The sequence below is a fragment of the Andreprevotia chitinilytica DSM 18519 genome (assembly GCF_000711875.1).
Lineage (GTDB): Bacteria > Pseudomonadota > Gammaproteobacteria > Burkholderiales > Chitinibacteraceae > Andreprevotia > Andreprevotia chitinilytica.
Genome location: NZ_JONM01000001.1, coordinates 346,030 through 403,700, shown reverse-complemented (window position 1 = coordinate 403,700; position 57,671 = coordinate 346,030). Strand labels below are relative to the sequence as shown.

The following is a 57,671-nucleotide window of genomic DNA, read 5'->3' as shown; positions in this document are numbered from 1 at the left end:
CCACATAGCAAGGCGAATTCTTGATCAGGAACTTGGTATCGAGCGGGCGCTTGTTGCTGCGCTCGTTGATGGCGGCGGCGACCACGTTGCCGGTGGCGACGAGTTGCACCTGGCCGGAGAGATAAGCCGCGATGGTGGCGTTGTTGTCTTCAAAGCGTTTGATGGTGGCGCTGGCCGGGGCGATCTTGCTCAGATCCAGGTCTTCCACCGCGCCACGCGTCACGCCGATGGTCTTGCCGGCCAGATCGGCCGCAGCGGTCACTTTCAGCTCATCCGGGCCGAATACGCCGGTGAAGAATGGTGCGTAGGCGTTGGAGAAATCGATGACCTTCTCGCGATCCGGGTTCTTGCCCAGGCTGGAAATCACCAGATCAGCCTTGCCGGCAGTCAGATACGGCACGCGGTTGGTACTGGTGACGGCAATCAGTTCCAGCTTCACGCCCAGACCTTTGGCGATCAGCCCAGCCATGTCGACGTCGTAACCACGTGGCTTCATGTCCGGCCCGACGCTGCCGAACGGCGGGAAGTCCTGCGGCACGGCGACGCGCAGCGTGCCGCTTTTCTGGATCGTTTCCAGACTGCCAGCGTGAGCGGTGGTCAACAGGCCACATGCGAGGGCTGCGGCGGCAAAGAGGCGGAGGATGTTGCGGCGGTTCATGGTCTATCTCCTGGGAAAAGGCGAAGGGTTCAGGGCATGTCGAAATAGGTGCCGATCCGCGCCGCGGCGCGAACCAGGTGATGCAGCATCGCGGCACGGGCGGCCTCGCCGTCGCTGGCGAGAATGGCGTTCAGCACTGCACGGTGTTCGTCGGCCGGTGCCCAGATGCCACCGGGATCGGCAAACGGCAGGCGCAGGCTGTAGGCGATGGGAGCCTCCAGTTGGTGAATGACTTGGCTGAGCATCTCGTTGCCGGACAGCGCGGCGATTTCAAGATGGAACGAGAGATCTGCATCGGAAGCCTCGACCAGATCGAGCCGGCGCAGAGCGTCTTCCATACGGGTCTGGATGGCGGCCAGCGCAGTGCGTTGTGCTGCGGATGCGGTGATGGCAGCAAGCGCAGCGGCAGCCGGCTCGACCACGGCGCGGAACTGGAACACCGCTTCTGGCCGCACATCCGCCGGGCCGGCCGGCAGGTCAGCCGTAGCACGTTGCCGCCCCGCCGTGATGAACACGCCCTTGCCCGGCTGGGCACGCACGAGGCCCAGCGCCTCCAGCGTGGAAATCGCCTCGCGCAACGAGGCGCGGCTGATGTTCAGCGTGGCAGCCAGTTCGCGTTGCGAAGGCAGCAATCCACCCGGCGCAAAGTGGCCGTCGTGGATCTGGCGTTGCAGCGTCTGGGCGGCAAGATTGGAAAGTCGCGTCATTCAAATAGGGCCTGTGTCACTCGTCCGACTGGTCTGACCAGTCAGTCCGGTGCAGCCCTATCAGCAGGGACCGTGCCAGCAGATGTCGTTATGGCAGTGGAATGAGGCGGGATGCGGCTTGACAGGCATTGACACAGTCCGTGACTGCAAGAGGTGAGGAACGGGAGATGCTTGGCACGCACCACGACGGATCGGCAATCAGGATCGCGCGCGCAAAAGCGGTGCTTAAAACAGGAAAGGGCTAAATTTGCGCCAGCTGAGGCTTTCTAAGCCAGCAACCGATAACCCACGCCGGTCTCGGTGACGATGAACTTGGGCAAGGCCGGATCGACCTCGAGCTTTTGCCGCAGATGTCCCATGTACACGCGCAGGTATTGGCTCGATTCGGAATGCGATGGCCCCCACACTTCGCGCAGCAACTCACGATGGGTAAGTACTTTGCCGGCATGGCGGATCAGCGTGGTCAGCAGGCGGTATTCGATCGGCGTCAGATGCACTTGCTCATCGGCGCGATACACGAAGCGGTTGGCAAGATCGACGCGGATTTCGCCGAAGGTGAATTCGCTTTCCACCGCCGCGTTACTGCCGGCATGGCGGCGCAACAGCACACGAATGCGTGCCAGCAACTCGGCCACGCCAAACGGCTTGACGAGGTAGTCGTCTGCCCCGGCATCGAGCGCCGCCACTTTCTGGTCTTCCTGCGCTCGCGCCGACAGCACCAGGATCGGCAATGCACACCACTCGCGCAGCCGGCGAATGACTTCGACACCATCCATATCCGGCAGACCCAGATCGAGGATCACCAGATCCGGCTTGCGCGTCGCCACGTCCACCTGCCCTTGCTTGCCGGTTTCCGCCTCGTGCACGTGCATGCCTTCCGCCTCCAGCGTGGTGGAGAGGAAACGGCGGATGGGCTTGTCGTCTTCGATGACAACGATGTTGATCGGGGCTTGGTCCATTATTCTCGACTGTTTGAAAAGCACGTAGGGCGGGTTAGCCCATCGGGTGTAACCCGCCGGACCACGCCGTGGTAGCAGGCATACGGCGGGTTACGCAGCTAGCTGCTAACCCGCCCTACGGTTCTGATTCCTCACAACTCAGGCAAGGTCGGCGGGTTGCCGATCGGCAGCGTAAACGAAAACACCGCACCGTGCGGCTCGCGGTTCTCCGCCGTGATCTTGCCGCCATGCGCTTCGACGATGGTACGGCAGATCGCCAGCCCCAGCCCGACGCCTGGCGTGGCCGATTCACTCGCGCCACGAGTGAACTTGTCGAACATCGTTTCGATACGCCCTGCTGGCAGCCCCGGCCCATCATCAGCGACATGCACGCGCACCACTTCGCCTTCGCGCTGCGCAGAGAGGGTGATGTTGCTGCCGGCAGGGGTGTATTTGGCGGCATTTTCCAGCAGATTGGCCAGCACCCGTTCGATCAGCACGGCGTCGTATTCCAGCATCGGCAAATTGGTCGGCAGCGCCACCTTGATCGTATGCCCGGCCAGCGCGCCCTCTACCGTGCGGGCGGCGCTACCAATCACCTCTTCCAGCAGCTGCCATTCCTTGTTGAGCTTCACGCCCGACTGCAGCTTGGCCATGTCGAGCAGATTGACCACCAGATTATTCATCCGCTGCACTTCGCGCTGAATCGAGCCGGCCAGTTCGCGCTGAGTGTCGGCGGGCAAGGCGGTGTTTTCCAGCAGGCTTGCGAGGCCGGTGAGCGTGGTCAGCGGCGTGCGCAGGTCATGCGATACAGCGGAGAGCACGCCGTTGCGCAAGCGCTCGGATTCCATCGCGACAATGGCATCCTGCGCGACTTCGACGTAATGCACGCGCTCCAGCGAGAGTGCAATCTGGCTGGCGCAGGTTTCCAGCAGCCGCTGTTGCTCCGGCAGGAACACCAGTTGCGGATCACGCGGCACCAGCGCCAATACGCCACGCACACGCATCGGCGCTTTCAGCGCGAGGTAATGGGCGACGTTGGAAGGCAGCGTATTGGTGCCCAAGCCAGCAGGTTGCTCGTGATCGAACACCCATTGGGCGACGCCGAAGTCATACACCCCACCCTCGCCGACCGGTTGCAACTGATCGCCGCTATCCGGCAGGAACACGCGCACCTGCGCCTGAAACAAGCCTTCCACCTTGCGGGTGCCGATCTCGACCACGTCAGACGCTGTTAACGCACCAGCCAGCTCGCTGCCCAGCTCATACAGCGCTCTGGTACGGCGCTCGCGATAGGTGGCGACATTGGCCTCGAAACGCAGCCGCGCCGCCAGCTGACCAATCACCAGTGCCACGACCAGCATCACGACGAAGGTCAGCAGGTATTGCGTATCCGACACTGCCATCGAAAAACGCGGTGGCACGAAGAAAAAGTCGAACGACGCTACGGCCAGCACGGCAGCAGCCACGCCCGGCCCGCGCCCGAAGCGCACGGCGACCAGCACCACCGCCAGCAGGTAGATCATCACCACGTTGGCAAGATCGAACACTTCCACCAGGCTGGCGGCGAGCAAGCTGGCTGCGGCACAAGCGCCCAGGGCGGCCAGATAACCCCAGCGCTTGCGGCGCGGTGCTTCGGTATCGAACAACAAGCGGTTCGGGCCGGTGGATTTTCGGCTTGAGGTGTCTGGCGCTTCGTCCAGATCATGCGCCACGACATAGACATCGACATCGCGAGCGGTCTGCGCCAGTTGCTCGGATAGCGGCTTGCGCCACACCCGATGCAAGCCGCCACGCAACGATTTGCCGACCACCAGCTTGGAGACATTGCGGCTGACAGCATAGGCCAGCAACGTCGCCGGCAAATCCGCCCCGGCGAGCACGCTGGTTTCCGCACCGAACTCCTGCGCAAGCTTCAAGGTTTTCAGCACCCGTTCGCGGTGCGCCTGCGACTGGCGTTGCAACGCAGGCGTTTCGACATAGACCGCGATCCAGTCGGCATGCAGGCTGGCAGCCAGCCGCGCCGCGCTGCGGATCAGCTTGTCTGCCCCCCGCCCGGTGCCCACCGCCACCAACAGCCGCTCGCGTGCTTGCCACACTGGTTGGATCGATTGATCGGCCCGGTAGGCGCGCATCTGCGCATCGACGCGGTCCGCCGTGCGGCGCAACGCCAGCTCGCGCAGTGCCAACAGATTGCCCTTGCGGAAGAAATGCTTCGCCGCGCGTTCGGCTTGCGGGCCAAGATAAACCTTACCGGCGGACAGGCGCGAGAGCAGTTCATCCGGCGGTAGATCGACCAGCGATACTTCGTGTGCGGCATCGAACGCTTTATCCGGCACCGTTTCACGCACGACGATGCCAGTGATCTGGCCGACGATGTCGTTCAGGCTTTCCAGATGCTGCACGTTGAGCGTGGTGTAAACGTCGATGCCGGCCGCGAGCAGCTCTTCGACATCCTGCCAGCGCTTGGGGTGACGGCTGCCGGGCACATTGGAATGGGCAAACTCGTCGATCAGGATCAGCGCCGGTTTGCGCAGCAAGGCGGTATCGAGATCGAACTCGGGCAATGTCTTGCCCTTGTATTCGATGGCGACCGGCGGCATGACCTCCAGCCCGTTGAGCTGCGCCTGCGTCTCGGCCCGGCCGTGCGTTTCGACCACACCGACGACGACCTCGCCACCTTCACGCACCCGCGCCTGTGCGGCGGCCAGCATGGCGTAGGTTTTGCCCACGCCAGCGCAAGCACCAAAGAAAATCTTCAAGCGGCCACGCTGGGCAGCGGCTTCTTCACGCTGGATTTCTTCGAGGAGGTCGTCGGGGTTGGGGCGGTTGTCGGTCATCGATTAGCTTTTGTTGCTGATTCAAAAGTTATGCGCCTACGGCGCGAATAAAAGCATTACAGCGGGAATCCGTCCCGCGGCCGGGGAAAGGACTTTGTCTCGCCAAAGCCCTCTCCACTCCAAAGGCGACCCTGCGCCTTACGGTCCTCCGGACTACCCTCGGTCGGTCGCGAGCCTAAAGTCTCGCGACACTCCGTCGGCGCTTAGCACGAAGGGGGAAAACCCCGCAGTTCAACCATTGCGGCAACAAAAAACAGCAGTTTTGTAGGATGGGTTGAGCGTAGTGATACCCATGCGGTTTATTGAACGTGATTGCTGGATATCGCTACGTTCAGTCCATTCTGCGAGCGTTCACACTTGTTCTGTCTTATCTAGATCGGCAAATACATCTTCTATATCGCGAAACATCCCCTGCATGATTTCCCGGTTACCCAAGGCGAGGATTTCCAGCAGTGCGGACGTTTTCTCTTGGCCTTCATCAGCTTGTACATCCATGCTTATCCCCACAAGCGCTAGACTCCCCTCGTTCACATGAAGTTATCTCCAGTGTTGAGTACCCATGCAAGCACCAGAACCCCTTTTCACCTTGGCTTTTGCCGTTCCTTTAGCGATTTATGCGCTTCGCAAAGAACGAAAAGGCGATCAACGCAACACGACAAACCAGTGTGCATCATGTGGCCAGCCGCTCGATGACAGTCAGGTCGCCGTAAATGAAACCGTCTTCAGGAAGCAGCCTCACACGATTCGGCTTTGCAAGGTTTGTGCATCCCGCAGAACGTCACGGCAGCTGCGGATAGTGATCTACCTGCTGCTTTTCATAGCGGCAATCTATGCACTAGCAAAATACTCGGTTCCGTTGCACTAAAACTGTAGGAGCGAGCAAGCTCGCTCCTTCATAAATCGGTGCTCACTCTCTGAGCGCCGCGTGAATCAGGCCTTCAATTCATCCAGCGCCAGATTCAACTCCAGCACATTCACCCGCGGCTCGCCAAACAAGCCCCATTGCCGCCCTTGCGTATGGGCATCGATCAACGCCCGCACCTGCGATTCAGGCACCTTGCGCGCAACGGCCACGCGATGAGCCTGATACATCGCTGCAGCCGGGCCGATTTCCGGGTCGAGGCCGCTGGCGGAGGCGGTCACCAGCTCAACCGGCACCGGGCCAGTCTGGGCCGGATCGGCGGCCTTGTACGCGGCCACACGCCCCTTCACCGCATCGGTGAGCGCCGGATTGGTCGGGCCGAGGTTAGAGCCACCGGAATTGGCGGCATTGTTCGGCATCGGGCCGGTGGCGGATGGGCGGCCCCAGATGTATTTCGGATCGGTGAAATTCTGGCCGATCAGGCTCGATCCAATCGGCTTGCCGTCCTTGATGATCAGGCTGCCGTTGGCCTGATTCGGAAACGCCACCTGGGCGATGCCGGTGACAGCCAGGGGATAAATGATGCCGGTGACGATGGTCAACAGACCGAAGATCACCAGGGCGGGACGAAGTTGCAAGTTCATGATGTGGTTCCTTTCCAATCCATGTTGGCATCTTGTTCCCCCCTTCCTTGAAGGGGGGCTAGGGGGGATTTCTGCGGCATCTCAACTTGCAATGACGTCGAAATCCCCCTCAATCCCCCTTTAAAAAGGGGGAGGTAAAACCATCAAACCGAAGCTCCTTAAGTCAGATGCAAGGCCACCAGCAGCAGATCAATCACCTTGATCCCCACGAACGGCACGATGATGCCGCCCAGGCCATAGATCAGCAGATTGGTGCGCAGCAGTTGCGCCGCGCCTTGCGCCCGATACTTCACGCCCTTCAGCGCCAGCGGGATCAGGAACACGATGATGATCGCGTTGAAGATCACGGCGGAGAGGATGGCCGAGGACGGGCTGTTGAGGCCCATCACGTTGAGCGCGTTGAGCTGCGGATAGGTGCTGGCGAAGGCAGCCGGGATGATGGCGAAGTACTTGGCGATGTCGTTGGCCACGCTGAAGGTGGTCAGCGAGCCCCGTGTCATCAGCATCTGTTTGCCGATCTCGACGATCTCGATCAACTTGGTCGGGTTGGAATCCAGATCGACCATGTTGCCGGCCTCTTTGGCCGCTTGCGTACCGGTGTTCATCGCTACAGCGACGTCGGCTTGCGCCAGCGCCGGGGCATCGTTGGTGCCATCGCCGGTCATCGCCACCAGGCGGCCTTCGGCTTGGTGGTTGCGGATCAGCGCCAGCTTGTCTTCCGGCTTGGCTTCGGCGAGGAAGTCATCCACGCCGGCCTCGGCGGCGATGGCCGCAGCGGTGAGCGGATTGTCGCCAGTGATCATCACTGTCTTGATGCCCATCGCACGCAGCTCGGCAAAGCGCTCCTTGATGCCGCCCTTCACGATGTCTTTCAGCTCGATCACGCCCAGTACGCGCTCGCCATCGGACACCAGTAGCGGGGTCGAACCACGGCGGGAGACTTCATCGGCGGCCTTGCCGACGGCATCCGGGAAGCTGCCACCAATCGCGATCACGTGTTTCTTGATCGCATCGATCGCGCCCTTGCGGATCTGCCGGCCGTCGTAATCGACGCCACTCATCCGCGTTTGCGCCGTGAAGGCGACGAAGTGGGCGTTGTGCTCGCTCAACTCACGGGCACGGATGGCGAACTTCTGCTTGGCGAGCACGACGATGCTGCGGCCTTCCGGCGTTTCGTCAGAGAGCGATGCGAGTTGCGCGGCATCGGCCAGTTCCTTCTCGCTCACGCCCGGTGCCGGGATGAAGGCGGAGGCTTGGCGATTGCCGAGCGTGATGGTGCCGGTTTTGTCCAGCAGCAGCACGTCCACGTCGCCCGCCGCTTCAACGGCACGGCCGGAGGTGGCGATCACGTTGGCCTGCATCATACGGCTCATGCCAGCCACGCCAATGGCGGAGAGCAGCGCGCCGATGGTGGTCGGGATCAGGCACACCAGCAGCGCGATCAACGCGGTGATGCTGATCGGCACGCCCGCCTTGGCAACTTCCACGCTGTAGGCCGAGAACGGCAGCAGTGTTACGGTCACAACCAGGAACACGATGGTCAGCGCCACCAGCAGGATCGTCAGCGCGATCTCGTTCGGGGTCTTCTGGCGCTTGGCGCCTTCCACCATGGCGATCATGCGATCGAGGAAGGCCTCGCCAGGGTTGACCGATACACGCACCACGATCCAGTCCGATAGCACGCGAGTACCACCGGTCACTGCCGTGAAATCACCACCGGATTCGCGGATCACCGGGGCGGATTCGCCGGTAATGGCCGATTCATCCACCGAGGCCACGCCTTCCACCACTTCACCGTCGGCCGGGATCACGTCGCCGGCTTCCACCAGCACGTAATCCCCCTTGCGCAGATCGGCACTGCTTTCGATCTGCCGGCTGGCCGATTTGGACGGGCCGGACAGCTTCTTGGCGACCACGTTCTTCTTGGTGCTGCGCAGGCTTTCGGCTTGTGCCTTGCTGCGGCCTTCGGCCAATGCTTCGGCGAAGTTGGCGAACAAGACGGTGAACCATAGCCACAGCGAGATGGCGCCGATGAAACCGGCACTCGCCTCGCCGTTGCCGCCCAAAGCCTGAATGAACAGGATGGTGGTCAGGATGCTGCCGATATACACGACGAACATCACCGGGTTGCGCCACTGGATTTGCGGTGCCAGTTTCTTGAACGACTCGATCAGCGCCGGCGTCACCAGTTTGGGATCGAGCAACGACAGTTTGTCGCGACGACCCGTATCACCGGATTGCGCCACTTGATTCTCGCCGGCATAACCTGCTTGGGTTCGCACAGCGTTGGTTTTTTGATTAGACATTTTGTTCTCCTGTACGAGCGAGCTTGCTCGCGATGACGATGCTTGAATCGAAGCAATCGCGAGCAAGCTCGCTCCTACAATTGTTCACACGGTCAGTGGGCAATCATCTGCAGGTGTTCAACGATCGGACCGAGCGCCAGACCCGGAATGTAGTTAAGCGCGCCGACCAGCATGACCGAACCGATCAGCAGCACCACGAACAGCGGACCATGCGTCGGCAAGGTGCCGGCGGTTACATTGAGGCGCTTCTTGGCGGCCAGCGAACCCGCCATCGCCAACACCGGCACGATCACGCCGAAGCGACCGAACCACATCGCCACGGCCAGCAAGCTGTTGTAGAACGGCGTGTTGGCGGAGAGACCGGCAAAGGCAGAGCCGTTGTTGTTGGCCGCGCTGGAGAACGCATAGAAGATTTCGCTGAAGCCATGCGCGCCGGGGTTCGCCACTCCGGCCTTGCCCGCTGTCAACATCACCGCGATGCCGGTGCAGGCCAGCACCAGGATCGGCGTGACCAGAATCGCGATCGCGGTCATCTTCATCTCGAAGATTTCGATCTTCTTGCCGAGGTATTCCGGCGTGCGCCCCACCATCAGACCGGCGATGAACACCGCCAGAATCGCGTAGACCAGCATGCCGTACAGACCGGAACCGACCCCACCGAACACGACTTCACCCAACTGGATCAAGCCCATCGGCACCAATCCGCCCAGCGGCGTGAACGAGTCATGCATGGCGTTGACCGCACCGCACGATGCCGCAGTGGTAATGGTCGCGAACAAGGCCGAGGCGGTAATGCCGAAGCGCGTTTCCTTGCCTTCCATATTGATGGCGCTATCCGCACCCGCCGAGACCAGTGCCGGGTTGCCAGCCTGCTCCGCCCAGACGCACACGCCATAGGCCACGACGAAGATCAGCGTCATCGCCGCCAACACCGCTACGCCCTGCCGCCAATCACCCACCATGCGGCCGAACGCGAACACCAAGGCGGTCGGGATCAGGAAGATGGCGAGCATCTGCAGGAAGTTGGTCAGCGGAGTCGGGTTTTCGTATGGGTGTGCCGAGTTGGCGTTGAAGAAGCCGCCGCCGTTGGTGCCGAGCATCTTGATCGCTTCTTGCGAAGCCACCGGGCCCATGGCCAGCGTTTGCGTCTGCGTGGTCACGTCTTCCAGCATCGGGTTGCCCTTGGCATCCTTGATGGCATTGCCAACCTTATCCAGCTTGGGTTGCTGGTAGGTCGTGGCTTGTACCGTGTGCACGTCCTGATACGGCTTGAAGTTCTGGATCGCCCCCTGCCCGACGAAGACCAGCGCAAACACCACCGACAGCGGCAGCAGGATATACAGCGTGGTGCGGGTGATATCCGCCCACACGTTGCCGACCGAGCCAGCACTCTTGCGCGCAAAACCACGGATCAGCGCCACCACCACCACCAGACCCGTCGCGGCCGAGAAGAAGTTGTGCACCGTGAGCTGCAGCATCTGCGTGAGATAGCTCATGGTGGTTTCTGGCGTGTAGCTCTGCCAGTTGGTGTTGGTCGCGAACGAAATGGCAGTGTTGAACGCCAGATCGGGCGACACCGCGCCGAAACCTTGCGGATTCAGCGGCAGATAGCCCTGCAAACGCTGCAGTGCATAGGTCAGCACCACGCCGACGAGATTGAAAACCAATAGGCCGATCGCATAGCTTTTCCAGCCGGTTTCTTCGCTGGCATCGACGCCAGCCAGTTTGTAGAAAACCCGTTCGATGGGCGCGAGCAGACGGATCGGCCCGGTCTGCTCCCCTTTAGGCTCGCCCCGGATGATGTGGGCGATATATGCCCCCAACGGCCAGGCCAGCACGAATAACACGCCAAGAAACAGCGCGAGTTGAAGAATTGCATCAGTTGTCATGACATCACTCCGCATCAGCCTCGCTTCATCGGGCAGCCAAGCCGCCCAGACGAAACAGGCTTAAAAGCGCTCCGGTTTGAACAGCGCGTACACGAGATAAACAAGCAGCAATGCCGCTGCAATGCCCGCCAGCCAGTCGATCAGGATCATGACAATTTGCCTCCCGCCTTGCTGCACACCCACACCAGCAGGAATGTCAGCACGGCAAACACGCCGATGAGGGCGATGTAGACCGCATCCATTTGTGTTTCTCCTTTGTGAACGAATGCGCCGCTGGCAAAACCAGAGACGTTTCATGCCGCAAATGTAAGAAAACGGACGTAAAGACGGGGTCAAAAGACGGGGGCGGGATATAAAAATCGTGTAAAGACGGGGCGCGATGAGGTGTGAGGTGTGAGGTGTGAGGTGTGCGGTGTGCGGTGTGCGGTGTGCGGTGTGGCAGAGGGTGACGCCACCGCTGCCTCTGTAGGAGCGAGCTTGCTCGCGATTGCATCGTGTCATCCACCATTGCCATCGCGAACAAGCTCGCTCCTACAAGATTATAGAAACAGTACTTTTTGTCTAATTTCCACTTGAAAAAGTGAGCACCCAGTCGAAATCAATCTTGCATTTGACAAAATTTCATACACTCAGGTAGCTTCTGATTTCAAACTCGATACAAATAAATACTTTTTGTCCAAAATATCAGGAGCCAGACCATGCTCACCAACCCGTCCCGCAAATATCGCACCTTCCAGCCCATCGCCCTCCCCGACCGTACCTGGCCGGACAAAGTGATCACCACGCCGCCGATCTGGATGAGCACCGATCTGCGCGATGGCAATCAATCGCTGATCGAGCCGATGAGCGTGGAGAAGAAGCTGCGCATGTTCGAGACATTGGTTGCAGCTGGCTTCAAGGAAATCGAGGTCGCCTTCCCATCCGCCTCGCAGACCGATTTCGACTTCGTGCGCATGCTGATCGAAGAGAACCGCATCCCGGCCGATGTGACCATCGAAGTGCTCACGCAAGGGCGTGAAGACCTGATCCGCCGCACCATCGAATCGCTCGCTGGTGCGCGCCGCGCCATCGTCCACCTGTACAACGCGCTCGCGCCCAACTTCCGCCGCATCGTGTTCGATACCGATCAGGCCGGCGTGAAGGCAATCGCACTCAATGGCACCCGGCTTATCAAGCAATTGACCGACGAGCGCCCGGGGACAGAGTGGGTCTACCAGTATTCGCCGGAGACGTTTTCGGCCACCGAGATCGAATTCGCCAAGGAAGTCTGTGATGCCGTGGCGGATATCTGGCAGCCCACACCGCAACGCAAGATGATCTTCAACCTGCCTGCCACGGTGGAGATGTCCACGCCTAATACCTATGCCGACCAGATCGAGTGGATGAGCCGCAACCTCGCCCGGCGCGACAGCATCATTCTCTCGGTGCATCCACATAACGACCGGGGCTGCGCAGTCGCGGCGGCAGAGTTAGCGGTGATGGCGGGGGCGGATCGCGTCGAAGGCTGCTTGTTCGGCAGTGGTGAGCGCACCGGCAACGTCGACCTGGTAACACTGGCGCTCAATCTCTACAGCCAGGGCGTGCACCCGGGGCTGGATTTCTCGGATATCGATGCCGTGCGCCAGACCGCCGAGTACTGCACGCAGTTGCCGGTGCATCCGCGCCATCCCTATGCGGGTGATCTGGTGTTCACGGCGTTTTCCGGCTCGCATCAGGATGCGATCAAGAAGGGCCTCGCCAAACAGCAGCCGGACGAAATCTGGGAAGTGCCTTACCTACCGCTCGACCCGGCCGACCTCAACCGCAGCTACGACGCTGTAATCCGCGTGAACAGCCAATCCGGCAAGGGTGGCGTGAGTTATCTGTTGCAGCAGGAACATGGCTTTGATTTGCCGCGCCGCCTGCAGATTGAATTCAGCCGCGCCATCCAGCGCGTGAGCGACGAAACCGGCCGCGAAGTGACGGCGAGCAATATCCACGCCCTGTTCAGCCGCGAATACCTGCAGCAGCAAACGCCGTGGCGTTATCTGCGCCATAGCCTGGAGGAGCAATCCGGCGGCGGCGTGGATGCGGTGCAGATCGAGGTGGAACTGGAAATCGCCGGTCAGCGCAAATTGGTGATCGGCAACGGCAATGGCCCGATTGCGGCCTTCGTCGCCGCCTTCAAGCAAGTCGCCGACATCGACGTAGCCGTGCTGGATTACCACGAGCACGCACTCAAGGGCGGCGCGGATGCCGAAGCGGCCTGCTACATCGAACTACGCGTGAACGGTGGCAACAGCGGCTACGGTGTGGGGACGGATCGCAATATCGTCGCGGCGGCGATCAAGGCTTTGCTGTGTGGCGTGAACCGGTCAGGGGCGCGGGTAAACAGCAGCAATGAAGCGACTACCGTTTGACGAAAATCATACGGACGTACCAGGAAAACCGGAGTCTGTGCAGAGAATATCTGTAGGAGCGAGCTTGCTCGCGATTGCCACGCATCAACTCACGAAGCAATCGCGAGCAAGCTCGCTCCTACAAAACCCGCTTTCCTCTGTGCTCTCTGTGTGCTCACTGATCTCTGTGTCTACAGATTTTGATCTGTAACCAGGCCTAGCACGCTCAAGGCAGCGGCGGCTTGAAATACGGCTTGCCGTTCGGCGCGGGTAGCGCATAACGCTGCGCCAGCGATTCATACAGACCGCTGCGGAGCGTTTGCGCCAACGCCTGATTGAACCGGTCGCGTGCGGCTTCTTCGCGAAACACCAGCCGATAGAGCGTCGGCGGGAACAGCGCGAACGGGCACAGCGGTTGGCTGCCGTCCAGCTGCGCATTCAGATGCGTGCTGAAATACTGAAAGATATTGATGTCGGAGATCGCCACATCGGTGCGGTGGCTATAGAGCAGGCGATCGAGCGAGATTTGCGGTGAAGCTTCGGAGTAACCCCGGTTGCTGGCGGCCATCAGCGCGAAGTCCGTGCCAAGGTAGCGCTGCGCATTCTGGAATGCGACGACGTTATAGCGCTGCAAATCCGGGATGCTGTGCAGTTCCAGTTTGCTGCTGCACAGGGTAATCGCCATGTTCTTGTAGGCGATATACGGCTCGGAAACGAAGCCGCCTTCGTTGCCGATCACGGCATCGACCTGCTTGCTGATCAACCAGCTTTGCGCCCGCTTGTTGGGGGCGTGGAGCACCTCAGGCTGGTAGCCGGCGGTGCGCAGGATGGTGCTCACCAAGTCATATTCCACGCCGCGCTTTTCTTCTTCCCACACATACGGCGGCTTGGTTTCGCCAATGGCAACCCGCAATACCGGCTCACCGGCCGCCCAGCTGCATGGCGCAACCAGCAGCAAAGCCAGCATGATTGCCATGCCGTGCCTGCCCCTCTGCTTAGCGACCCAATCTGTGTTGGTTTTCATGTCAGAAAGATAGTCCATCACGCGATATGAAAAATCCATAAATCACAGTATGTACGGCATCGATGACACGGCACCCATTGGCGATGGTCACTACTCGGCAATGCGGATGCCGCCAGCGCTATCGAGCGCGAATTCATACCGCTCCGCCCGAATGAAAAACACCGTGTGCTCACACACGCTGCCATCCTCGAACCGGGATATGCGCTCCAGCTCCAGCAGCGGATGCGTACGCTTGGCATTCAGCACGGCGGCGAACTCTTGCCCGGCCAGGCGAGCGCGGATGGTCAGGTCTGCACGATCGATGCGTTGGCCAGTGAGCTGTTCGATCAAGGCGTAGGACGGCTGCTGTTCGACTTGCTCCCACGTCAGCGCCATATCGCTGGCGATGTGGGTGCGGGCCAGCGCAATCGGTTCGCCATCGAGGCGGTGCAAACGCTGCAAGGCGACGCAGCGCTTGAGCTTGGCCGGGAACACGCCACGCAAGCCGGCCGGTACGGCAATCTGCTCCAACGCGATCAGCTTCATCTCCGGCGCCTGGCCTTGCAGCAGCAACGAATCATAGAAGCCGCGCAACACATCCAGCCCATGCCGCACCCGCCGCGTTTCGACCACGAAAGTGCCCTTGCCCTGCTTGCGCTCGACGAGGCCGGCATTGACCAATCTGGCAATCGCCAGCCGCACCGTCACCCGGCTCACCCCGAAACGCTCGCCCAGCTCGGCCTCGGATGGCAGCTTGCCCGTTGGGCCGAAGCGGCGACTTTCGATCTCCACACGCAACAAATCAGCAATTTGCTCATACAGCGAAAGCACGTTATCGCGGGCCACATCCATAGACAAATCCAGTTAAATCAAGATTGATTCGATAAACACGCATAAGAATATGCCAACTCATTCGTTGGCAAACTTGTATTAAAACGTATTATCCAACCTCAAGGCCGGACTGACGAGTACGGCGCTCATTTTCTGCGTGAATCGCCTTGGCTCACGCTTGCGTCCCGTCCGTTTAAAAAGAGCCGCGAAGGAACCACCGTGAACAGCCCCTTAACCCCCACAACGCTGCAACCGCGCGCCGGTTGGCAAGCATACCTGCCTTTGATCGTGCAGCCCCTGATCGGGCAACAACGCCCGCTCTTGAAAGCCCAGCTCGGCTTTATTGCTGCGTGGCTCGCGTTCTTCTTCATCCTGTTTGCCCTGCCCGCTCCGGCCGGTCTGCCACCAGCGGGCAAGGCGACGCTCGCCGTCGTCGCCTGGGCCAGCATCATCTGGGTGACCGAAGCCATGCCGGTCGGCGTCAGCGGATTGTTGATTCCTGCCCTGCTGGTACTCGCCCACGCCGTGACGCCGTTTGCCAAAGCAGCCGGCGGCTTCAACACACCGGTGGTGTTCCTGTGCCTGGCCGCGTTCGTGTTCTCCGCCATCATGCAGGCGGCCGGACTGGATCGGCGCATTGCCTTGTTCCTGCTGGACAAACTCAAGACGCGCACCGCCAACGGCGTGATCTGGGTGATGTTCGTGGTCAATTTCGTGCTGGGTTTTCTGGTGCCGGCCGCCAACGCCCGCGCCGCGACATTGCTACCGGTCACCAACGGCATCATCGGCCTGTTTGGCGATACGCCGCAGGAGCGCAGCGCCAAGAAAGCCATCGTGATCCAGACGCTGGTCTACGGCTCGATGATCAGCGGCATGTGCGTGCTGACCGCCCATTTGCCGAATATGGTGATCGTCGGCCTGCTGCAGAAAAAACTCGGCCTGCATATCTCGTGGCTGGACTGGTTCAAGCTGCAATGGCCGTATCTGGGCATGTTCGTGCTAACGCAGCTGTGGGTGCAGTTCTATTTCAAATCCCGCGCTGTGCCGTTGCCGGGCGGCCAGGCCGCCATCACAAGCGAACGCGCTGCGTTGCCACCAGCCGGTGTGCAGCACAAAACCATTCTGGCCGTGTTTGGCGTAGTGGCCGCCATGTGGGCGACCGAAGCGTGGCACGGCATTCCGTCCGAAGTCGTCGCCCTGCTCGGGCTGGCCTTGCTGTTCGTGCCGGGGCTGACTGGCCTCGGCTGGAAAGATATTCAAGCCCGCACCATCTGGGGCACGTTCTTCCTGCTGGCCGGGGCGCTGTGCCTCTCCGCCGCCATCAGCGATACCGGCCTCGCGCCGTGGGTGGCTGATCTGCTGTACCGCTTTGCACAAGGCCATCCGTGGTGGCTGGCGCTGCTGATCATCATGCTGGGCACGCATGTGGCACGCATCGCGATGCTCTCCAACGTCGCCGCCGTAACGATGATCGCGCCAATCATGCTGGCGCTGGCCCCCAAGCTCGGCCTGCACCCGGCTGCCTTCACCTTGCTGGTGTGCGATAGCGATAGCTTTGCCTACATCCTGCCCACGCAGATCACCGCCGCCGTGGTGGCATATAGCAGTGGCGCGTTCACCACAGCGGACTACGCCAAGGTCGGCGTGGTGTCGGTGCTGATCGGCATCGCCTACGGGATTCTGGTGATGGCGCCGTGGTATGCGCATCTGGGGATTCCGGTATGGGATGCGACGGCGGTTTGGCCGTTTGGTTGATGCCCTGACGTTACAAATTTCAGCATGTCGTCCCCCCCTTCTCCGAAGGGGGGCTAGGGGGGATTTCTGCGTCATATCAAATTGCAGTGATCATTAGTAATTGCGTCGAAATCCCCCTCAATCCCCCTTCGAGAAGGGGGAGGCTAAAACCCGTGGCCCAGTAAAAGTGAGCTGAAAAATGAACGACCCCAGACCTGTAGTTAACAACTACGCGGCCCTACGCGCCCGCCTCGGCCCCCACCACGCCCCGACCGGCCTGTACGAGCGCAACAAAGCCCTCCCCTTCGCCGGCCGCGTGAGCTGCTCGGTCGACAAACTGGAAGCTGGTGAATGGACGGAAATCATCCTTGATTACGAAGTGGGCGCATCCGGCATCGCCGACGGCGCGTGGCTCAAGGCGACGTTCAAGTTCTATTCCGACTGGGCGCTATTCCAGACGTCCGATCCGGCCGGCGCGAACTTCATCAGTGCCGAATACCAAGCCGCACCACTCGCCCCCGGCCAGAGCCCGGCCACAGTGCAGGCACTGCACGTACGCTTCGAGCAAAAGGGCCACGAGCGTCCGTTTCAGAAAGCCATCATCGTCGATGTGATCGACGGCTATCTGAATGCCGGCGACCATATCGTGATCCGGCTGGGTGATCGGCGTCAGGGCGGACCGGGCACGCGGGTGCAGACGTTTATCGAGGACAGTTTCCGCTTCCGTTTTTACGTCGACCCGCTGGGCACCTCGCGCTTTGTCGCCGTGCCGGGCGATGTCGTCATCGACATCCATGCCGGCCAGCCGGCACAAGTCTTGCTGCAAGCGCCCCGCTTCGCCCGCCCCGGCACACCGCTCCCGGTGCGCGCCTCGCTGATGGATAGCTGGGGCAATATCTGCTCGGCGGTGGGTGGCACGATCCGGCTGATTACCCGGGATGGCGATGAGATCGTGCATCAGCGGGATTACGCCGTACCCGGAACCGGTTGGGCCTCCATCGGCATCGACAACTTGCCCAACAACGCCGGCACGTTACGGCTGGAAGCCAGCTTGCTGAGCGCCCCACGCGTCACTACGGGCACCGCATGGCTATCGATTTTCGACGCACCCAACGCCCCACGCGCCTTCTACGCCGATCTGCACGTGCACGCCCACGACACCGTCGGCACCAACAGCCCGGCCTACAACGTGACCTATGCGCGAGATATCGGCGGCATCGATGTCTTCGGCTACACCGTCAACGATTTCCAGATCACCGATGCCAACTGGCAGCTCGGGCTGGAGGCGGTGGAAGCCTTCAACGAACCCGGCCGCTTCGTCGCCTACCCGGTGCAGGAATGGTGCGGCAGCTCGACGGCAGGCGGCGATCACAACGTGGTGTTCCTCGGCAACGACGCGCCGGATTTCCCCTACAACGCCCGTGGCGAGCACAACCGCACGCTGGTATGGAACGAAGAAATGAAAGGCACCGCCGCCGAGCTGGGGCGCTGGCCGATCGAAGAACTATGGGACGCCTATATCGAGGCGCCCGAGCAGCACCTGATCATGCCCCACGTCGGCGGACGGCGTTATATCCCGGATTGGCATCACCCGGAGCTGGAACGGCTGGTGGAAATCGCCTCGAGTTGGGGTCACTTCGACTGGCTCTATCGCGACGTGATCGCACGTGGCTACCAGCTTGGCGTGGCAGCCAGCGGCGACGAGCATCGCGGCCGGCCCGGTGGTGGTCCACCCGGCGTACAAGTGTTCGGTGTGCGCGGCGGGCTGACCGGCGTGTTGGCCGAACGGCTCGACCGCCAGACCATCGGCCGCGCACTGCGTGCCCGCCACACTTGGGCAACGACAGGCGAGCACACCGCGTTGCTGGTGCGTTGCGGCGATTTCGTCCAGGGCGATGCCTTTGCCCACCACGGCCCGGCCAAGCTTGATTACCGCTTCCTCGGCCAGACCGGCTGGGAATCCCTTGCCGCCTACGATCACGCTGGCCTGATCTGGGAGCGCAATCTGCATCAGGAGGCAGGCTTGTCCGAGCGCTTGATCCGCGTGCGCTGGGGCGGCGCACGGATTCGTGATCGTTATCGCTGGGCGGCATGGCAAGGCCGCATCCACATCCTCAACGGCACCATCAACCGCTTCGGTGGGCACGGCTTTGAGCACATCGAGGAAGCATGCTGGCGCGAGGGCGCAACCGATATCGGTTTCCGCAGCGATACCTATGGCGACGCGGACAGTGTGGAAATCGACGTGAGCAATCTCACCCATGCCCGCATCGTGATCGAAGGGCACATTGATAGCTTCATCAAGGTCGGCGACCCGTTGCAGCGCAATCCGTTTGCCCATGCGCCGGATTTCCATTGGGAAATCAGCGGTGCCGAACTACTGGCGCAAAACAGCCTGCGGCTGGAACTGGGCGGCACGGAACTGTTCATCGCGCTGGAACGGCTAACCGATCAGACCTTGCCGGTGGATGTGAGCGGCAGCATCGAGATCGAACCAGTCAACAGCCCGTTCGGCTTTCGCCCGGTGTATCTGCATGGCCGGCAGCGCGATGATGGCAAGGTGTGGTCATCGGCGCAGTTCATTACCTTTGCCGAGCGCTGAAAGACGGGGAACGGATGTTGTACAAATGAAGGGGCAGCGTCACTGAAATATGCATATTGCATATGATGATTCAGAATCCATTGCAGATCATAGGAACTGATCACTCACACCCAAGCGCAGCAACGTCCCATCGTTCATCTCACTGAACGATTATTTGACAGCCCGCGGGCGCTTGGCAGCGCTTGATTCGTTACGCGATAAACAACTACAAGGATGCATGATGGACATCATTAAAGTGGTCGTATTCGTTGCCGCAGCCGCCATCGGGGCGAAAGCCGTGCAGTACGTCATGGCACCGAACGTCAATAAAGAGCTGGCCAAGGCTGCCGAGAAAATGAATCAGGATTTGCCAAAGATGGTGGATCCGGTAACGCGCCTGAATCACGTTGATACTGGCGACAAATCCATCCAGTACAACTACACCCTCACCGACCCTGCGCTTGCGGATATCGACAAATCGAAACTGCTGGATCTGGCTCGGCCCAAATTGCTCGAGGCCTATTGCAAAAGCCCGTCAATGCAGCCGTTTTTAAAGAACAACGTCACTGCCACCTACAGTTATAAAAATGCATCGGGCGGGGACATCCTATCGATCAGGATTACGGCAGCCGACTGCCACGCGTGATTCAAGGTCGTGCCATGTTCCATATCGACATGGCACGCCCCAATTCATCAGCAGGATCAATCCTGCAACAGCTTTGCCACCACCGGCACCAGCGCAGGCGGCCGATTACCATAAGCAGCCAGTCGTCCTTTGGCTTGCGGCGCCAAATCCAGGTCATAAGGCAATCGCCCCGCTACCAGCCATAAACGTTCTTGCGGCAAAGCGGCAATCAAGGCTTGCTGGCCGGGCGACAAGACCGCGTTATAACTTTGCAATACGATTTGCGGCGCAGCGCCCACTAGCGCCAATACAGCGGCAATTTCGTCCTCGCCGCATTGCGGCTCTACCACCACTTCGCCGACCGCCAAGCCAGCAGCCAGGAATTGCGGCAGCATCGAGCCGCGTGCATCCCTTTTGCCACCGAGCGCGACTTCATCGATTTCGGTATGCGTATTGACCTCGGCGGTAATCAGCAATACCGGCTTGTTTTTATCCAATGGCTGGAACTCGCTCTGCACTTTCAACGCGGCGGCTTGCACTTTGGCAGCCAAGGCCATCGCAGAGGGTTGCTGCAGGCGTTCTGGCCACTGCGGCAGATCACGCCAGTTCAGAATGGCCGGCTTTTTCTTCAAGCGCGTAATGCGAGCCAAAGCAGTATTCAATCGCTCGCTGGAGATATGCCCGGACTCAACCGCTTGCTGCAACGCCAGCACCGCATCCTTTTGGCGAGATTGGGTATGCGATACCAAGACCATATCGGCGCCCGCCACAATCGATTGCACCGCGCCTTTGACCACGCCCATGCCATCCGCAATCGAGGCCATTTCCAGGCAATCGGTCAGCACCATGCCGTCGAAACCCAGCTCGTCGCGCAACAAGCCCGTCAACACGGCATGCGATAGGGTCGCCGGCAGGGCGGTATCAGGCTCGATGGCGGGAAAGACGATATGGGCAGTCATCAACGAATCGACGCCTGCGGCAATCGCCGCTTTGAAGGGCGCGAGTTCGACATCATGCAAGCGGCCCCGATCATGCGGCACCACCGGCAAGGCATAGTGGGAATCGGCGGCGGTATCGCCATGACCGGGGAAATGTTTCGCCATTGCAGCCAAACCGGCCGCCTGAATGCCCCGCATTGCCGCCAGCCCATATTCACAGACCGTTGCCGCATCTTCGCCATAGGCGCGCACGCCAATCACCGGATTATGCGGGTTGTTGTTCACATCCAGATCCGGGGCGAGGTTGAGATTAATGCCCATCTGGCGCAATTCATCGGCACCAATTTGGGTTAAGGCCTCGCAATCTGCAATCGAACCGGCTGCCTGAAAGGCCATTGCGGAGGGCAAAGGCGTTACGCCCTCCTCGATCCGCATCACCATGCCGCCTTCCTGATCAATACCGATCAGCAATGGCAAATCACTGACCTCGGCATTGATTTCCTGCAGACGGCGGCACATTGCCGCCACTTGCGCCGGCGATTCGATATTGCGCCGGAACAGAATCACTCCGCCGATACGCTGCTCACGGATCAGCCCCTCGATATGGGCATTGGGCATATATCCATCAAACCCGGCCATGACAAGTTGCCCAACTGCGTGTTGTATCGATTCAGACATATCCGGTTCCTGACTGGTGATGGGAAGGCATCAGGCACTCCAACCTGATGGCGTCTGAAATGTACGGGCTTATCTGAATGCCTGAAATGTCCCGGGATAACGTCAGGTTTGTTCAAAACTCACATTTGGATGGGGTTTGCTGGCACCGCCTTTGGAAACAACGGCCAGGCAATCAACGCGCACACCACGCCCAACAGCCAAACTGCCGGCCAACCGCCGTGCGCCAGCAAAACAGGGATGGCGAGCGGAGTCAGGAATAGCGTGATGAAGGCGCAAGTGTTACCCAAACCAAGCGCAGTACCGGCACGGCTGGCACCGGCCAGGGTGGCGAGTTCGGTAAAGGCGACGCCATGCCACGCGGAGGCGCAGATACCGCCCGAGATCAGGATCGCGATGATGATGGGCGTGATCACGGCATGCCAGCCGGGGGCGTTGGCGGCGATCATCACCAACCCAGTCAGAACGGCGAAGAGGATGGCGCTCAGCACGCTGCAAGTGCGCATATAGGCACGGCGATTGCGGTTGCGATCGGTCCAGCGGCCGCTCCAGACGCGCATGATCGCGGCACCCACTTGCACCGCTGCCAGCGTGGCGCTAATGGCCACCAAGCCGACATGGCTGAAGTCGTGCAGGAATACCGAGGCAAACGTCAGCACGGCAATTTGTGGCGCGCACAATACGCCGATACCGAGCGCGACGCGCCAGACATGAGCATCGCGTAGCGGCCCGCCTGCAACTGGGGTAGCGGCGGATGCAGGCGCCGCACTGACCTCGGCCACTGGTGGCTCGTGCAACCAGCGCCACGCAAACAACGCGGTCACAGCGCACAGCAACGCCAGCACACCGTAGACGGCAGTGAACCCATGCCACGCCGCGAGTGCCGGCAGCAATAGCGCGCCGATACCGCCACCGGTCGGGACGGCAGTCTGGCGGATACTCATCGCCAAGCCACGCTCCCCTTCCTGAAACCAGCCCATCACCGCTCGGCCACTGGAGCCATTGACGCTGCCGCCCAACAGGCCGACCACCATCAACCCGAGCGCCAGCACCAGCAGACTCGGCACGTGCGTGGCGGTTGGCGCAGCAAACAGCGCCATCAAGGCCAGCGCCGCCGCTGTCGCGCCCAAGCCGGTGAGCAACACGCGGCGATCGCCCCAGCGGTCGGTGAGCAAGCCCCACGGCAATTCGCTCAGCGCGATGCCCAAGCCGAGCATGCCAATCGCCAATCCGAGCTGGGCATTGCCCAGGTGATAGTCCGTGCGCATCAGCACGGCGGTCGTGGGGATGCCGGAAAACGCCGCCGAAAAACTGGCATTGGCTGCTACGCCGATGCCCAGCACTTTCCAGCGGTGCTTGCGATCCCGTGCCATCGCACCTGCTTGAGCGGGCGCGACGGGAAGCGGCAAACTGAGGTCGGTCATCCCTTTCTCCATCCGTAAATATGAAGTTGCCATATTACGAGCGGCCTTTACATCGGAAAAGCAGGAAAATAAGATCACATCCATCGCCCTTTCCGATTCACCTATCATCCATCTGCAGGCCAGCACCATGCGCGATTTCGATCTGACCCAACTGCGGACGTTTGTCGCCGTCGCCGAGGCGGGCAGCGTCTCGGCCGCCGCCAGTAAAATTTTCCTGTCGCAATCGACCGTGAGCGAACAAATCAAGAAGCTGGAAGAGCGAGCCGGCCAACCGCTGCTGCTGCGGAGCAAGAAAGGCACGCAACCGACCCCGGCCGGAGAAAAACTGCTGGGTTATGCACGGCGGATTCTGGCGCTGAGCGAGGCGGCGCTGGAGGATTTGCAAGGGCGTGCGCTGGATGGCGAGCTGCGCATCGCCATCACCGATTACTTCCGCCCGACCGATATTGCGCGGATTCTCAAACGCTTTGCGGAGCAGCATCCGCGCTTGCGCTTGCATGTAACCGTGCAGAAAAGTGCCGCCATCGAACGCTCGGCGGATGAGGGCGAATTCGATATCGGCCTATCGATGCGGATGGTCGGCGAAGACGGGCGGCATCTTGCAGGCGGGATGCCGTGGCCACAATCGACCGTCGTCCGCCGCGAGCGCATGGTGTGGGTGTCGCATCCCGATTACGCGGAAATATCGCCACCGCAGCAGCCCCTGCCGCTGGTGGTCTTGCCCAACTGCGCGCTACAAGGGCTGATTTTGAGCTTGTTGGAGCGCAACAAGCTGACCTATCTGATCGCACACACGGCATCCGGCGTGGCTGGCTTGCAGCTGGCTTTGGGCGCGGGCTTGGGTATTTCCTGCCTGAACGAATCAGCTATCGGCCCTGGCCTGGCCGAATGCCCGGCGGAAATGGGCTTGCCGGCCCTACCCATCGCCGAATTCAGCCTGTTGCCGGCCCAGCCCGGCGAAGGTCAGCTGGTGAGCGATGCCCGGGCGGCGCTGATCAAACTGTTCAAATGATTTGCCCTCCGCCAAAACGATGACCGACGGCGATCCGTTTGCGTGCAGGATGAATTTCTAGCAACAACAATGGTTTCAGGACGCGCTGCGATTTTTCACCAAGAGCTATCGAAAAAAGCAGCATAATTGCGTTTTTCCGCATTCAAACCGTTTTGAGTAATCATTCCATGACAAAAACTGCTCTTGATGCCTTCACCCGAAAAACCGCCAGCCAGGTCATTTACCAGATCTTCCCCGAGCGCTTCGCCATTGGTGGCGGTCTTTCCAGCGCCGAGAAACTGGCCGCTCCGGCGTATGACATCCCGGAGGCAGTCAAGCGCGGTTGGGATGAAACAACGCTCAATCAACCGTGGGGCAAGCAGTTTTATGGCGGCGATCTGGATGGCATCGCCGGCAAGCTCGATTACCTGACTGACCTTGGCGTGACCGGCGTTTATCTCACGCCGGTTTTCAGCGCACCCAGCAACCACAAATACGACGCCACCGACTTCTTCAGCATCGACCCGATGTTTGGCGGCGAAGCCGCGCTACGGCGGCTGACCGATGCGCTGCACGAGCGCAGCATGAGCTTGACGCTGGATGCGGTGCTCAATCACGTATCCGATCATCACCCGTGGTTTCTGGCCGCCAAGGCCGGCGACGCGGACAAGCGCGACTGGTTTACCTTCCGCGAGGATGGCAGTTATCTGTGCTGGCAAGACTACGGCTTGATGCCGGAGCTGAACCTGTCCAACCCCGCTGTGCGCGATGTGCTCTACCGCAACCCGCACAGTCTGGTGCAGCACTGGCTGGCGCAAGGCATCGACAACTGGCGCTTCGATGTGGCGCAAGACGTCGGTATTCCGGTCGCGCAGGAGATGGCGGAAATCGTGGCGGCACGCTTCCCCGATGCCAGCCTGCTGGGCGAGCTGAACGGGTTCTCTGCCAGCTGGTTTGCAAATCGGGATGAGATAGGCGGGGACGAAGTAGGCGGCGGCTTTCACGGCATGATGAATTACTGGTATCGCACCGCGACATTGGCGTGGCTGGCCGGTGAAATCGATGCCGTACAGATGAACCGGGCGCTCAGCGATGCTCGTACCGGCTACGGCCTCAAAGGACTGCTTTGCTCGTGGAACATGCTGTCCAGCCATGACACGCCACGCTTGATCACCACGGTAGGCAGCATCGAAAAAGCCCGCCTCGCCTTGCTGATGCAGATGACCATGCCGGGTGTACCACTGGTCTACTACGGCGAGGAAATCGGCATGGAAGGCGGGGCCGACCCGGACTGCCGCCGCCCGATGCGCTGGAACGAAGCGGAGTGGAATCAGCAGCAACGCGCCTGGGTAAAACAGCTGATCGCCATCCGCCAAGCCAATCCGGCGCTGCAATATGGCGACGTGATCGTGCTGGGCGACCGGATCGCCGGTAACGCGCTGATCTTCCTGCGCCATACCGATGTACCGGGCGAAGCGGCGCTGGTAGTGGTGAATCTGTCCGACAAGCCGCTGAAGGCCAAGCTGCTGCTGCCCTACTCGCATTGGTATGACGGCGTGCCGTTGCGCGATGCGCTGCATGTGGCCCCGGATACCAAGGTCGAGGCGGCCAGTGTGTGGCTGGATATTCCGGCAGGATCAGGCGCGATTTACCAAGCCACCGAACCCTACAAGAACTACACGTTCTTCAAACCACGCAACCGCGGCTGATACCGCAGCGTTGACTCGATCCGGCATGGTGAAGCGACTTGGCGACTTGACCATGCCCAAACCCGATTCGCATACAATTTTTATGCAAATCCACGGCCTTTTTGCATCGTTTTAAGACCGCGCTCCTTAAATTGGCAGCGTGTTCATTCTGCAAAAGGCCACGTATGAAACCCGTTGCGATTTGCCGTCACCATGCCGCCCAAGGGCCGGGCTATCTACTCGATTTTTTTAACAACCACGATATTCCCTGGCGGCAATTCGCCATCGATGCTGGTGAAATGCCACCGGTTTCAGTACGCGATTACAGCGGCGTGGTCATCCTCGGCTCACCTGCCAGCGTGAACGACCACTACGGCTGGATGCAGCGTGAAGAAGCACTGCTCCGTGATGCCTTGTGGTTTGATCGACCCATTCTGGGCCACTGCTTTGGCGGGCAATTGCTGGCGAAAACACTTGGCTCCCGCGTCCGCCGCAATACAGTCCCGCATATCGGCTGGGGCAAAGTGCTGGTCACGAAATTCGACGAAGCCGCGCAATGGTTCGGCCCGCAGCGCGAGCTTGAATTGTTCCATTGGCACTTCGATACCTTTGAAATCCCGCGTGGTGCAAAGCGGGTGCTGTTCGGCACCTACTGCATGAACAAAGCCTTTGCTTATGGCAAACACCTCGGCCTGCAATCCCATCTGGAAGTCACCGCCCAAAGTATTCGCGACTGGTGCTTGCAGGACGGCGCTGAGCTGGATCAATACGCCGGCCCTTCCGTGCAGAGCGAGGGGCAGATTTTCCATCGGATCGATGAGCGCATTACCAAACTGCATCGGCTTGCTGATCGCGTTTATGACCAATGGAGTCGTGCGCTTGATCGTCCGATTCAGCTGGCGGTGCGCCGGCCGCATGGGGGGCCGGGTTGGGGGAAGAGTTTGATGGCTTAAGCCGGTCGCCACATGTAGCCCGGACGGCTATGCCGGCCGGGGTGTCTCCCCCTACTCCGCCACCAGGCTTCCAGCACTCCCCTTCGGCACATAAGGCGGCAGCCTCCGCGCAACCACATAACTCACCGCAATCACGATCAAGCAAGCTGCAAAAGCAAAGTGAATGCCGCTCACCAAACCTTGCCGGGCGAGTTCAAGCAGATGGGATGAATCGATGCCAAGCGGCTGCGTCAACTGGTGCAGCACCTGCTGATCCTGCGCTCGCACCAACAATTGCGGTGTATCGAACAAGTGGGAGATCGCCACGTTATCGACACCGGCTTGTTGCAAGGCGGCGTCGGCATGATTCATGAAGCGCACGTTGACGATCACGCCGGCCAGACTCGCGCCAATCATGCTGCCTAGCATTCGCGTGGTCTGGATCAGCGCCGATGCCACCCCCATATCGGCACGCCCTACCGCAGTCATGATTTGCATGGTGAGATTCGGCAGCTGAAACCCAAGGCTGAATCCACACAGCCCGAACGCGATCGACATCAGCAATGGCGGCGTACTGAGCGAGAGCTGGCTCAGCAACGCCGCGCCAGCCATCAACCCGATCAGCCCCCAGGAAATCAACCGCTCCGGTCGTGGCAGGCGTGGCACCAGCCGCCCGTTGATCAGGCTGCCGATGGTGATACTCACCAGCAGCGGCGTGATCAACAAGCCCGATTCCTTGGGCGAAAAACCAAACCCGCCCTGCAGCAACAAGGGCGCATAGAACACCAGCACGAACATCACCAGACCCGTGAGCAGACCCAACGTGCACAGCTGCCGCACCGCTTGATTGGCAAACAGCCGCGGCGGAATGATCGGCGCTTTGGAGCGCAGCTGGTGGTGCACAAAGGCCGCGATCAACGCCAATGACCCGGCCATCAGCAGCCAGAACAAGGGGCTGGCGAACCCCAAGTGCTGGCCCTGCTCGGTCGTGATCAACAAGGTGCAGATGGAGACGGCAAGCAGCACAGCGCCCAGCCAGTCGATGGTGCGATCTGCCTGATCGTGGTGAACCACACGTGGCAGAAACTTCCACACCACGGGCAAGGCCAGCAAACCGACCGGCAGGTTCACATAAAAGACGCTGCGCCAGCCCAGATGCTCGGTGAGCCAACCGCCCAGCGCCGGCCCCATCGCAGTGGCAATGCCGAAGGTGGCGGACATCATCGCCTGCCAGCGCACCCGTTGCATCGGATCAGGAAACAGGTCGCTCACGCTGGCGAATGCCGCGCCGGTGAGCATGCCACCGCCGATGCCTTGCAGGCCACGGGCCAGCACCAGCTGCCACATGCTTTGCGACATGCCGCACAGCATCGATGCCAGGGTGAACATCACGACGGCGGCCAGCACGAAAGGCTTGCGGCCATACAAATCGCCGAGCCGGCCAATGATTGGAATCATGACGGCGTTGGTCATCAGATAGGCCGATGCCACCCATTGGTAGAGGCTGAAGCCTTGCAGTTCGGCGACGACACGCGGCAAGGCGGTGCCGACCACGGTCTGATCCAGCGCGATCAGCATCAGCACGTGGCAGATACCGGTCATGGCAGCGAGGGATTCGAAGCGGGAGCGTGGGGCTTGAGATGCTTGCATGGGGAGATGTATCCAGCGATAGATTCAGGCGTCGCTTCAGGCGGCAGGAAGATCAAAGGCTTGGCGCAACACGGCCAGCGCATCGAGCACCGCAGGCAACTTGGTAACAGGTACGCGGGCGAGTACTGATTCGGCGTGGCTTTCCAGTACCGCCTCCACCGCCAGGGCTTCAGCGCGACCCGCCTCGGTCAATTGCAGCAGCACGCCGCGCCGGTCGGCCGGGTTGGGTTGGCGCTCGACCCAACCTTGGGTGACGAGTTTGTCGACAGCGCGGCTGACCCAGCTCTTTTCGAGCGCAAGGATCTGGCCTAACTCCGCTTGGGATAGCGACCCGCGATGCAACACCACGACCAGCATGCGGCTCAGCGCATTGAAGCCGTTCCTGGCGAGATTTTGGCGTTGCTCGTTGATGAAGCTGCGCATGAGGTCGCGCAAGATGGCGGTATTGAAGCTGGCTGGCATGGGGAGCGTTTTAACGTACAGAGGCGAATGGCACGAATTTACGCCCAATTGGTTGCCTTTAGCAACAATACCGATTTCAATCAGTGATCTGCTTCACGCCTATCCAAGAACCAATTGGTTTATATACCAGTATATTTTCTAGTCTTGTAACAGGATAAAAGGCGCTTTACGGTAGGGCCTCCAACCCGAAAACGGAGATTAACCATGTCCGATCACGATCAACACGTCACTGCCCAATTCAACCCGGTTGCTGCGGCTTACCTGACCAGCGTGGTTCATGCGCAAGGCGAAGACTTGCAGCGCTTGGCCGCTATTGCTGCTCACTTCCCGACTGCACGGGCGCTTGATCTGGGCTGCGGCGCTGGTCACGTGAGCTTCGTCGTCGCGCCGCATGTCGCCCATGTCACAGCCTACGATTTGTCTGCGCCAATGCTGGATGTGGTGGCAAGCAGTGCTGCCGAACGAGGATTGCGGAATATCGACATCCAGCAGGGCGCCGCCGAGCAAATGCCATTTCCCGATGCAACGTTTGATCTGGTTTGCACGCGTTACAGCGCGCATCACTGGATGGACGTGCCAGCGGCACTCAAGGAAATACGCCGGGTACTGAAACCGGATGGCGTGTTGGTCGTGATGGATATCGTCGGTTCGCCCGACCCACTGTTCGATACCCATTTGCAGACCATCGAACTGCTGCGCGATACCTCGCATGTCCGCAACTATGCGCTGCCGGCGTGGCGGCAAATGCTCGTATCGGCAGGGTTTGAAGTCGGCAATGTAGATACGTGGAAGCTGCGGCTCGAGTTCGCCTCCTGGATCAGCCGGATGCGTACACCGCCTGAGCGAGTGGCTGCCATTCAGTCCTTGCTGGCGGGTACATCGGCTGAGGTGAAGGATTATCTGCAGCTTGAAGCGGATTATTCGTTCAGCCCGGATACGGCGATGATCGAAGCGCGGCCAAGCCACCGTTGAACAGCCTGTTTTCAAAGCCTGTTTTCAAATGGCGCAGACAACAAAAAACCCGCTACGAAAGCGGGTTTTTTGTTGTTCAGAGACTTGATTCGAATGGAATCAAACGCCGTACGGATGACGCAGTACGATGGTCTCTTCGCGATCCGGGCCAGTCGAGATGATGTCGACCGGTGCTTCGCAGATTTCCTCGACGCGCTTGAGGTAAGCACGGGCGTTTGCCGGCAGGTCTTCCCAGCGCTTCACGCCGAAAGTCGATTCAGTCCAGCCCGGCATTTCTTCGTAAACCGGTTCGCAAAGGGCGATCTCCTCCGCACCGATCGGCAGGATGTCGACCAGCTTGCCATCCAGCTTGTAGCCGGTGCACAGATTGATCGTTTCGATGCCATCCATCACGTCGAGCTTGGTCACGCAAAGACCGGAGACACCGTTGATCTGGATGGAGCGCTTGAGCGCAGCCGCGTCGAACCAACCGCATCGACGCGGACGACCAGTCACCGAACCGAATTCGTTGCCGCGCTTGGCCAAACCAGCGCCAACTTCGTCGAACAACTCAGTCGGGAATGGGCCGGAACCAACGCGGGTGGTATAGGCCTTCACGATGCCGAGCACGTATTGCAGCATCTGCGGTGCAACACCAGCGCCTGGGGCGGCTGCGCCGGCCACACAGTTGCTGGAAGTCACAAACGGATAAGTACCGTGATCGACGTCGAGCAGCGTGCCTTGCGCGCCCTCGAACAGCAGCGGCTGGCCGGCCTTGTTCATGTCGTACAAGGTGCGTGATACGTCGGCAATCATTGGCTTGATGCGCTCGGCGTGGGCCAGCGTTTCGTCATAAACCTTCTGGAAATCGACGGTTTCGGCCTTGAAATAATTCTTCAGCGCGAAGTTGTACCAGTCGAGATTTTCCAGCAGCTTGGCGGCGAAACGCTCCGGGTGATACACGTCCTGCAGACGGATCGAGCGACGCGCAATCTTGTCTTCATAAGCCGGACCGATGCCACGACCGGTGGTACCGATCTTCTTGTCGCCCTTGGCGGCTTCACGCGCCTGGTCGATGGCGATGTGATACGGCAAGATCAGCGGGCAGGCTTCGGAAATTTTTAAACGGCTTTGCACATCGATGCCAGCCTCGGTCAACTCACCGATTTCCTTCAGCAGCGCTTCCGGCGAGATGACCACGCCGTTGCCGATGAAGCAGGCTTTGCCTGCGTGCAAGATGCCAGACGGGATCAGGCGCAACACCGTCTTCTTGCCGCCGACCACGAGCGTATGACCGGCGTTGTGACCGCCCTGGAAGCGCACCACACCCTGTGCATGATCAGTCAGCCAATCAACGATCTTGCCCTTGCCTTCGTCACCCCATTGGGTGCCGATCACGACCACGTTTCTGCTCATGTAAACCTCAATCGAAAAACCAAATCAACACTGGTTGCGTGCTGCCGGGGCGGCAGACTACGCGCTTGGCCCAAGCACGTCAAAACAGCATGCCGGGCGGCAAATAGGTTATGGCATCAAGCCAGCGGCACAACCCGCCATTGGCCGGCTTCCAGTTGCAGTGCCCGGTCACAACCGGACTCGCCAGCCACGACGCCCAAATCAACTACCACAGTCTCGCCCTTGGCGCGCAAGGCGCGGATGGCCACGATCAACGCCGCATCATCACCTGCCGGGGCAAGGATGGCGGGCTGTACATCCGGGAACGGCAGATGGGTCAGCGCGCGCAAGTCCAGACTAAAACCAGTAGCCGGACGCGACCGGCCGAATTTCTCGCCCACGCTGTCGTAACGGCCACCACGCGCAATCGCGTTGGCAAAACCCGGCGTGTAAGCGGCAAACACCAGGCCGGTGTGATAGTCGCTGCTCTTCACTTCAGCCAGATCGAACCGGAAGCTGATACCGCGTGCTTTCAAGGCATTCGCCAAGGATTCCAGTGAATCCAGCGCGTTGGCGACACCGTCGATTGCCGGCAACGCCACGCGTGCGCGCTCCAGCACACCAGCACCACCATAGAGGGTCGGCAGCGCCAGCAAACCGGCAACGACCGTGTTATCCAGACCGTCGGTTGCTTCACGCAAGGTCGGCAAATCTTTCTGCTGCAGCGCATCGAACACTTGATCGCGCGCATCACCCTTCAATCCGGCAGCATCGGCCAGCGTATGGAACAAGCCGATATGGCCGATATCCAGCGAGACATTGCCCAAGCCCGCCAGTTGCAGGCTTTCCATCACCAGCTCGATGACTTCGACGTCGGCAGCGATGTCGGCACACCCGTAGATTTCCGCGCCGATCTGCCGTGGTTCGCGACTGGAGAGAATCCCGTCGGGACGGCTATGCACGACCGAACCGGCATAGCACAGGCGCGCGACGCCTTGCCGATTGAGGATATGCGCATCGATACGCGCAACCTGCGGCGTGATATCAGCCCGCAAGCCCATCTGGCGGCCGGACAATTCGTCCACCAGTTTGAATGTTTTCAGATTGAGCGCCGGATCGTCGAGCAGGAACAGCGATTCGACATATTCGATCAACGGCGGCATCACCAACTCATAGCCATAACGCGCAAACACATCCATCAAGGTTCGGCGCATGGTTTCGATCTGACGCGCTTCACGCGGCAGCACGTCAGCAATGTTTTCCGGCAGTATCCAGTTTCGCATTTTCGTTTTCTATTCAAACCAAAGCCCGCCGACCGAAGCCAGCGGGCTGAAGACATCATTTTAACGGATTAATGGAGCGCGAGCGCGATCAGCAAACCGGCCATCATTACCAGAAAGCCGAAAATACGGATTTGTCGCGGCTCCCACTCGGCCAGCCGGCCCATGGTGCGTTTCCATGCACCCGGCGAGGCAAAGGGCAAGATGCCTTCAAATACCAGAACCAGAGCCAGCGCTAAGCCAATGCTGCCGTTCACTTGCTGTTGCCCTTCGGGTTCTTCATGTACTTGAAGAAGTCAGCGCTCGGATCAACCACCAACACGTCGCTCTTCTTGTTGAAGCTCTGCTTGTAGGCATCCAGGCTCTTGTAGAACGCGTAGAACTCCGGATTCCGGCCATAAGCCTCAGCATAAATCGCAGCGGCCTTCGCGTCGCCCTCACCCTTCTGCTGCTGGGCGATGTTATAGGCATCAGCAAGAATCACAGCCCTTTGCCGCTCGGCATCGGCCTTGATCCGGTCTTCCTCGGCCGAACCTTCAGCGCGCAGCTTGCTCGCTACCGCTTTACGCTCGGACTGCATCCGCTCGTATACCGACACCAGCGTGCTGTCTTCCAGCTCGACGCGCTTCACACGTACGTCGACCACTTGCACACCAATCCGCGCGGCGTCGGAATCGGCCACTTTGCGCACGTAATCCATCACTTCGTCACGCTTGCCGGAAATCACGTCTTGCACCGTGCGTTTACCGAACTCGTCGCGCAGCATGTTGTTGACGGTATTGCGCAGCCGATCCACAGCCTTGCGCTCATCCAGGCCGACCGCCTTGTAATAGCGCTCAACATCGACAATCTGGTACTTGATATAGCTGTCGACCTTGACGTTCATCTTTTCGATGGTCTGCACCCGAGCCGGCACATTTTCATCGATGGTCTGGATACGTTTGTCGAAGAAACGGACATCTTGCAGCAGCGGCACTTTGAACTGGAAACCCGGCTCTTTGATTACACGTCGGGCTTCAGAGAACTGGAACACAACGGCGTATTGGCGCTGGTCAACCGTGAAGAACGACATGCTCAACACAAACAGAACCACCAGCACCACTGCCAATGTAGGAAGAATACGGTTCATGGTCATTCCTCCTTAGCGGCCGTCGCGCTCGCCACGCGAGCTGGTTGATGGGATTGGCGCAGGCTGCGCCTGCACGTCGTTAGCTGCCGCTGGCGGTGGTGTTTGAGGCGGGGCATTGAGCTGCATCAGCTTATCAAGCGGCAGGTACAGCAGATTGTTGCCGGCTTTCTGATCCACCAGCACCTTGGTGGTCTTCTGGAAAATCTCTTGCATCGTGTCGAGATACATCCGGTCACGCATCACTTGGGGGGCCTTGGCATATTCGGCGGCAATCTGTTTGAAGCGCGAGGCATCACCTTCAGCCGTAGCGACGACTTGCTGCTGGTAGCCTTGCGCCTGCAACTTCAGTGCGGAGGCCGTACCGCTGGCTTTGGGAACCACATCGTTGGCATAGGCCGTACCTTCGTTGATCAAACGCTGCCGGTCCTGGCGCGCCTTGACCGCGTCGGCAAACGAGTTCTGCACTTCGTTGGGCGGCTGCACATCCGAGATGTTGACCCGTGCGATCTGAATACCCGTCCGGTATTTGTCGAGCAAGGCCTGCATGCTTTCCTTGGTGTCTTCACCGATCTTGCCGCGCCCTTCGTTCAGCACGAAATCGACGCTATTCCGGCCAACGACTTCGCGAATCGACGTCTCAGCGGCCTGTTTGACGAGATCGCCGCCTTCGCGGTTGTCCTTGCGGTTATTGAAGACAAAGTCCTTGGCGGACTTGAGTGTGTACTGAATCTCAAGCTGGACTTCGATGATGTTCTGGTCTTCCGTCAGCATGATGGCTTCGTCACGCGAGGCATTGCCCTCGGCGCGTGTACCTACTTCAAGACTGCGGATTTCGGTGACGTTAACCAGTTCACGCCGCTCGATCGGCCAAGGTAGATGCCAATGCAGACCGGAATTCTCGACCGTGCCGATGTAGCGGCCAAAACGGGTGATGACCGCATTTTCGCGCTCATCGACAACGTAAAAGCTGGAGCCCCCCCACAAGACCAACAACACGGCGACGATGACAACAGCGCCCGTCGACCCCAGCGAACCACCACCAGGTTGCGGGGCGCGACCATTGCTGCCGAACAGGCGGGACAGCTTGTTGCTCAGATTGCGGAAAATTTCGCCCAGATCAGGCGGGCCATTGCGGCGACCGCCCCACTGTGGATCGTTTTGGCTCATGGAGTCTCGTTTTCCTCGCGGGATTGGCTCATTGTTTCGACGAGAGCGGCGCGCAGTATATCAAGCCCGCCACCTTGCACAGCACTGACACGCACGGCACGGATTTTACCATACTCATCCCGCTCGACCGCTGGCTCAGCGCCCTTCAGATCAATCTTGTTCCAGACCATCAATTGATCAATGCGTTCTGCGCCAATTTCACGCAAAACATGATTGACAGCCTCGACCTGCATCTCACGCATCGGATGATTGATATCAACAACGTGCAATAGCAAATCCGCTTCGATGGTTTCTTCCAGCGTAGCCCGGAATGCCGCAACCAAAGTATGTGGCAGATTGCGGATAAAACCGACCGTATCCGAAATCACCACGGAATGATCCGCATCCAGAAACAACTTGCGCGATGTTGTATCCAGCGTCGCAAACAATTGATCCGCCGCGTAAATCTTAGCCTTGGTCAGCGAATTGAAAAGCGTTGATTTGCCGGCATTGGTATAGCCAACGATTGAAATGCTGAACTCACCCCGGCGGACACGTGCCTTGCGTTGGGTAGAACGTTGCTTCTGCGCAGTGGCAAGCTGGGCGCGCAAGCGCTTAACGCGCAAACCGATCAAGCGGCGGTCGGTTTCAAGCTGGGTTTCACCCGGGCCGCGCAAACCGATACCGCCCTTCTGGCGTTCAAGGTGAGTCCAGCCTCGAATCAGTCGAGTCTGGATGTGCGCAAGCTGCGCCAACTCGACCTGCAACTTGCCCTCTGCAGTGCGGGCACGTTGGGCGAAGATATCCAGAATTAAGGTCGTGCGATCAAGCACGCGGCATTGGATCGCGGCTTCAAGATTGCGCTCCTGCGCCGGCGACAATTGGTGATTGAAAATCACCATTTCCGCCCCCTGCGCCCTCACCACCTCGGCAATTTCTTCGACTTTGCCGGAGCCGGCGAAAAATCGCGGATCAGGCCGGGCGCGTTTGCCTTCGACAATATGTAGCGGCTGCACGCCAGCGCTTTCGACCAATTGGACGAATTCATCGACACCATCGCGGTAGTCCGGCTCGTTGAAATCGAGGCAGACCAATACAGCGGCATCACCACCTTTGTGGCGTTCAAACATGGATATCCAAGGTGCTTGGTAAAATAGAGGGGTAAATCAGAATGGAAAACCCCGGCAGGCCTGCGCTTGCCGGGGTTTTTTGCGGAAACCTTGAATCAGGCCTCGGCTTCCGGCGCGGCGGCGGCCTGTTGCGAGTGTTCATGCGGAATCGAAACTGGCCGAGACGGCACAACCGTTGAAATCGCGTGCTTGTAGACCATCTGCGTCACGTTGTTGCGCAACAACACAACGTACTGATCGAACGACTCGATCTGGCCTTGCAACTTGATCCCGTTGACGAGGTAGATATAAACCGGAACGTGTTCCTTGCGCAGTACGTTCAGAAACGGATCCTGCAGCATTTGCCCCTTGGCACTCATTTTTGTTCTCCGATGCGTTGTTATAGGTAATACAGCAGCACGCTTACGCTTATAGTATAAAACCCGAACCCTGCCAATAGGCAGGATTACCAAGTTACTCAGCTAAGACTTACCGATCTGCGTTTTTCCGGCGACCAGGATGGATACCTGGTTTGCGCGGCGCTGTCTTGTCATCGTACGGATTTTCGCTCATCTTGAATTGCACCCGCAGCGGTGTGCCCTGCAATTTGAATAGCTTCATGAAGCTATGTTCCAGATAACGCCAATATGACGCGGGCACAAGATTGAGCGCATTGCCGTGAATGATGACGACCGGCGGATTCATGCCCCCTTGGTGGGCATAACGCATCTTCGGGCGAACTTTGCCAGCCAACGGCGGCTGTTGACGCTCAATCGCCAACTGCAATGCCTTAGTCAGTTTAGGCGTTGGAATCTTGATCATGGCAGCGTGATACGCCTGATCAATCGACTTGAACAAGTCACCCACGCCCTGCCCCGCCAGCGCCGAGATGTAATGGAACTTGGCAAAATCCAGAAATGCCAGCTTCCGATCAATCTCGCGTTTGATGCGATCACGCTGCTCTTGCGTTGCCGCTTCCCACTTGTTGACTGCAACAACCAGTGCGCGGCCCGACTCGAGCACGAAGCTCGCAACACGCGCGTCCTGATCTGACACTTCCTGCATGGCATCCAGCACGAGCACCGCCACATTCGCGTCTTCAATCGCCTGCATGGTCTTGATCACCGAGAACTTCTCGATCATCTCGGTTACCTTGCCGCGCTTACGTACACCAGCGGTGTCGATGATCGTATAGGGCTTTTCGCCACGCTCGAAGTCGATGTAAACCGAATCGCGCGTCGTGCCCGGCTGGTCAAACGCGATCACGCGTTCTTCACCGAGTACTGCATTGACCAGCGTCGACTTGCCGACGTTCGGTCTGCCAACGATGGCGAATTTGGGATGATCTGCCGCCTCTTCTTCAACGGGCACTTCAAAGCGTTCGAGCACTTCGTTGATGAGATCGCGAACACCCTCGCCGTGACTGGCCGAGATGGCAACGGGATCGCCCAAGCCCAGCTCGAAAAAGTCTGCCGTAACCACCGCGCGCTGCATGCCCTCGACCTTATTCACCGCCACCCAAACCGGGCGATCAATCTGGCGCAAGCGCTGGGCAATGATCTTGTCTTGCGGCGTGATGCCAACACGGCCATCGACGATAAAGACGATGGCGTCGGCCTCGTCAACCGCTTGCAGCGTCTGACGGGCCATTTCAAACATGATGCCTTCATCAACGACCGGCTCGAAACCACCAGTATCGACGACAAAGTAAGGTTTTTCGCCAACACGTCCGTGGCCGTAGTGGCGATCGCGCGTCAAACCGGGCTGGTCGGCAACCAGCGCATCGCGCGTCTTGGTCAACCGGTTGAACAACGTCGATTTGCCGACGTTGGGACGACCGACCAATGCAATTGTGGGTTTCATTACTTATTCACTTTGAGGGCAAATACATTGCCCGACTGCGTTTGCACGATCAACTTGTCGTTGATCGCTTGCGGTGCGGCTGCGATACGGCTGCCATCGGTGGCCAATTGACCAACCAGACTACCGTCTTCCGGATTAAGGAAGTGAACATAACCTTCGTAATCGGCAACGGCGACTTTTCCGTTCACGATCGCCGGTGAGCCGACGCTGCGTGCGACGAGCTTGTCTTGCCGCCACAGGCTGCGCCCGCTGATCCGCTCGAATGCTTGTACTGCACCTTCAGCATCGACGAGATAGAGGTGATCGCTATCCACCGCTACGCCGGAAAAGCTGGATGCTTCACGCGACCAAGCCAGTGTGCCATTCAGCACGCTAAAGCAGCTCACGCGGCCTTGATAGGCGGCGGCACAAACCTGATTGCCGGTCACCACCGGCGCGGACACCACGTCGGCGACCCGCTCAAGCTCAGTCGCGCCACGCGGCAAGGCCACCGGGCTATCCCACAATACGCGACCATCAACGATACCGAGCGCAACGAGACGACCACCAGCCAAACCAGCCAACGCAGAGCCTTCAACCACCGCCATCGGTGCGAAGTTACGCAGCGTCAACGCCGGCAATTGGCGCTGGAATTGCCAGACCCGGCTGCCGTCCTTGGCAGACAAACCGCTAATGCGGCCATCCCCGGTGCGAACCATGACGATATTTTGCGCAATAGTCGGTGGTGCAATGATTTCGCTGGACAACTGCACCTTCCAGCGCGACTTGCCATCGTCACCGAAGGCAAACAACTCACCCTTGAGCGTGCCAACTGCGATCAGGTCACCATTGGCGCCGACACCGCCAGCCACTGGCTTTTCAAGCTGGACTTGCCACAGCTTCGCGCCGGTATCGACGTTAAGCAGTGCAAGCGTATTCGCAGCACCAGCAACAACCAGCTTATCGCTGCCCAATTGCGCGGGCAGGAAACGGAAATCAGTCTGGGCGCCGATATTCGTGCGCCAGGCAACCGTCGCACCCACCTTGTTTTGCACTGCCGGCAACGGCGATGGCGTGGGCGCATTGCTCACAGCACCACAACCGGCCAACAGCGCTGCCGCAAGGGCGGCGAGGCCAAGAATACGAGCCGACTTATTGCCAGCCAATACCACCATCGTCATATCAGGAGTTCCCCAATGCTGCGAGTTTGACCTCGACGAACTGATAATTCGGCGCGCCTTTTTCCAGTTTGGCGAGCGTTTGCTTGTACGCGTCACGCGCACCGGCAACATCACCCTTTTCGATCATGATGTCACCGCGCATTTCCGAGAAGAGCGGCATGGATGCCTCTTCTTCGCGCCCTTGCAATGCAGCCAGTGCGGCATCGTATTGCTTCTGATCAAGTGCAACGGCAGCAATCCGCAGACGAGCTGCATCGCGCAGCCCAGCTTCATCCGCATGGCCCGCAACCCATTGCAACTGGGTGGTGGCAGACTTGAAGTCGCCGGCATCGGCAAATGCCTTGGCTAGCAATAACGTGGCACGGGCAGCGTAACCGGTACCGGCATATTCGTTTTGCAGCTTTTCAACATCCGGACGAAGCTTGGCTGCATCGGTGGCCCCAAGCACTTCAACCTTGACGTAAATTTCGGCAGCCGCATGCGCCTGCTTCTCTTGGTACGAGCTCCAGCCCTGCCAACCTGCATAGCCTACGAGGCCCGCGACAACTGCTACCGCCAGGTATCTGCCCCAGTCTTGCCACCATGCCTTCAGCTCGGCGATTTGTTCTTGTTCTTGCAGATCAAAAGCCATTTTTCGTTATCCTTGCGACGCAATGCCGCTCAATAAAGTAAAGCCGCCCCGGATTATGCCGTAGCGGTGATTCGTGCCGCCAGCTCAGCTTGCGGCAAAGTGATTTGTTCTCCGGCGCCGTCACCGGTAAGACGCTTGAGATTGGCGGTGCCAACCTCGGCTTCGGACTCTCCGATCACAACGGCAAAACGGGCGCCAGAAGCATCCGCCTTCTTGAACTGGGACTTGAAACTGCCACCGCCTGCGTGCAGTACCACCTTCAAGCCGGCGGCGCGCAATGCGTTCGCGGTCTTGAACGCGGCGCGACCGGCCGCTTCCCCGTCATTGATCAGATAAACATCGGGTGCATTGGCGGGAATCGAGACGGACTGCGCTTCCGTCAGCAACAACAAACGCTCAATGCCAATTCCAAAACCAACCCCGGGGCACGGCTTGCCACCGAGTTGCTCAACGAGACCATCGTAACGGCCACCGGCGGCCACAGTTGCTTGCGCGCCAAGCTCAGTCGTCGTCCACTCAAAAACGGTTCGATTGTAATAATCAAGACCGCGAACGAGTCGATTATTCAGTTTGTATGCAATGCTGGCGTCGTCGAGCAGCGCCTTGACGCGCTCGAAATGGGTATGCGATTCAGCGCCAAGGAAGTCGGACAGTTTCGGCGCATGCTCAGCCATCGCCTGCATCGCCGGGTTCTTGGTATCGAGCACACGCAAAGGATTGGTATGAAGCCTGCGCTTGCCATCCTCGTCAAGGATGTCCACGTGCTGTTCCAGATAAGCGATCAATTCAGCCCGATGCGCCGCACGCTCTGCTGCATCGCCCAGTGAGTTGAGCTCCAGCGATAGGCCAGTCAGCCCCAAACGTTGCCACAGATCTGCCAGCATGACGATCAGTTCAGCGTCGACCTCTGGACCGGCAAAGCCGAATGCTTCGACACCAACTTGATGGAACTGACGATAACGTCCTTTTTGCGGACGCTCGTGCCGGAACATTGGCCCGGTGTACCACAAGCGCTGCGTCTGGTTGTAGAGCAGCCCGTGCTCGATACAAGCTCGGACGCAGCCAGCGGTCCCTTCGGGACGCAGCACCAGCTGCTCACCATTGAGGCTGTCCTCGAAGGCGTACATTTCCTTCTCGACGATATCGGTATGCTCGCCCACACCGCGCACAAAGAGTGCGGTTGCCTCAACGATCGGGGTGCGAAGCTGCTGATAGCCATAGGCGGCCAGCCAATCGCGTACGACGGCTTCGAAATGCAGCCAGCGAGGGGAATCCGCCGGCAATACATCATTCATGCCGCGGATGCCCGAGATGGTTTTACTCATGTTCTACAACCTGTGGAATGGAAGACATGAAACATGAAGCGTGATGCTCTTGCAGCACACTTCACATCTCACGAAAAATCAAATGACCTTCAACGGGATCGTCTTGTTAACTGCTTCGGCACGTTTGGCACCGCCCGCGCCGTAGCGTGTCTTGACGTAGTCTTCGACGATCGCCTGGAACTCGACGGCCACTTGCTCGCCCTTGAGCGTCACCGTTTTCTCGCCGTCGACATAAACCGGACAAACCGGAACCTCACCGGTGCCGGGCAGTGAAATACCGATATCGGCCAGCTTGGATTCACCCGGGCCGTTCACGACACATCCCATGACGGCGACCTTCATTTCTTCCACGCCCGGATAGGCATCACGCCACACCGGCATCTGCACGCGCAGGAAGTCTTGAATGTCGCGAGCCAATTCCTGGAAAACAGTGGAAGTCGTCCGGCCGCAACCAGGGCAGGCCGTCACCAGTGGTGTAAAGCTGCGCAAACCCATGGTCTGCAACAACTCCTGTGCAACGATGATTTCCTTGGTACGGTCGCCGCCCGGCTCCGGGGTAAGGGAGATACGAATCGTGTCGCCAATGCCTTCTTGCAATAGCACCGCCAGCGCCGCGCTCGATGCAACGATCCCCTTGGAACCCATGCCCGCCTCAGTCAAACCAAGGTGCAAGGGGTAATCACAACGTGCGCCAAGATCGCGATAGACAGCGATCAAATCCTGCACGTGCGAAACCTTGCACGAGAGGATGATCTTGTCGGCCGACAAGCCCCAACCAATCGCCTGATCAGCCGATTCGAGTGCCGAGCGGATCAGCGCTTCGCGCATGATGGCTTCAACAGGCAGCGGCTTGGCCAACTTGGCGTTTTCGTCCATGAGCTTGGTCGCCATTGCCTGATCCAGCGACCCCCAGTTGACGCCAATACGCACCGGCTTGTCGTACTCGATGGCCTTCTCGATCATGAAGGCGAACTTCTCGTCGCGCTTACTGCCTTTGCCCACGTTGCCAGGGTTGATCCGGTACTTCGCCAATGCTTCGGCGCAGTCAGGGTAGTCCCGCAGCAGTCGGTCGCCATTGAAGTGGAAGTCGCCAACGATTGGCACCTTGCAACCCCAATTTTCGAGCTTGGTCTTGATGGTGGCGACCTGGGCCGCAGCCTCGGGGCTATTCACCGTGATGCGAACCGCTTCGGAGCCAGCACGCCACAGCTCGAAAATTTGCCGCGCGGTGCCTTCCGCATCCACGGTATCGGTATTGGTCATCGACTGGACCATGACCGGGTGGTCACTGCCAACCCAGACGTTACCTACTTGTACTTGGCGGGTTTGCCGGCGGGGAATCAGAACGTCACTCATGAGAAAACTTCTTTTATTTCAATTCGAGGGTAGCCACGTCGGTCTTGGTATATCCGGTCAGATCAATGGCCTGACCACGCAAGTAAAGACGGGTCTTCGGTGCATTACCGATCTTCAAGCGATACGGCGGCTTACCGCCAACCGAACGACTCTCACCTTGCTTGACGATCTCGGAGATCAATTTGTTACCGTTGCCGTCAAAAACCTGCACCCAGCTATCCGCTTCAGCAACGATGCGGACTTCGCCGTTACCGACTACTGACGAGGCAGCCGCAGATTTTACCGCGCTTGCTATCGGAGCGGATTTGACGCCGCTCGCAACGGATGCAGCCTTGGCAACGCTAGCGCTAATTGTCGCAGGAACCGACGCGGCCACCTTTGCTGAAACGCTGCTCGCAACAGCCGATGCAGCGGCCATTACAACCACTGACGAAGCTGGCGAACTGGCCTTTACTTCTTCATCGCTGATTGCAACGGCCTCGCTGGCGATATCAGCCACCACCGATGAAGCAGCAACAGCCGATGAGGCAACCTCAGGTACGTCCAGACTCGGCGATGCCGGCTGCTGCAAATACCAAAACGCACCACCGCCACTAATGATCAGCCCGATCAGCGCTCCAAGAATAAGTTGGATGCGCCGACCGGTGGTACCACCGCCAACGCTGCCCATCGAAAATGCAGCTTCTTCCTGCACTTTGGGCAACGCAGTCTGCACTCGCTCGGCCGGCAGCGTTGCAACCAAATCGGCAAGGATCGGCTCGGGGTCTATCTGCAATAAGCGGGCATAGTTACGGACGAATCCGCGTGCAAATGTATTGCCTGGCAAACTACCAAACTCGTCCCGTTCAATGGCATTCACTTGGGTACGGGTCAGCTTGAGCTGTTGGGCTGCCTGCTCAAGCGTCAAACCAAGCTGTTCACGTCGTGCCTTCAGGCGCGCGCCAACACTGGGAATGTCTGCGCGGCCAGCAGTTGCTTCTTGTTCTGGATGATTCATTCGGCGGGAGCGTCGTACTGATTGGTCAAAAGACGGGCAGTTTCAAGCGAATCCGGATATTGCTTGCGCAGCAAATCCGCATAGCGGGCTTCATTGTCCTGATTGCCGAGCGCATGTTCAACGCGCACTGCGAGCCAAGCCATTTGCGCACTCGGCTGGGTCAATTTTTGCGACTCGATCAAATAACGTTTGGCTTCAACAAAATCCTTGCGCTTGAGGTCAAGTTCAACCAATTCGATCCGCGCAGTAAGACTAGAAGGACGGAGGCGCAATGCGCGCAGTAGATAGTCTCGTCCGCCATCCAGATCGCCCGATTTGGCCGTGCACTGACCAGCATTGACCAAGGATCTGTCCGGCGTTTCATAAAGCGGGTTCTGCACCGCTTTCATATAGTAAGCGACCCCTTCCTTGTATTGCCCTTGTTGGCACAAGAACCAGCCGTAATTGTGGTTGATATCAGGGTCATCCGGGGTCAGCCGCAGCGCCTCCAGGAAATTCTTTCTGGCGGGCGCAGCCTCCTTGAGCTCGGAATAAATCAACCCAGCCACGCTATATGCCGACGCGTACTTGGGATCGGCCGCGAGTGCCTTTTGAATTTCGTCGAGCGCGGTACTGTATTGGCCGCGCTTGAAATATTCGGCAGCCAGTTGTGTGCGGATACTGGCACGTTGCGCGGGGCCTGACAGCTCTTCAGCCCGAACCGCACCACTTACAATCAGCACCAAAGTCAGAAGGAAAGCGATGGATTTGGGCGTCATATTGCCTCGCGTCAGGGTCGGAAGATTATTGGTTTTGTTTCCACGGCATGCCGCTCGGCGCGCCGGGTCTTGTCCTTGACCTGCCCGGCCAGTTGGCCACATGCAGCGTCGATATCATCGCCACGGGTTTTTCGCACCGTTGCTACATAACCAGCGTCGATCAAAATATCCCGGAACGCGAGGATAGCATCCCTGCCCGATCGGTTATAGCCCGCACCGGGAAACGGGTTCCAGGGAATCAGGTTGAATTTGCATGGCACATGCCGAACCAGCTCCGCCAGCTGACGGGCATGCTCAGGTTGGTCATTGACGCCATCGAGCATCACATACTCGAAAGTGATGAAATCGCGCGGTGCTTTTTCGAGGTAGCGATTGCATGCAGCAAGCAATTCTTTAAGGGGATATTTCTTGTTGATCGGCACGATTTCATCGCGGATCGCGTCATTTGGTGCATGCAAGGACACAGCCAGCGCAACCGGACAAGCATCACGCAAACGATCCATTGCGGGCACGATCCCGGAGGTGGACAAGGTGACGCGCCGACGGCTCAAGCCGTAAGCATTGTCGTCCAACATCAAGCGTAACGCGGCAACGACGTTCTCGAAATTCGCCAGCGGCTCGCCCATGCCCATCATCACAACATTGGTGACAATCCGGTTATCTTCGTTAACGGGAGCACCAACTCGGGCTTGCGCAGCGGTCAGGCGATTTTCCGCCCACCATAGTTGGCCAATGATTTCGCCCACAGAGAGGTTGCGGTTGAAGCCTTGTTTAGCTGTCGAGCAAAAACCGCAGTCGAGCGCACAACCGACCTGGCTCGATACACACAACGTGCCGCGATCATCTTCTGGGATGAACACAGTTTCGATACCGTTGCCGACACCGACATCAAGCAGCCACTTGGCGGTGCCATCACTGGCAATCTGTTCAGCGAGCATGGCTGGTGCCTTGACTTCAGCCCCGGCGGCCAGCTTCTCGCGAAAGGTTTTCGCGATATCGGTCATCTGCGCAAAATCCGCCTCGCCCCGCTGATGAATCCATTTCAGCAGTTGCTTGGCGCGGAACGGTTTTTCACCGTACTGAACCATCAGTTCAGCGAGCCCTGCGGCATCGTAATTGAGCAGATTGACCGACATCTCGTTTCCTACCTGGTCTTAGCGACCTGCGTACACTTCGCTGGAAGCGAAGAAGTATGCAATTTCAATTGCAGCGTTTTCGGCGCTATCCGAACCGTGCACGGCATTTGCATCGATCGAATCGGCGAAATCGGCGCGAATCGTACCCTTTTCAGCTTTCTTTGGATCGGTCGCGCCCATCAGTTCACGGTTCTTCAATACGGCGCCTTCGCCTTCGAGCACCTGGATGAACACCGGGCCGGAGACCATGAAGGACACCAGATCGTTGAAGAAAGGACGTTCCTTATGCACAGCATAGAAGCCTTCGGCTTCAGCGCGCGACAGCTGCTTGAGCTTGGCGGCAACGATCTTCAGGCCGGCGGTTTCAAAACGGTCGTAGATCTTGCCAATCACGTTCTTGGCAACGGCATCCGGTTTCACGATCGACAGGGTGCGTTCAATAGCCATGTTTACTCCAGACAGGTTGAGTTAGGAAAATAGGGTTGGAAAAATGAATAGGCCGGAATTCGCGTGACAGCCTGGGTTTACAGCCCGAGTACTTTGGGATAGCCTCATTTGCGCTATTTGTACATTCCGGTGCTCTAGCGCCCCGCGCTCGATCTAAATAGCCGGACATGATAACAAATCCACACCACTCCTGCCTTACAACCAGATTAAAGTACTGCACGCCATGAGCGATGGTTTCGACCCGATTTTGCAACAGGCCGAACAACGCCGCCTGCGCGAACAAGTACTCTGGCGTCTGGGGATTGCTGCCGGCCTGATCGCCGTGGTCTTGGGCGGTATCTATCTGCTTGATCGGCCCGACGAAAAACCTAAACTGGAAACACCCGTCGCCACGCCACGTATCGCGCCGCAAGCGAGCGAACCGGAAGTCATTGCGGCAAGTGAGCCGGCATCGGCCCCGGCTATAGCATCACAACCTGCCAGCGCTGCTGCGGTAACACCTTCGACTCTCCCTGTGACGCAAGTTCCGGCCACCAATGCACCCACGGTAGCGCCAACCGCCGCGCAAACACCGCTCATCCGTCCGATCACCAAGCTAGGCAAAACCACCGTCCTGCCCGAGGTCGAAGAGGCCCAAGCCCCGGCCAAAGCCACAATCACTGCGGCCCCGCGCACAGCGAACAACGCGCTGCCCGGCAACCTGGTCCGCCGTACACCGACACCAAACGAAAGCCTGCTGGAACCACAAACTTTACTGACCGGCCCCAGCCATTTCGAAGCCACCCGTGGCCCCAATGGATATACAGTGCAAGCCGGCGTCTTCCTGCATTCAGACAATGCGGAGAAGCTACTGCAAAAACTGCAAGCTGCCGGCATTCCCGCCTACCTGGAAACCCGTGTGCAAATCGGGCCGTTCAAGAACAAGGCAGAGGCGGATGCTGCCGCAGCCAAGTTACGTGCACTCGGTATTGAGCCGGTATTGAAGAACAGCAATTAAGCTCTGCCATTGCATCAACGAAAAACGGGCCACATCTGGGGCCCGTTTTTCGTTGATGCAGAACAGCGATCAGGCCAACCAGACTGGCAACTGCGGCGCTAACGTTTGCCGCTGTTTGCTTGCCTCACCCAACAAGGCAAAACCCAGCAACGAGCCATCTGCAGCAATAAACTTCGCCTCTACACCGGTCTCGTCGGTATTCACCTGCCACTCGCCAGCCATACCGGTCAAGGCAGGCGCAACAACAGTCGGGCAAGCCGGTGTCTTTACCACCACCGGCATTGCAGGATATTTCACCGGCGTCGGCGTGCCAGCCAGCGTGGCTGCCAAGGTTCGCACCTGCTGCATGATCGGCAGCACGAACGGCAGATTCAGCCCGTTCACTTCCGCCGTATCACCGATCGCGAAAATGGCCTCGTCGGAGGTCTGCAACAGGCGATTGACCACTACGCCACGATCAACCCGCAAATCAGCAGCCTTTGCCAAGGCAACGCGTGGACGCAAACCAACCGCGGACAGCACCAGATCAGCCTCAACCTTGGTGCCGTCGCTCAGCGCCACCCGAAAACCACCCTCGCACCGATCCACCGAACCTGCCGAGACCTCGAAACGAAAATCGACACCCGCGGCAGTCAATCTTTGCGCCAGATATACGCCGGCAACCTGCGGCAGCAAGCGTGACAACGGCCAGGCAGCAGGATCGACCAAGACCGGCGTCACGCCACGCGAAAGCAAATCGTTGGCAAACTCGCAGCCAATCAGCCCAGCGCCAAGAATGACCACCCGTTTTACACCGTCGAGCCGGGCGGCAAAGCTGGCGTAGTCATCCAGATCGTTAACCGAAATCACCTCGTTCGCCGCATCGCCTGCCAACGGCAGCCGGATGGGGTCCGCCCCTTGGGCCAACACCAGCCTGGAATAGGCGATGACCGCACCGTCGCTTAGCGTTACCTCATGCTTCGAACGATCGATCGAGATCACTTCACAACGAACATGGATGACTGCCTTCAGCTCTTCGGTCATCTTCTCGACCGACTTCATCACCAACATTTCAGCAGTCTTGTTGCCGGCTAAAGCGTTGGACAGCATCGGCTTGGAATAAAAGCCGCCACCGTCACGCGTGATCAAAACCAGCGGGGTCGCTTGGTCGAGCTTGCGAAATTCGCGGGCGAGGTTATAGCCGGCAAGACCGGTTCCGATGATAACGACGGGCGCACTCATGCCTGATTCAATCCTGTATTCAATGGGGTTTCTGATATTTCTGATAAGTGAGTCATGCGACTGCAGCTGCTTCTTGCACCCAACTCACCGATGGCAAACCGGATGCAAGCACGGCTTGCCGCAACGCCTCCACCGCAGCCATGCGCGGGAAATTCTTGCGCCACGCCATGATGACCCGGCGCGTCGGTGCGGGCTCAACAAAGGGGCGAATCGTCAACAGGGCCTCATCAGCAGCTGTCACCGATGTCGCCGGCAACACGGTCACACCGATACCACCGGCGACCATGTGACGAATCGTCGTCAGCGATGAACCTTGCAAGGTGCGCTGCAAGCTACCGGCCGGCAGGCTTTCGCGATTGAGGTCTGGGCAGGTCTGCAATACGTGATCACGGAAGCAGTTACCAGGCGAGAGCAGCAATACGTTTTCTTCCGACAACTTCTCGGAGTCGATGCGTTTGAGCTTTTCCCACGGATGCCCCTTGGGGGTGGCAACGACGAAAGGCTCGTCGTAGAGCGGCTGCGTGCTGACGCCGGATTCGAAAAACGGCTCGGCAACGATGGCGATATCGATCTCGCCCTGCTTGAGCATTTCCGCCAATCGACTGGTGTAGTTCTCCTCCAGCAGCAATTGCATCTGCGGTGCTTTTTCGCGCAGCGCCGGAATCAGGCACGGCAGCAGATAGGGGCTGATCGTATAAATGATGCCGAGCCGCAGCGGGCCGGCGAGCGGGTCTTTACCCTGCTCCGCCAGCTGCTTGACCACCTGCACCTCTTCCAGCACGCGCTGGGCTTGCTCGACGATGCGTTCGCCACTCGCGGTCAATGTCACATCACCGGCCGAGCGCTCGAACAAGGTCACGCCCAGTTCGTCCTCCAGTTTTTTTACGGCGACCGAGAGGGTGGGCTGGGAAACAAAGCAGCTCGCCGCAGCGCGGCCAAAATGCCGTTCGCGCGCCACAGCGACGATGTAGCGGAATTCGGTCAGTGTCATGCGGGCCTCCTAGCAATTTCACGGCAGTACCGCACGCAGGCCCATGCGGTGAATCCAGCGATGGCAAGCGCAGCCAATAGCATCCAGACCGGCACGGACACGCCAAACAAGGAGAAATTGATCTGGCTGCAATCGCCAACCGGGCGGATCAGCATGCCGACCCATGCTGGCCACGCGTTCAGATCAATGGGAAATGGCAGGCTCGATGCGCAAGCGACCGAAGGATCAGGTGGGCCATATTGCAGACGCAGATTCCACGCCGCCATGCCCGCTGTATACAAGGCTGCAATGCCGATCAACGTGCCGATGATGCCGACGCCAGCGCGGCTACCGGGCTTCCAGATAGCGGCAATCAAGGCCAGCAAACCGATCGCGATCACGCCGATGCGCTGATAAACGCATAACAGGCACGGCATGACCCAGTTATAGATTTGGTGATACATCGCAAAGCCGATCATGCCGGCACATGCGAGAAACAAGCAGAAGAAAAAGACACGCCAACGCAGCAAGAAAGACAACATGAATACGCTCCATCGATTGTTTTTTTCAATCGGGGAGATTGTAGCAGTCCGAGTTCCGTTGGCCTAACCCGGGTCTGTTCGTTGTCCCGGCACTAATCCCAAGAATGCTTCCAGCGCCGGGCGTTTGGCCATAGCGTCCTTATAGCCAAGCTGGATCAGTGCTCGCGTGTATTCTCCGTGGAACAGCAGGTAGCTTGCCACCACCGAACCCTGCCGCCGGAACGCGCCCAGCCCGCCCAGCAAAAAGCGCAGCCCCCACGGGAAAGTCGATTTATGCGGAATCGACAACCGCTCCAACGGTTGCGAGGGGGCAATGGTCAGCACCTCGATGGGTTGCAATTCAAGCTGACTGGCTTGATCGATCGGCAATGTCGACAGGGTGCGATTGATGCGCTTGAGTCGTTCCAGATCGGTTTCCAGCGCATCCAGAAAGACGCTGTTCATCAGATGACCAGCCACCTGCGCCAAGGTCGGATAGGCATCGGTTTTCTGTCGCAATGCGCCCTCTTCCTCGGCCGGCGCCACCCCGACTACCAGCAACTTGCGCGCGCCAAGGTGGATGGCCGGGCTGATTGGCGCAATTTGCCGCACCGAACCATCGCCAAAGAACTCACGGTTGATATGAACCGCCGGGAACACCAAGGGAATCGCGCTGGAGGCCATCAGATGATCCAGATCGATCAGCGTTGGCGTGCCGATCCGCTTGGCACGCCGCCAGCCATCGAACGATGCCTTGCCCTGAAAGAAACTGACCGACTCGCCCGAGGTATAACCGGATGCCGTAATGGACAGCGCATCCAGACAACCTGCATCCACATTCGCCTGGATGTTGGGTAGCTCGACCAGCTCATCCAGCAATGAACGCAATGGTGCGTTATCCAGAAAGCTGCGTGGGTTATGCCGCCCCATCCCGCCGACCAGCAATGAGATGACCCAGTGCGCCGCCCGTGCAGCCAATTGCGGCAACCCCGCACGGTAGACGCGATCCGGCGTCAGCGTTTCCCACGCGTGCACCAGCTTGAAGACACTCTTCTTGAAATGATGTGCACCGCAGGCCAACGCCGTGGCATTGATTGCGCCGGCCGACGTGCCGCAGATGATCGGGAAGGGATTCGGGCATCTCCTTGGCAGGATGCGGGCAATCGCCAACAGCACCCCCACTTGGTAAGCCGCGCGCGCGCCCCCGCCCGACAAGATCAGCCCGGTCGTTTTGCCCGGCTTGTAGATGGCTTGCTTCATTTCCTCCGCTCCAGGGCGTTTTTTGTTTTGCTTTCTATGAAGCTAGCTGGGCTTACAAGTCTCCGCAATCACGCACCGCAACATAAGGGTGCGCAACAAAGGGCCTCTGGCGTTGTTGCTCGGTCTGGCCGTACATGAAGTACTGTCTGCGACCGAGCGCCTAGCCAGAGGCCCTTTGTTGCACACCCTTTGTCTCTTTCGAATTAACTACTGCAATTGGCCGCCACTGGCCGAGCCATGCAAGCGAAGCAGCCCGTAGCTTAGGCCGCCGTCATTCGGTATAATCGATTTTTGCCGCCCAAGGATTGCGCCCCATGCGTATCGTTCAGAAAGCCCTGACCTTTGACGACGTCCTGCTCGTTCCCGCTCATTCCAATATCCTCCCGCGCGATGTTTCGCTTGCTACGCAACTGACGCGCAATATCCGCATCAACCTGCCGTTGGCATCCGCTGCCATGGATACGGTGACTGAAGCCCGCCTTGCCATTGCGATGGCACAAGAAGGTGGCATCGGCATCGTGCACAAGAACATGAGCGCTCAATTGCAGGCGCTCGAAGTCTCCAAGGTCAAGCGCTACGAATCCGGCATCGTCAAAGACCCGATCACCATCCGCCCGGATCTGCTGGTACGCGATGTACTGGCACTGACACGGCAACACAAGATTTCCGGTCTGCCAGTGGTAGACGCCAACGGCCAGGTCGTCGGCATCGTCACCAACCGCGACATCCGTTTTGAATCCCGCCTCGATGTCCCCGTCTCCTCGATCATGACGCCGAAAGAACGGCTCGTGACCGTCAAGGAAGGCACCAGCATCGATGAAGCCCGTCGGCTGATGCACGAACACCGTCTCGAACGCGTGCTCGTCGTCGACAACGGTTTCCGCCTCAAGGGCCTGATCACCGTCAAAGACATCATCAAGACCAGCGAACACCCGAACGCAGCCAAGGACGACCTGGGCCGCTTGCTCGTCGGCGCAGCCGTCGGCACGGGCGAAGGCACCGAAGAACGCGTGACCTTGCTGGCCGAAGCCGGCGTGGACGTGATCGTGGTCGATACTGCCCACGGTCACAGCCAAGGCGTATTGAACCGCGTGAGCTGGGTGAAGAAGAACTTCCCGAACGTACAAGTGATTGGCGGCAACATCGCCACCGCCGCCGCCGCTCTCGCGCTGGTCGAAGCCGGTGCGGATGCCGTCAAGGTTGGTATCGGCCCCGGCTCGATCTGCACCACGCGCATCGTTGCCGGTGTGGGCGTGCCGCAGATTTCCGCTGTTTCCAATGTGGCCGACGCACTGGCTGGCACCGGTGTGCCGCTGATTGCCGACGGTGGTATCCGCTTCTCTGGCGACATCGCCAAAGCACTCGCGGCCGGCGCGCATTGCGTAATGCTGGGCGGCTTGTTCGCCGGCACCGAAGAAGCCCCGGGCGAAGTCGAGCTGTACCAAGGTCGCTCGTACAAGAGCTATCGCGGCATGGGTTCACTCGGTGCGATGCAACAAGGTTCTTCCGACCGCTACTTCCAGGAAGAAAACACCGCCAATGCCGAAAAACTGGTGCCGGAAGGCATCGAAGGCCGCGTGCCGTACAAGGGCCAGCTGACCGCCATCGTGCATCAACTGGTGGGCGGCATCCGTTCTTCCATGGGCTATCTTGGTTGCGCCAGCATCGACGAAGTGCATGCCAAGGCCGAGTTCGTCGAGATCACCTCGGCCGGCATCCGTGAATCGCATGTGCATGATGTGCAGATCACCAAGGAAGCGCCGAACTACCGGATGGAATAAGGCGCAAGCCAATACCCCCCAAAAGAAAACCGGGAAGCTGCGAAGCTTCCCGGTTTTTTCATGCCCATGCTTTTCGCAGCTTAATTGCTGACCACGAATGTCACCGGACCTGCCAGCGTGGTATAGCCATCGTTGTAGCAATACCAAGCGGTGTAAGTACCCGGCGACAGGTTGGCGGTGCTGAATGACACCACCCCACCCGCGTTCGGCACGTACTGCCATTGTAGGGACGACACCGACCCTGGCGTGCTGCCCTGCTTGTAGATGCCAACCCAGTTGCTGGCGCTCGTCATACCGGCTGTGCTCATGTAGTTGAACACGATGTTTTCGCCCTGCAACACGTTCGGCATTGCCGCTGTCAGCGATGGCGACGTGGGCGGCGTGCGCTGGGTGAACGGATCGTTGATCGGCTGCGCGTAGGTATCGTTCGCGGTCAACGGCGCCAAACCCAAAGCAGCTTCAATCGTCCGGCCGGCGCTGTAGTGGTTGTAACTCACATTGCTGACCGTGCCGCTGCCAGCCAGACCCGGCGAGGCATAAACGATGGCCCCGACATGATTGGTGGCGCTGGCAGATGATTCATCCCACGTCAGGATCAGCAACGAGCGCTGATTGTTCCACGCAGGCGACGCAAACACCGGTTGCAGCGTTTGTTTGAGCCAACCATCCTGCACTTGCACGCTGGTGGCAGAACCGTTGCCGGATGCTTCACCGTCGTAATAATCATCGGCGGCAATCCACGAGAAATTCGGCGTGGTCGCTGCTGATTGCAGATCGGTGCCGAGCTGCGTGGTATCGACCAGATGCGCCGCACACCGGGTGGGGTTGCCGGAGATATTGGTGAAGTTGATGAACGGCGCATCATCCGGCGCGTAATAGCTATCGAAATTCTTGTTGGTGTTACAGGGCGTGCCCATGCCTTGTTCGTAGGCTTTCCAGCTCTTGCCGGCGGCTTCGATTTCATCACCGATGTGTTTCGCATTGACCTTGATATTGGGGAAGTAAATCGCCCCACTCACAAAGACATCGCCCCCCGCAACCGCCAGATAGTTCTCATCACTCGGATGATAAACACCGCTGTAGTTAGTCAGCAGTGTGCCGCCATTGACCAGTGAATTGATAAACGGCGCGTTGCCGGTGTTGCCGATGACCTGCGAATAATCGGTGTTCTCCATCATCACGAAAAACACATGATCGAATTGCGGCACGGACGATGCTGGCGCAGCCAACGACGGCGTAGCAACTGGTGTCGACAAGGTCAGCGACAAGTTATCGGCGTAGCCCACGTTGTACGAACCGCTGGTATTGATGAACTGCAATTGCACGGCGATGGAACGCGTACCAGCCGGCACTGCGCCCGAATCGGCCTTGGCGATGAAGGCATTGGCATTGCCCCGCGCACTGGCCGTCCCGCCGGACAATCTGCCCGGCGTACCCAGCACGTTGCCTGCCGCGTCGAGGAAGGTCGCCGTCACCACCGCCTGGCCGCTATAGATACCGTAGCCGCCCAACCAGCCGGATAGCGAGAACGTCACCGTGCCGGTATCGATGGCGCTACTGGCCGAAGTAACGCTGATCGTCTGCATCAGGGCCGAATCGCCATAGGGGCCATCGGCGATAAATGCCTTCCCCGCCGCAGGGGACGAAGGCTTGGTGAAGCTGGCGATCGAATGGCAAACCTGCGTCGGGTTGCCCAACAACACCTGCCAGCCCGGCACCGTGGTCACGGTTTTCCAGTCGGTGGTGCACAGGCCGGATTCACCGTCGCCATTCACGATCAGATTGCCGCTGCTGGCGGCACAGGCCACACCCGCAACGGCGAACAACGCCATGCCGGCCAAGCCACCCACCGCATATTTCCAGGCACCCGCCAGCTTTTGATTCAACAACTTGTTTGTCACCACGCTCATCACACCCTCCATCTGGTTGATCTTCCCGTTTGAACGATGCACGGCATGCCGTGGCACATCGTGCGGTGCAGATGGTAGTGAGGGTGGTTTACTGCGGCGTGTAGCGCAGGCGATCACTGCGGGAATTGATCCAACCCCGTGGCTGATCAAAAGACCGGCTGACCAGCCCGATAGGTCGTCACCACAACCGGATCGGAACCAACCACCCGCACACGGACCAGATCAGCACGTCGGCCAGCTGCAAGCATGCCGCGATCGCGCAGACCAAGCGCTTGCGCCGGTTGCAGCGTGGCGGTGGCAACGGCATGCGGCAAACTCCAGCCGGCAATCCCTGCCAACAAGAAGACCCCTTGCAACAGCGCCGCCGGCACATAGTCGGACGACAAGATATCGATCAGCCCGGCCTCGGCCAACGTATGAGCGCCCACATTGCCGGAATGCGATTTGCCCCGCACCAGATTAGGCGCACCAGCCATCACCCGTTGCCCTGCACCGCGGGCAGATCGAGCGGCCAGCAACGTCGTCGGGAACTCTGCCAGCGTCACCGCACAACGGGCAGATTCAGCGACCTCCTCCAACGTCGAATCATCATGACTGGCCAAGGGAATGCCACGTGCCCTCGCCTGCTCGACAATCGCCTGGCGATGGCCAGGCACCAAAGCGGCTTGCTGTTGGCGGCGTTCCGTCACCAGCGCATCAAAGTCCTCGTCGCTCCAGTAGCGTTGGTTGCGACTGTAATAGAGACGGTATTGCGCCAGATCGCGGTATTGGCGTTGCCCCGGGGTGTGATCCATCAACGACAACAGACGCAGCAGCGGATGGCCCAGCAACGGCATCAGCGTGGATAACAAGGCGGGATAGGCCAGTTCACAGCGCAAATGGAGCAAGTGTTCGCAGCGCAGCAATCCATTGAGCGAGGGATCAAGCAGCACCTCGCACACCGGGCCCAGCGTTGCGGTACGGCTGTCATCTCCTTCCAGATCGCCAACCGCCATCGCATCCAGCACGGTGGTGATGCCGGCCGCTGCCAATTGCGCATCGTGCGCGATCAGTGACGGAATGGCCGGCCACAACACGCCTGCGCGTGGCATCAGGTGTTTTTCCAGATTGTCCGAATGCAGCTCGATCAGCCCCGGCAGCAGATAGTCGCCACCGCAATCGATCGCATCGCCGCCACCGGATGTATTTGCCGGCGAGCCGGTTTCGATAGCCGCAATCAATCCATCACTCACCCGAATGCCGCCAAGCACCACGGCATCAGGTAGCACCAGTCGGGCGTTGTTCAACCACAGGGACATCGGCAGGCCTCCAGCCAGAAAGATGCCGCATGCTAGACGTTTTCCATCGCGCTGTACCGCGCCTGCCGCTACGGCCATCGCCTGTTATGAAAATGTCATCTTTCCCCATGCCGCGTTCGCGATAATTCGTCCATTTTCCCGACATGGTCAGCACGCGGGACGTGGTCAGAAGGACGATGAAAGTGATGGAACAAGACACGCAGCTCACGCTGTGGCGCAAGGTGGAGTTGCGTTTGTACGACGAAATCGCTGTCGGCAAACACGCGGCGGGTGAACGCCTACCGGCCGAAACCGAGCTGGCCGAGCAATACGGCGTGAACCGCCACACGCTACGCAAAGCCATGAAATCGCTGGCCGACAAAGGCGTCATCGTGATCAAACGCGGTCACGGCATGTTTGTGGCCGAGCAGGCGATTACCTACCCGGTCTCGCGCCTGACGCAATTCGGCAAAAACATGCAATCGCGCAATGTCGCCTGCCAGATCGACATCCTCAGCTCGGCCCTGATCGCGGCCGATGCTGAAATCGCCGGCTATCTTGATCTGCCAGCCGGGCAGCCGGTGTACGAACTGGACGTATTGAGCACCGTGGATGGCTGCACGCTGGATTTGAGCACCATCTATTTTCCGGCCGAGCGCTTTATTGGTTTTCCGGATGTGTATCGCCAGACCAAATCCGTCACCCGCTCGCTGGCACATTTCGGCGTCGCCGATTTTTCGCGCCGACTCACCCGCGTGGCAGCGCGCATTCCCGATGCCGACCTCGCCCGCCGCATGAACCTGCCCCGCAATCAGGCCGTGCTACATGTGCAGTCGGTGAACGTCGATGCCGCTGGCGTACCGGTGCAATACGGCATCGCCCGTTTTGTTGGCAATCGGCTGGAATTGCTGTTTGAAAGCGAGATTCCAGCGGTGGTTGAGTAATCAGTAGCTCCCAGCGCCCTTTACCAATCATTCCCCCAAGGTCATCCATCAACAAATTCCCCCACTTGTCTAGACCACCTTCATCAGCCTTTCACCCCTCGTCCTTACCATCCGCCGCCGAGACCCAGTCTTATCCCGCATGCGCAAGATGGGAGGGCAGCCTGACCATTCCGGCAGGTGCGCCGACATGCGGAATTCTTCGCGAGGCACACATGAAAACGAACCCCAGGTTCAAACTGAAGCGGTCGGTACTTTGGCCGGCACTCTCCTTGATCGGCGCAGCGGGCATCCTGACGGGTTGCGGCGGCAGCGACGACAGCACCAGCGCCAACACCACGGTATCCGGCACGGTGGTCGGCAGTTATTTCCAGAATGCCAAGGTGTGTCTGGATCTGAACGGCAACGGCGTTTGCGATGCCAACGAACCGAGCACCCGCACTGATGCCAACGGCAAATACACCCTGACCGGGCCGGCTGCCGCAGTGGTGGCCGAGATCGGCACCGATGCCATGCGCCTTGATCCGGCCACCAATACCACCACCGCCGTTACCAGCAAGATCGTGCTGCGTGCGCCGCAAGCCGCGCCCGGCGTGATCAGCCTGCATTCCACCGCCGTGGTGGAAGAGATGGAACAGAACAACCTGGCCTTTGCCGATGCGGCCAAGAAAGTCGCCGGCAACCTCGGCGTGACCCAAGCGCAGCTGTTGGAAGACTTCAACACCGAAGCCGACGCCACCGTCAAAGCCACGCTCAAGCAAGCCTCCAACGACGGCCTCGTGCGCATCCAGAACGCGCTCGCCGCGCAAAAGAACGGCGACGACGTACGCCAGCTGTTACGTTCCGCCACCACCGGGCTCGATCCAGTGCAGAACATCGTGGTGATCTACGCCGAGAACCACAGCTTCGACAATATGTTCGGCCTGTTCCCCGGCGCCAACGGCGTTGCCAACGCCACCAATCCACAGCTGGATCGCGATGGCTCGACCGTGTTGCCCAGCATGATCCCGAACTGGGACGCGGCCCCGAATGACGCCAGCTGGAACTTCCTGACCAGCCTGCCGAACAAGCCCTATCAGCTGAACAACAACGTGCCGCTGACCACCGTCACCACCGATCTGGTGCACCGCTTCTATCAGAACCAGATGCAGATCAATGGCGGCAAAAATAACCAGTTCGCGGCGTGGTCGGATGTCGGCGGCTATTCGATGGGCTATTACGACACCTCTGCCCTGCAGCTATGGTCACTCGCCAAGCAATACGCACTGGCGGACAACTACTTCATGGGCACGTTCGGCGGCTCGTTCCTGAACCATCAATGGCTGGTGTGCGCCTGTGCGCCGACCTTCGCCAA

Annotated in this window: 49 protein-coding genes (2 of these 49 only partly in view); 12 read left to right on the top strand and 37 right to left on the bottom strand. The window is 59.3% G+C overall.

Annotated elements, in window-relative coordinates:
* The 9 genes from BR41_RS01820 to kdpF all read right to left on the bottom strand — a co-directional run.
* Positions 1-658: the 5' portion of a transporter substrate-binding domain-containing protein gene (locus BR41_RS01820; protein ID WP_035052012.1), read on the bottom strand. Its footprint begins 128 nt before the window's first position; only the first 658 of its 786 coding nucleotides appear in the window; it begins with the start codon at positions 656-658; its stop codon lies off the left edge, out of view.
* A gap of 29 nt (positions 659-687) precedes the next feature.
* Positions 688-1,365 carry a FadR/GntR family transcriptional regulator gene (locus tag BR41_RS01815; protein WP_035052010.1) on the bottom strand — a complete coding sequence of 226 codons (678 nt, stop codon included), beginning with the start codon at positions 1,363-1,365 and terminating at the stop codon, positions 688-690.
* 266 nt (positions 1,366-1,631) lie between these two features.
* A complete protein-coding gene (kdpE, locus tag BR41_RS01810; protein WP_035052008.1) occupies positions 1,632-2,324 on the bottom strand; it encodes a two-component system response regulator KdpE in 693 nt (230 codons plus the stop codon).
* Positions 2,325-2,455: 131 nt separating this feature from the next.
* A complete protein-coding gene (locus BR41_RS01805; RefSeq protein WP_035052006.1) occupies positions 2,456-5,143 on the bottom strand; it encodes a DUF4118 domain-containing protein in 2,688 nt (895 codons plus the stop codon).
* A 351-nt stretch (positions 5,144-5,494) separates the two neighbouring features.
* On the bottom strand, positions 5,495-5,638 hold the full coding sequence (locus BR41_RS01800) for a hypothetical protein (protein WP_211251628.1): 144 nt from the start codon (positions 5,636-5,638) through the stop codon (positions 5,495-5,497).
* Between the two features lie 435 nt (positions 5,639-6,073).
* Positions 6,074-6,649 (bottom strand): potassium-transporting ATPase subunit KdpC, encoded by a 576-nt coding sequence (gene kdpC / locus BR41_RS01795; protein WP_051709781.1) that lies wholly within the window; start codon positions 6,647-6,649, stop codon positions 6,074-6,076.
* A gap of 158 nt (positions 6,650-6,807) precedes the next feature.
* A complete protein-coding gene (gene kdpB, locus BR41_RS01790; protein WP_084186765.1) occupies positions 6,808-8,955 on the bottom strand; it encodes a potassium-transporting ATPase subunit KdpB in 2,148 nt (715 codons plus the stop codon).
* 92 nt (positions 8,956-9,047) lie between these two features.
* A complete protein-coding gene (gene kdpA / locus BR41_RS01785; RefSeq protein WP_035052002.1) occupies positions 9,048-10,844 on the bottom strand; it encodes a potassium-transporting ATPase subunit KdpA in 1,797 nt (598 codons plus the stop codon).
* Positions 10,845-10,904: 60 nt separating this feature from the next.
* The gene (kdpF, locus tag BR41_RS23915) at positions 10,905-10,994 is read right to left on the bottom strand and encodes a K(+)-transporting ATPase subunit F (protein WP_035051999.1); all 90 of its coding nucleotides are present in this window, start codon (positions 10,992-10,994) and stop codon (positions 10,905-10,907) included.
* 548 nt (positions 10,995-11,542) lie between these two features.
* Between kdpF and leuA the strand changes: the two genes are divergently transcribed.
* Positions 11,543-13,243, top strand: a complete 1,701-nt coding sequence (gene leuA, locus BR41_RS01775; protein ID WP_035051997.1) for a 2-isopropylmalate synthase — start codon at positions 11,543-11,545, stop codon at positions 13,241-13,243.
* 205 nt (positions 13,244-13,448) lie between these two features.
* On the opposite strand, the gene BR41_RS01770 is transcribed toward leuA, so the two are convergent.
* On the bottom strand, positions 13,449-14,198 hold the full coding sequence (locus tag BR41_RS01770) for a substrate-binding periplasmic protein (protein ID WP_051709778.1): 750 nt from the start codon (positions 14,196-14,198) through the stop codon (positions 13,449-13,451).
* A gap of 138 nt (positions 14,199-14,336) precedes the next feature.
* Positions 14,337-15,077, bottom strand: coding sequence for a GntR family transcriptional regulator (locus BR41_RS01765; RefSeq protein WP_084186763.1), 741 nt, complete (start codon positions 15,075-15,077; stop codon positions 14,337-14,339).
* 198 nt (positions 15,078-15,275) lie between these two features.
* Between BR41_RS01765 and BR41_RS01760 the strand changes: the two genes are divergently transcribed.
* From BR41_RS01760 to BR41_RS01750, 3 genes are all read left to right on the top strand, one after another.
* The gene (locus BR41_RS01760) at positions 15,276-16,811 is read left to right on the top strand and encodes an SLC13 family permease (protein WP_035051993.1); all 1,536 of its coding nucleotides are present in this window, start codon (positions 15,276-15,278) and stop codon (positions 16,809-16,811) included.
* A gap of 178 nt (positions 16,812-16,989) precedes the next feature.
* Positions 16,990-19,392 carry a PHP domain-containing protein gene (locus BR41_RS01755; RefSeq protein ID WP_035051991.1) on the top strand — a complete coding sequence of 801 codons (2,403 nt, stop codon included), beginning with the start codon at positions 16,990-16,992 and terminating at the stop codon, positions 19,390-19,392.
* Positions 19,393-19,612: 220 nt separating this feature from the next.
* Positions 19,613-20,017, top strand: coding sequence for a hypothetical protein (locus BR41_RS01750; RefSeq protein WP_035051989.1), 405 nt, complete (start codon positions 19,613-19,615; stop codon positions 20,015-20,017).
* Between the two features lie 56 nt (positions 20,018-20,073).
* On the opposite strand, the gene nagZ is transcribed toward BR41_RS01750, so the two are convergent.
* Both nagZ and BR41_RS01740 read right to left on the bottom strand, forming a co-directional pair.
* On the bottom strand, positions 20,074-21,612 hold the full coding sequence (gene nagZ / locus BR41_RS01745) for a beta-N-acetylhexosaminidase (RefSeq protein ID WP_035051986.1): 1,539 nt from the start codon (positions 21,610-21,612) through the stop codon (positions 20,074-20,076).
* Between the two features lie 119 nt (positions 21,613-21,731).
* Positions 21,732-23,033, bottom strand: a complete 1,302-nt coding sequence (locus BR41_RS01740) for an MFS transporter (protein WP_211251627.1) — start codon at positions 23,031-23,033, stop codon at positions 21,732-21,734.
* A 127-nt stretch (positions 23,034-23,160) separates the two neighbouring features.
* On the opposite strand from BR41_RS01740, the gene BR41_RS01735 reads away from it, so the two are divergent.
* From BR41_RS01735 to BR41_RS01725, 3 genes are all read left to right on the top strand, one after another.
* Positions 23,161-24,045 carry a LysR family transcriptional regulator gene (locus BR41_RS01735; protein ID WP_035051984.1) on the top strand — a complete coding sequence of 295 codons (885 nt, stop codon included), beginning with the start codon at positions 23,161-23,163 and terminating at the stop codon, positions 24,043-24,045.
* Between the two features lie 167 nt (positions 24,046-24,212).
* Positions 24,213-25,733, top strand: coding sequence for a glycoside hydrolase family 13 protein (locus tag BR41_RS01730; protein WP_035051982.1), 1,521 nt, complete (start codon positions 24,213-24,215; stop codon positions 25,731-25,733).
* A gap of 164 nt (positions 25,734-25,897) precedes the next feature.
* Entirely contained in the window at positions 25,898-26,665 is a 768-nt protein-coding gene (locus tag BR41_RS01725; protein ID WP_035051980.1) for a type 1 glutamine amidotransferase, read from the top strand.
* A gap of 51 nt (positions 26,666-26,716) precedes the next feature.
* Here the strand turns inward: BR41_RS01725 and BR41_RS01720 are convergent, their stop codons facing one another.
* Together BR41_RS01720 and BR41_RS01715 are read right to left on the bottom strand one after the other, a co-directional pair.
* A complete protein-coding gene (locus tag BR41_RS01720) occupies positions 26,717-28,294 on the bottom strand; it encodes an MDR family MFS transporter (RefSeq protein ID WP_035051978.1) in 1,578 nt (525 codons plus the stop codon).
* Positions 28,295-28,330: 36 nt separating this feature from the next.
* Positions 28,331-28,756, bottom strand: coding sequence for a MarR family winged helix-turn-helix transcriptional regulator (locus BR41_RS01715; RefSeq protein ID WP_051709775.1), 426 nt, complete (start codon positions 28,754-28,756; stop codon positions 28,331-28,333).
* A gap of 204 nt (positions 28,757-28,960) precedes the next feature.
* On the opposite strand from BR41_RS01715, the gene BR41_RS01710 reads away from it, so the two are divergent.
* Positions 28,961-29,728, top strand: coding sequence for a class I SAM-dependent methyltransferase (locus BR41_RS01710; protein WP_035051976.1), 768 nt, complete (start codon positions 28,961-28,963; stop codon positions 29,726-29,728).
* A gap of 99 nt (positions 29,729-29,827) precedes the next feature.
* Here the strand turns inward: BR41_RS01710 and BR41_RS01705 are convergent, their stop codons facing one another.
* The 16 genes from BR41_RS01705 to ndk form a co-directional block, all read right to left on the bottom strand.
* Positions 29,828-31,123, bottom strand: a complete 1,296-nt coding sequence (locus BR41_RS01705; protein WP_035051974.1) for an adenylosuccinate synthase — start codon at positions 31,121-31,123, stop codon at positions 29,828-29,830.
* 116 nt (positions 31,124-31,239) lie between these two features.
* Positions 31,240-32,385 carry an ATP phosphoribosyltransferase regulatory subunit gene (locus BR41_RS01700; RefSeq protein ID WP_035051972.1) on the bottom strand — a complete coding sequence of 382 codons (1,146 nt, stop codon included), beginning with the start codon at positions 32,383-32,385 and terminating at the stop codon, positions 31,240-31,242.
* Between the two features lie 68 nt (positions 32,386-32,453).
* A complete protein-coding gene (locus tag BR41_RS01695; RefSeq protein ID WP_035051971.1) occupies positions 32,454-32,639 on the bottom strand; it encodes a DUF2065 domain-containing protein in 186 nt (61 codons plus the stop codon).
* Complete coding sequence (gene hflC, locus BR41_RS01690) at positions 32,636-33,511, bottom strand: protease modulator HflC (protein ID WP_035052481.1); 876 nt, start codon at positions 33,509-33,511, stop codon at positions 32,636-32,638. Before hflC ends, BR41_RS01695 begins: the two co-directional genes overlap by 4 nt.
* A 12-nt stretch (positions 33,512-33,523) precedes the next feature.
* Positions 33,524-34,678, bottom strand: coding sequence for an FtsH protease activity modulator HflK (hflK, locus tag BR41_RS01685; protein WP_035051969.1), 1,155 nt, complete (start codon positions 34,676-34,678; stop codon positions 33,524-33,526).
* Positions 34,675-35,787 carry a GTPase HflX gene (hflX, locus tag BR41_RS01680; protein WP_035051967.1) on the bottom strand — a complete coding sequence of 371 codons (1,113 nt, stop codon included), beginning with the start codon at positions 35,785-35,787 and terminating at the stop codon, positions 34,675-34,677. The genes hflK and hflX overlap by 4 nt, the downstream gene beginning before the upstream one ends.
* 95 nt (positions 35,788-35,882) lie before the next feature.
* Positions 35,883-36,146: an RNA chaperone Hfq gene (gene hfq, locus BR41_RS01675; protein WP_035051965.1), complete on the bottom strand. Its 264-nt coding sequence runs from the start codon at positions 36,144-36,146 to the stop codon at positions 35,883-35,885.
* A 109-nt stretch (positions 36,147-36,255) separates the two neighbouring features.
* Positions 36,256-37,629 (bottom strand): ribosome biogenesis GTPase Der, encoded by a 1,374-nt coding sequence (gene der / locus BR41_RS01670; RefSeq protein WP_051709771.1) that lies wholly within the window; start codon positions 37,627-37,629, stop codon positions 36,256-36,258.
* Positions 37,629-38,789 carry an outer membrane protein assembly factor BamB gene (gene bamB / locus BR41_RS01665; protein WP_051709769.1) on the bottom strand — a complete coding sequence of 387 codons (1,161 nt, stop codon included), beginning with the start codon at positions 38,787-38,789 and terminating at the stop codon, positions 37,629-37,631. Before bamB ends, der begins: the two co-directional genes overlap by 1 nt.
* Position 38,790: 1 nt before the next feature.
* Complete coding sequence (locus BR41_RS01660) at positions 38,791-39,420, bottom strand: YfgM family protein (protein ID WP_035051963.1); 630 nt, start codon at positions 39,418-39,420, stop codon at positions 38,791-38,793.
* Between the two features lie 53 nt (positions 39,421-39,473).
* Positions 39,474-40,745 carry a histidine--tRNA ligase gene (gene hisS, locus BR41_RS01655; RefSeq protein ID WP_035051961.1) on the bottom strand — a complete coding sequence of 424 codons (1,272 nt, stop codon included), beginning with the start codon at positions 40,743-40,745 and terminating at the stop codon, positions 39,474-39,476.
* Between the two features lie 78 nt (positions 40,746-40,823).
* On the bottom strand, positions 40,824-42,101 hold the full coding sequence (gene ispG / locus BR41_RS01650) for a flavodoxin-dependent (E)-4-hydroxy-3-methylbut-2-enyl-diphosphate synthase (RefSeq protein ID WP_035051959.1): 1,278 nt from the start codon (positions 42,099-42,101) through the stop codon (positions 40,824-40,826).
* A 13-nt stretch (positions 42,102-42,114) separates the two neighbouring features.
* Positions 42,115-43,098, bottom strand: a complete 984-nt coding sequence (locus tag BR41_RS01645) for a RodZ domain-containing protein (protein WP_035051956.1) — start codon at positions 43,096-43,098, stop codon at positions 42,115-42,117.
* Positions 43,095-43,856: a type IV pilus biogenesis/stability protein PilW gene (gene pilW / locus BR41_RS01640; RefSeq protein WP_035051954.1), complete on the bottom strand. Its 762-nt coding sequence runs from the start codon at positions 43,854-43,856 to the stop codon at positions 43,095-43,097. Before pilW ends, BR41_RS01645 begins: the two co-directional genes overlap by 4 nt.
* 11 nt (positions 43,857-43,867) lie before the next feature.
* On the bottom strand, positions 43,868-44,992 hold the full coding sequence (gene rlmN, locus BR41_RS01635) for a dual-specificity RNA methyltransferase RlmN (protein WP_035051952.1): 1,125 nt from the start codon (positions 44,990-44,992) through the stop codon (positions 43,868-43,870).
* An 18-nt stretch (positions 44,993-45,010) separates the two neighbouring features.
* On the bottom strand, positions 45,011-45,439 hold the full coding sequence (ndk, locus tag BR41_RS01630) for a nucleoside-diphosphate kinase (RefSeq protein ID WP_035051950.1): 429 nt from the start codon (positions 45,437-45,439) through the stop codon (positions 45,011-45,013).
* Positions 45,440-45,662: 223 nt separating this feature from the next.
* Here ndk and BR41_RS01625 point away from each other — a divergent pair, with 223 nt between their 5' ends.
* On the top strand, positions 45,663-46,436 hold the full coding sequence (locus tag BR41_RS01625) for an SPOR domain-containing protein (RefSeq protein ID WP_035051948.1): 774 nt from the start codon (positions 45,663-45,665) through the stop codon (positions 46,434-46,436).
* 69 nt (positions 46,437-46,505) lie between these two features.
* Here BR41_RS01625 and BR41_RS01620 read toward each other — a convergent pair whose 3' ends face one another.
* The 4 genes from BR41_RS01620 to BR41_RS01605 all read right to left on the bottom strand — a co-directional run bounded on the left by BR41_RS01620 (position 46,506) and on the right by BR41_RS01605 (position 50,408).
* Positions 46,506-47,657 (bottom strand): NAD(P)/FAD-dependent oxidoreductase, encoded by a 1,152-nt coding sequence (locus tag BR41_RS01620; protein WP_035051946.1) that lies wholly within the window; start codon positions 47,655-47,657, stop codon positions 46,506-46,508.
* A gap of 52 nt (positions 47,658-47,709) precedes the next feature.
* On the bottom strand, positions 47,710-48,648 hold the full coding sequence (locus BR41_RS01615) for a LysR substrate-binding domain-containing protein (RefSeq protein WP_035051944.1): 939 nt from the start codon (positions 48,646-48,648) through the stop codon (positions 47,710-47,712).
* A complete protein-coding gene (locus BR41_RS01610) occupies positions 48,645-49,169 on the bottom strand; it encodes a disulfide bond formation protein B (protein WP_035051942.1) in 525 nt (174 codons plus the stop codon). Before BR41_RS01610 ends, BR41_RS01615 begins: the two co-directional genes overlap by 4 nt.
* Positions 49,170-49,232: 63 nt before the next feature.
* Complete coding sequence (locus tag BR41_RS01605) at positions 49,233-50,408, bottom strand: patatin-like phospholipase family protein (RefSeq protein WP_035051940.1); 1,176 nt, start codon at positions 50,406-50,408, stop codon at positions 49,233-49,235.
* 314 nt (positions 50,409-50,722) lie between these two features.
* Between BR41_RS01605 and guaB the strand changes: the two genes are divergently transcribed.
* Positions 50,723-52,189 carry an IMP dehydrogenase gene (gene guaB / locus BR41_RS01600; RefSeq protein ID WP_035051938.1) on the top strand — a complete coding sequence of 489 codons (1,467 nt, stop codon included), beginning with the start codon at positions 50,723-50,725 and terminating at the stop codon, positions 52,187-52,189.
* 80 nt (positions 52,190-52,269) lie between these two features.
* Here the strand turns inward: guaB and BR41_RS01595 are convergent, their stop codons facing one another.
* Positions 52,270-54,099, bottom strand: coding sequence for an alkaline phosphatase family protein (locus BR41_RS01595; protein WP_051709767.1), 1,830 nt, complete (start codon positions 54,097-54,099; stop codon positions 52,270-52,272).
* Positions 54,100-54,245: 146 nt separating this feature from the next.
* Positions 54,246-55,397, bottom strand: a complete 1,152-nt coding sequence (locus tag BR41_RS01590) for an alpha-D-ribose 1-methylphosphonate 5-triphosphate diphosphatase (protein WP_035051936.1) — start codon at positions 55,395-55,397, stop codon at positions 54,246-54,248.
* Positions 55,398-55,582: 185 nt separating this feature from the next.
* Between BR41_RS01590 and phnF the strand changes: the two genes are divergently transcribed.
* Both phnF and acpA read left to right on the top strand, forming a co-directional pair.
* Positions 55,583-56,320, top strand: a complete 738-nt coding sequence (gene phnF, locus BR41_RS01585; RefSeq protein ID WP_245615787.1) for a phosphonate metabolism transcriptional regulator PhnF — start codon at positions 55,583-55,585, stop codon at positions 56,318-56,320.
* A 212-nt stretch (positions 56,321-56,532) separates the two neighbouring features.
* A protein-coding gene (gene acpA / locus BR41_RS01580) for an acid phosphatase (protein WP_051709761.1) crosses the window boundary here: on the top strand, positions 56,533-57,671 show its 5' portion. Its footprint extends 916 nt past the window's final position; the window shows 1,139 of its 2,055 coding nt (coding positions 1-1,139); its start codon is at positions 56,533-56,535; its stop codon lies off the right edge, out of view.

Bases quoted from the DNA above. Each gene is read 5' to 3' on its own strand.
- BR41_RS01815 (WP_035052010.1), bottom strand. From the start codon at position 1,365: ATGACGCGACTTTCCAATCTTGCCGCCCAGACGCTGCAACGCCAGATC.
- kdpE (WP_035052008.1), bottom strand. From the start codon at position 2,324: ATGGACCAAGCCCCGATCAACATCGTTGTCATCGAAGACGACAAGCCC.
- BR41_RS01805 (WP_035052006.1), bottom strand. From the start codon at position 5,143: ATGACCGACAACCGCCCCAACCCCGACGACCTCCTCGAAGAAATCCAG.
- BR41_RS01800 (WP_211251628.1), bottom strand. From the start codon at position 5,638: ATGGATGTACAAGCTGATGAAGGCCAAGAGAAAACGTCCGCACTGCTG.
- kdpC (WP_051709781.1), bottom strand. From the start codon at position 6,649: ATGAACTTGCAACTTCGTCCCGCCCTGGTGATCTTCGGTCTGTTGACC.
- kdpB (WP_084186765.1), bottom strand. From the start codon at position 8,955: ATGTCTAATCAAAAAACCAACGCTGTGCGAACCCAAGCAGGTTATGCC.
- kdpA (WP_035052002.1), bottom strand. From the start codon at position 10,844: ATGACAACTGATGCAATTCTTCAACTCGCGCTGTTTCTTGGCGTGTTA.
- kdpF (WP_035051999.1), bottom strand. From the start codon at position 10,994: ATGATCCTGATCGACTGGCTGGCGGGCATTGCAGCGGCATTGCTGCTT.
- leuA (WP_035051997.1), top strand. From the start codon at position 11,543: ATGCTCACCAACCCGTCCCGCAAATATCGCACCTTCCAGCCCATCGCC.
- BR41_RS01770 (WP_051709778.1), bottom strand. From the start codon at position 14,198: ATGGCAATCATGCTGGCTTTGCTGCTGGTTGCGCCATGCAGCTGGGCG.
- BR41_RS01765 (WP_084186763.1), bottom strand. From the start codon at position 15,077: ATGGATGTGGCCCGCGATAACGTGCTTTCGCTGTATGAGCAAATTGCT.
- BR41_RS01755 (WP_035051991.1), top strand. From the start codon at position 16,990: ATGAACGACCCCAGACCTGTAGTTAACAACTACGCGGCCCTACGCGCC.
- BR41_RS01750 (WP_035051989.1), top strand. From the start codon at position 19,613: ATGGACATCATTAAAGTGGTCGTATTCGTTGCCGCAGCCGCCATCGGG.
- nagZ (WP_035051986.1), bottom strand. From the start codon at position 21,612: ATGTCTGAATCGATACAACACGCAGTTGGGCAACTTGTCATGGCCGGG.
- BR41_RS01740 (WP_211251627.1), bottom strand. From the start codon at position 23,033: ATGACCGACCTCAGTTTGCCGCTTCCCGTCGCGCCCGCTCAAGCAGGT.
- BR41_RS01735 (WP_035051984.1), top strand. From the start codon at position 23,161: ATGCGCGATTTCGATCTGACCCAACTGCGGACGTTTGTCGCCGTCGCC.
- BR41_RS01730 (WP_035051982.1), top strand. From the start codon at position 24,213: ATGACAAAAACTGCTCTTGATGCCTTCACCCGAAAAACCGCCAGCCAG.
- BR41_RS01725 (WP_035051980.1), top strand. From the start codon at position 25,898: ATGAAACCCGTTGCGATTTGCCGTCACCATGCCGCCCAAGGGCCGGGC.
- BR41_RS01720 (WP_035051978.1), bottom strand. From the start codon at position 28,294: ATGCAAGCATCTCAAGCCCCACGCTCCCGCTTCGAATCCCTCGCTGCC.
- BR41_RS01715 (WP_051709775.1), bottom strand. From the start codon at position 28,756: ATGCCAGCCAGCTTCAATACCGCCATCTTGCGCGACCTCATGCGCAGC.
- BR41_RS01710 (WP_035051976.1), top strand. From the start codon at position 28,961: ATGTCCGATCACGATCAACACGTCACTGCCCAATTCAACCCGGTTGCT.
- BR41_RS01705 (WP_035051974.1), bottom strand. From the start codon at position 31,123: ATGAGCAGAAACGTGGTCGTGATCGGCACCCAATGGGGTGACGAAGGC.
- BR41_RS01700 (WP_035051972.1), bottom strand. From the start codon at position 32,385: ATGCGAAACTGGATACTGCCGGAAAACATTGCTGACGTGCTGCCGCGT.
- hflC (WP_035052481.1), bottom strand. From the start codon at position 33,511: ATGAACCGTATTCTTCCTACATTGGCAGTGGTGCTGGTGGTTCTGTTT.
- hflK (WP_035051969.1), bottom strand. From the start codon at position 34,678: ATGAGCCAAAACGATCCACAGTGGGGCGGTCGCCGCAATGGCCCGCCT.
- hflX (WP_035051967.1), bottom strand. From the start codon at position 35,787: ATGTTTGAACGCCACAAAGGTGGTGATGCCGCTGTATTGGTCTGCCTC.
- hfq (WP_035051965.1), bottom strand. From the start codon at position 36,146: ATGAGTGCCAAGGGGCAAATGCTGCAGGATCCGTTTCTGAACGTACTG.
- der (WP_051709771.1), bottom strand. From the start codon at position 37,629: ATGAAACCCACAATTGCATTGGTCGGTCGTCCCAACGTCGGCAAATCG.
- bamB (WP_051709769.1), bottom strand. From the start codon at position 38,789: ATGACGATGGTGGTATTGGCTGGCAATAAGTCGGCTCGTATTCTTGGC.
- BR41_RS01660 (WP_035051963.1), bottom strand. From the start codon at position 39,420: ATGGCTTTTGATCTGCAAGAACAAGAACAAATCGCCGAGCTGAAGGCA.
- hisS (WP_035051961.1), bottom strand. From the start codon at position 40,745: ATGAGTAAAACCATCTCGGGCATCCGCGGCATGAATGATGTATTGCCG.
- ispG (WP_035051959.1), bottom strand. From the start codon at position 42,101: ATGAGTGACGTTCTGATTCCCCGCCGGCAAACCCGCCAAGTACAAGTA.
- BR41_RS01645 (WP_035051956.1), bottom strand. From the start codon at position 43,098: ATGAATCATCCAGAACAAGAAGCAACTGCTGGCCGCGCAGACATTCCC.
- pilW (WP_035051954.1), bottom strand. From the start codon at position 43,856: ATGACGCCCAAATCCATCGCTTTCCTTCTGACTTTGGTGCTGATTGTA.
- rlmN (WP_035051952.1), bottom strand. From the start codon at position 44,992: ATGTCGGTCAATCTGCTCAATTACGATGCCGCAGGGCTCGCTGAACTG.
- ndk (WP_035051950.1), bottom strand. From the start codon at position 45,439: ATGGCTATTGAACGCACCCTGTCGATCGTGAAACCGGATGCCGTTGCC.
- BR41_RS01625 (WP_035051948.1), top strand. From the start codon at position 45,663: ATGAGCGATGGTTTCGACCCGATTTTGCAACAGGCCGAACAACGCCGC.
- BR41_RS01620 (WP_035051946.1), bottom strand. From the start codon at position 47,657: ATGAGTGCGCCCGTCGTTATCATCGGAACCGGTCTTGCCGGCTATAAC.
- BR41_RS01615 (WP_035051944.1), bottom strand. From the start codon at position 48,648: ATGACACTGACCGAATTCCGCTACATCGTCGCTGTGGCGCGCGAACGG.
- BR41_RS01610 (WP_035051942.1), bottom strand. From the start codon at position 49,169: ATGTTGTCTTTCTTGCTGCGTTGGCGTGTCTTTTTCTTCTGCTTGTTT.
- BR41_RS01605 (WP_035051940.1), bottom strand. From the start codon at position 50,408: ATGAAGCAAGCCATCTACAAGCCGGGCAAAACGACCGGGCTGATCTTG.
- guaB (WP_035051938.1), top strand. From the start codon at position 50,723: ATGCGTATCGTTCAGAAAGCCCTGACCTTTGACGACGTCCTGCTCGTT.
- BR41_RS01595 (WP_051709767.1), bottom strand. From the start codon at position 54,099: ATGAGCGTGGTGACAAACAAGTTGTTGAATCAAAAGCTGGCGGGTGCC.
- BR41_RS01590 (WP_035051936.1), bottom strand. From the start codon at position 55,397: ATGTCCCTGTGGTTGAACAACGCCCGACTGGTGCTACCTGATGCCGTG.
- phnF (WP_245615787.1), top strand. From the start codon at position 55,583: ATGGAACAAGACACGCAGCTCACGCTGTGGCGCAAGGTGGAGTTGCGT.